Source organism: Pectobacterium colocasium, assembly GCF_020181655.1.
Classification (GTDB): Bacteria; Pseudomonadota; Gammaproteobacteria; order Enterobacterales; family Enterobacteriaceae; genus Pectobacterium; species Pectobacterium colocasium.
Genome location: NZ_CP084032.1, coordinates 4,664,856 through 4,721,579, shown reverse-complemented (window position 1 = coordinate 4,721,579; position 56,724 = coordinate 4,664,856). Strand labels below are relative to the sequence as shown.

At 50.3% G+C, this 56,724-nt stretch carries 58 protein-coding genes (2 of these 58 running past the window's edge); 22 read left to right on the top strand and 36 right to left on the bottom strand.

What is annotated here, in order from left to right; all coding sequences use genetic code 11:
- From LCF41_RS21335 to LCF41_RS21295, 9 genes are all read left to right on the top strand, one after another.
- On the top strand, window positions 1–618 hold the 3' portion of the coding sequence (locus tag LCF41_RS21335) for a F390 synthetase-related protein (RefSeq protein WP_225086238.1). 669 nt of this gene lie to the left of the window's left edge; only the last 618 of its 1,287 coding nucleotides appear in the window; its start codon lies off the left edge, out of view; its stop codon occupies window positions 616–618.
- Window positions 615–1,271, top strand: coding sequence for a phosphatase PAP2 family protein (locus tag LCF41_RS21330; RefSeq protein ID WP_225086237.1), 657 nt, complete (start codon window positions 615–617; stop codon window positions 1,269–1,271). The genes LCF41_RS21335 and LCF41_RS21330 overlap by 4 nt, the downstream gene beginning before the upstream one ends.
- A 4-nt stretch (window positions 1,272–1,275) precedes the next feature.
- A complete protein-coding gene (locus LCF41_RS21325; protein WP_225086236.1) occupies window positions 1,276–2,400 on the top strand; it encodes a sterol desaturase family protein in 1,125 nt (374 codons plus the stop codon).
- Entirely contained in the window at window positions 2,393–3,532 is a 1,140-nt protein-coding gene (locus tag LCF41_RS21320; RefSeq protein WP_225086235.1) for a fatty acid desaturase family protein, read from the top strand. Before LCF41_RS21325 ends, LCF41_RS21320 begins: the two co-directional genes overlap by 8 nt.
- Complete coding sequence (locus LCF41_RS21315; protein WP_225088244.1) at window positions 3,532–4,620, top strand: acyl-CoA desaturase; 1,089 nt, start codon at window positions 3,532–3,534, stop codon at window positions 4,618–4,620. Before LCF41_RS21320 ends, LCF41_RS21315 begins: the two co-directional genes overlap by 1 nt.
- Before the next feature lie 65 nt (window positions 4,621–4,685).
- On the top strand, window positions 4,686–5,615 hold the full coding sequence (locus tag LCF41_RS21310; RefSeq protein ID WP_225086234.1) for a lysozyme inhibitor LprI family protein: 930 nt from the start codon (window positions 4,686–4,688) through the stop codon (window positions 5,613–5,615).
- A 290-nt stretch (window positions 5,616–5,905) separates the two neighbouring features.
- On the top strand, window positions 5,906–7,345 hold the full coding sequence (aldA, locus tag LCF41_RS21305; protein ID WP_225086233.1) for an aldehyde dehydrogenase: 1,440 nt from the start codon (window positions 5,906–5,908) through the stop codon (window positions 7,343–7,345).
- A 212-nt stretch (window positions 7,346–7,557) separates the two neighbouring features.
- Window positions 7,558–8,718 (top strand): FMN-dependent L-lactate dehydrogenase LldD, encoded by a 1,161-nt coding sequence (lldD, locus tag LCF41_RS21300; RefSeq protein WP_225086232.1) that lies wholly within the window; start codon window positions 7,558–7,560, stop codon window positions 8,716–8,718.
- Between the two features lie 145 nt (window positions 8,719–8,863).
- Window positions 8,864–10,063 carry an AI-2E family transporter gene (locus LCF41_RS21295; protein WP_225086231.1) on the top strand — a complete coding sequence of 400 codons (1,200 nt, stop codon included), beginning with the start codon at window positions 8,864–8,866 and terminating at the stop codon, window positions 10,061–10,063.
- Between the two features lie 111 nt (window positions 10,064–10,174).
- Here the strand turns inward: LCF41_RS21295 and LCF41_RS21290 are convergent, their stop codons facing one another.
- Together LCF41_RS21290 and LCF41_RS21285 are read right to left on the bottom strand one after the other, a co-directional pair.
- On the bottom strand, window positions 10,175–11,848 hold the full coding sequence (locus LCF41_RS21290) for a methyl-accepting chemotaxis protein (RefSeq protein WP_225086230.1): 1,674 nt from the start codon (window positions 11,846–11,848) through the stop codon (window positions 10,175–10,177).
- A gap of 796 nt (window positions 11,849–12,644) precedes the next feature.
- Entirely contained in the window at window positions 12,645–13,031 is a 387-nt protein-coding gene (locus LCF41_RS21285; RefSeq protein WP_225086229.1) for a hypothetical protein, read from the bottom strand.
- A gap of 113 nt (window positions 13,032–13,144) precedes the next feature.
- Here LCF41_RS21285 and LCF41_RS21280 point away from each other — a divergent pair, with 113 nt between their 5' ends.
- Window positions 13,145–13,690 carry a hypothetical protein gene (locus tag LCF41_RS21280; protein WP_225086228.1) on the top strand — a complete coding sequence of 182 codons (546 nt, stop codon included), beginning with the start codon at window positions 13,145–13,147 and terminating at the stop codon, window positions 13,688–13,690.
- A 47-nt stretch (window positions 13,691–13,737) separates the two neighbouring features.
- Here LCF41_RS21280 and LCF41_RS21275 read toward each other — a convergent pair whose 3' ends face one another.
- The 16 genes from LCF41_RS21275 to ycjG form a co-directional block, all read right to left on the bottom strand.
- Window positions 13,738–14,295, bottom strand: coding sequence for a hypothetical protein (locus tag LCF41_RS21275; protein ID WP_225086227.1), 558 nt, complete (start codon window positions 14,293–14,295; stop codon window positions 13,738–13,740).
- A 145-nt stretch (window positions 14,296–14,440) separates the two neighbouring features.
- Entirely contained in the window at window positions 14,441–14,617 is a 177-nt protein-coding gene (locus LCF41_RS22380; RefSeq protein WP_263058315.1) for a type II toxin-antitoxin system prevent-host-death family antitoxin, read from the bottom strand.
- Complete coding sequence (locus tag LCF41_RS21270; RefSeq protein WP_225086226.1) at window positions 14,618–16,033, bottom strand: Fic family protein; 1,416 nt, start codon at window positions 16,031–16,033, stop codon at window positions 14,618–14,620.
- Between the two features lie 152 nt (window positions 16,034–16,185).
- Window positions 16,186–16,455: a hypothetical protein gene (locus LCF41_RS21265; RefSeq protein ID WP_225086225.1), complete on the bottom strand. Its 270-nt coding sequence runs from the start codon at window positions 16,453–16,455 to the stop codon at window positions 16,186–16,188.
- A gap of 138 nt (window positions 16,456–16,593) precedes the next feature.
- Window positions 16,594–17,115 (bottom strand): type II toxin-antitoxin system VapC family toxin, encoded by a 522-nt coding sequence (locus LCF41_RS21260; protein ID WP_250160542.1) that lies wholly within the window; start codon window positions 17,113–17,115, stop codon window positions 16,594–16,596.
- A 14-nt stretch (window positions 17,116–17,129) separates the two neighbouring features.
- Window positions 17,130–17,846: a hypothetical protein gene (locus LCF41_RS21255; protein ID WP_225086223.1), complete on the bottom strand. Its 717-nt coding sequence runs from the start codon at window positions 17,844–17,846 to the stop codon at window positions 17,130–17,132.
- A 381-nt stretch (window positions 17,847–18,227) separates the two neighbouring features.
- Window positions 18,228–19,091 (bottom strand): YicC/YloC family endoribonuclease, encoded by an 864-nt coding sequence (locus LCF41_RS21250; protein WP_039278589.1) that lies wholly within the window; start codon window positions 19,089–19,091, stop codon window positions 18,228–18,230.
- A 98-nt stretch (window positions 19,092–19,189) separates the two neighbouring features.
- Entirely contained in the window at window positions 19,190–20,098 is a 909-nt protein-coding gene (locus LCF41_RS21245) for a LysR family transcriptional regulator (RefSeq protein WP_225086222.1), read from the bottom strand.
- A 203-nt stretch (window positions 20,099–20,301) separates the two neighbouring features.
- Window positions 20,302–21,249 (bottom strand): isoaspartyl peptidase/L-asparaginase family protein, encoded by a 948-nt coding sequence (locus LCF41_RS21240; protein ID WP_225086221.1) that lies wholly within the window; start codon window positions 21,247–21,249, stop codon window positions 20,302–20,304.
- A 60-nt stretch (window positions 21,250–21,309) separates the two neighbouring features.
- Window positions 21,310–22,131: a M55 family metallopeptidase gene (locus tag LCF41_RS21235; protein WP_225086220.1), complete on the bottom strand. Its 822-nt coding sequence runs from the start codon at window positions 22,129–22,131 to the stop codon at window positions 21,310–21,312.
- Between the two features lie 26 nt (window positions 22,132–22,157).
- Entirely contained in the window at window positions 22,158–23,234 is a 1,077-nt protein-coding gene (locus tag LCF41_RS21230) for a DmpA family aminopeptidase (protein ID WP_225086219.1), read from the bottom strand.
- 8 nt (window positions 23,235–23,242) lie between these two features.
- A complete protein-coding gene (locus LCF41_RS21225) occupies window positions 23,243–24,142 on the bottom strand; it encodes an ABC transporter permease subunit (protein WP_225086218.1) in 900 nt (299 codons plus the stop codon).
- A gap of 8 nt (window positions 24,143–24,150) precedes the next feature.
- Entirely contained in the window at window positions 24,151–25,071 is a 921-nt protein-coding gene (locus LCF41_RS21220) for an ABC transporter permease (protein ID WP_225086217.1), read from the bottom strand.
- Between the two features lie 18 nt (window positions 25,072–25,089).
- Window positions 25,090–26,631, bottom strand: coding sequence for a glutathione ABC transporter substrate-binding protein (locus LCF41_RS21215; RefSeq protein ID WP_225086216.1), 1,542 nt, complete (start codon window positions 26,629–26,631; stop codon window positions 25,090–25,092).
- A gap of 100 nt (window positions 26,632–26,731) precedes the next feature.
- Entirely contained in the window at window positions 26,732–28,603 is a 1,872-nt protein-coding gene (locus LCF41_RS21210) for an ABC transporter ATP-binding protein (RefSeq protein WP_225086215.1), read from the bottom strand.
- A gap of 65 nt (window positions 28,604–28,668) precedes the next feature.
- A complete protein-coding gene (gene ycjG, locus LCF41_RS21205; RefSeq protein WP_225088243.1) occupies window positions 28,669–29,634 on the bottom strand; it encodes an L-Ala-D/L-Glu epimerase in 966 nt (321 codons plus the stop codon).
- A 205-nt stretch (window positions 29,635–29,839) separates the two neighbouring features.
- Between ycjG and rph the strand changes: the two genes are divergently transcribed.
- Both rph and pyrE read left to right on the top strand, forming a co-directional pair.
- Window positions 29,840–30,556, top strand: a complete 717-nt coding sequence (gene rph / locus LCF41_RS21200) for a ribonuclease PH (RefSeq protein WP_225086214.1) — start codon at window positions 29,840–29,842, stop codon at window positions 30,554–30,556.
- Window positions 30,557–30,646: 90 nt separating this feature from the next.
- Entirely contained in the window at window positions 30,647–31,288 is a 642-nt protein-coding gene (gene pyrE, locus LCF41_RS21195) for an orotate phosphoribosyltransferase (RefSeq protein ID WP_225086213.1), read from the top strand.
- A 50-nt stretch (window positions 31,289–31,338) separates the two neighbouring features.
- Here the strand turns inward: pyrE and slmA are convergent, their stop codons facing one another.
- The 3 genes from slmA to coaBC form a co-directional block, all read right to left on the bottom strand.
- Window positions 31,339–31,935, bottom strand: coding sequence for a nucleoid occlusion factor SlmA (gene slmA / locus LCF41_RS21190; RefSeq protein WP_225086212.1), 597 nt, complete (start codon window positions 31,933–31,935; stop codon window positions 31,339–31,341).
- Between the two features lie 114 nt (window positions 31,936–32,049).
- Window positions 32,050–32,508 (bottom strand): dUTP diphosphatase, encoded by a 459-nt coding sequence (gene dut, locus LCF41_RS21185; RefSeq protein ID WP_225086211.1) that lies wholly within the window; start codon window positions 32,506–32,508, stop codon window positions 32,050–32,052.
- On the bottom strand, window positions 32,486–33,763 hold the full coding sequence (gene coaBC, locus LCF41_RS21180; protein ID WP_431191548.1) for a bifunctional phosphopantothenoylcysteine decarboxylase/phosphopantothenate--cysteine ligase CoaBC: 1,278 nt from the start codon (window positions 33,761–33,763) through the stop codon (window positions 32,486–32,488). The genes dut and coaBC overlap by 23 nt, the downstream gene beginning before the upstream one ends.
- A 153-nt stretch (window positions 33,764–33,916) precedes the next feature.
- Here coaBC and radC point away from each other — a divergent pair, with 153 nt between their 5' ends.
- The 6 genes from radC (at window position 33,917) to LCF41_RS21150 (ending at window position 38,699) form a co-directional block, all read left to right on the top strand.
- Complete coding sequence (gene radC / locus LCF41_RS21175; protein WP_225086210.1) at window positions 33,917–34,582, top strand: RadC family protein; 666 nt, start codon at window positions 33,917–33,919, stop codon at window positions 34,580–34,582.
- A gap of 237 nt (window positions 34,583–34,819) precedes the next feature.
- Entirely contained in the window at window positions 34,820–35,056 is a 237-nt protein-coding gene (rpmB, locus tag LCF41_RS21170) for a 50S ribosomal protein L28 (protein WP_005967968.1), read from the top strand.
- A gap of 11 nt (window positions 35,057–35,067) precedes the next feature.
- Entirely contained in the window at window positions 35,068–35,235 is a 168-nt protein-coding gene (rpmG, locus tag LCF41_RS21165) for a 50S ribosomal protein L33 (protein ID WP_002442576.1), read from the top strand.
- A gap of 133 nt (window positions 35,236–35,368) precedes the next feature.
- Window positions 35,369–36,742 carry a DUF6880 family protein gene (locus LCF41_RS21160; RefSeq protein ID WP_225086209.1) on the top strand — a complete coding sequence of 458 codons (1,374 nt, stop codon included), beginning with the start codon at window positions 35,369–35,371 and terminating at the stop codon, window positions 36,740–36,742.
- 25 nt (window positions 36,743–36,767) lie between these two features.
- Entirely contained in the window at window positions 36,768–37,577 is an 810-nt protein-coding gene (gene mutM, locus LCF41_RS21155) for a bifunctional DNA-formamidopyrimidine glycosylase/DNA-(apurinic or apyrimidinic site) lyase (protein WP_225086208.1), read from the top strand.
- 48 nt (window positions 37,578–37,625) lie between these two features.
- Complete coding sequence (locus LCF41_RS21150; RefSeq protein WP_225086207.1) at window positions 37,626–38,699, top strand: glycosyltransferase family 4 protein; 1,074 nt, start codon at window positions 37,626–37,628, stop codon at window positions 38,697–38,699.
- Between the two features lie 9 nt (window positions 38,700–38,708).
- On the opposite strand, the gene coaD is transcribed toward LCF41_RS21150, so the two are convergent.
- From coaD to rfaQ, 10 genes are all read right to left on the bottom strand, one after another.
- Window positions 38,709–39,194 carry a pantetheine-phosphate adenylyltransferase gene (coaD, locus tag LCF41_RS21145; RefSeq protein ID WP_225088241.1) on the bottom strand — a complete coding sequence of 162 codons (486 nt, stop codon included), beginning with the start codon at window positions 39,192–39,194 and terminating at the stop codon, window positions 38,709–38,711.
- A 36-nt stretch (window positions 39,195–39,230) separates the two neighbouring features.
- Window positions 39,231–40,508, bottom strand: coding sequence for a lipid IV(A) 3-deoxy-D-manno-octulosonic acid transferase (gene waaA / locus LCF41_RS21140; RefSeq protein ID WP_225086206.1), 1,278 nt, complete (start codon window positions 40,506–40,508; stop codon window positions 39,231–39,233).
- Between the two features lie 232 nt (window positions 40,509–40,740).
- A complete protein-coding gene (locus tag LCF41_RS21135) occupies window positions 40,741–41,601 on the bottom strand; it encodes a glycosyltransferase family 32 protein (protein ID WP_225086205.1) in 861 nt (286 codons plus the stop codon).
- 51 nt (window positions 41,602–41,652) lie between these two features.
- A complete protein-coding gene (locus tag LCF41_RS21130; RefSeq protein WP_225086204.1) occupies window positions 41,653–42,432 on the bottom strand; it encodes a glycosyltransferase family 2 protein in 780 nt (259 codons plus the stop codon).
- A 19-nt stretch (window positions 42,433–42,451) separates the two neighbouring features.
- Window positions 42,452–43,354, bottom strand: coding sequence for a glycosyltransferase family protein (locus LCF41_RS21125; protein ID WP_225086203.1), 903 nt, complete (start codon window positions 43,352–43,354; stop codon window positions 42,452–42,454).
- Window positions 43,355–43,392: 38 nt separating this feature from the next.
- Window positions 43,393–44,292 (bottom strand): glycosyltransferase family 2 protein, encoded by a 900-nt coding sequence (locus LCF41_RS21120; protein WP_225086202.1) that lies wholly within the window; start codon window positions 44,290–44,292, stop codon window positions 43,393–43,395.
- Window positions 44,293–44,540: 248 nt separating this feature from the next.
- Entirely contained in the window at window positions 44,541–45,485 is a 945-nt protein-coding gene (locus tag LCF41_RS21115; RefSeq protein WP_225086201.1) for an O-fucosyltransferase family protein, read from the bottom strand.
- A gap of 38 nt (window positions 45,486–45,523) precedes the next feature.
- A complete protein-coding gene (gene waaO / locus LCF41_RS21110) occupies window positions 45,524–46,543 on the bottom strand; it encodes a lipopolysaccharide 3-alpha-galactosyltransferase (RefSeq protein ID WP_225086200.1) in 1,020 nt (339 codons plus the stop codon).
- Between the two features lie 74 nt (window positions 46,544–46,617).
- Window positions 46,618–47,742, bottom strand: coding sequence for a glycosyltransferase family 4 protein (locus LCF41_RS21105; protein WP_225086199.1), 1,125 nt, complete (start codon window positions 47,740–47,742; stop codon window positions 46,618–46,620).
- Entirely contained in the window at window positions 47,739–48,809 is a 1,071-nt protein-coding gene (gene rfaQ, locus LCF41_RS21100; protein WP_225086198.1) for a lipopolysaccharide core heptosyltransferase RfaQ, read from the bottom strand. The genes LCF41_RS21105 and rfaQ overlap by 4 nt, the downstream gene beginning before the upstream one ends.
- 357 nt (window positions 48,810–49,166) lie before the next feature.
- Between rfaQ and LCF41_RS21095 the strand changes: the two genes are divergently transcribed.
- Complete coding sequence (locus LCF41_RS21095) at window positions 49,167–49,391, top strand: type II toxin-antitoxin system Phd/YefM family antitoxin (RefSeq protein WP_180740762.1); 225 nt, start codon at window positions 49,167–49,169, stop codon at window positions 49,389–49,391.
- Window positions 49,388–49,762, top strand: a complete 375-nt coding sequence (locus LCF41_RS21090; RefSeq protein WP_225086197.1) for a type II toxin-antitoxin system death-on-curing family toxin — start codon at window positions 49,388–49,390, stop codon at window positions 49,760–49,762. Before LCF41_RS21095 ends, LCF41_RS21090 begins: the two co-directional genes overlap by 4 nt.
- Before the next feature lie 2 nt (window positions 49,763–49,764).
- Here the strand turns inward: LCF41_RS21090 and LCF41_RS21085 are convergent, their stop codons facing one another.
- From LCF41_RS21085 to rfaD, 4 genes are read right to left on the bottom strand one after another with little or no spacing between them, the layout of a single operon-like run.
- Complete coding sequence (locus LCF41_RS21085) at window positions 49,765–51,024, bottom strand: O-antigen ligase family protein (RefSeq protein ID WP_225086196.1); 1,260 nt, start codon at window positions 51,022–51,024, stop codon at window positions 49,765–49,767.
- 26 nt (window positions 51,025–51,050) lie between these two features.
- Complete coding sequence (gene rfaC, locus LCF41_RS21080; RefSeq protein ID WP_225086195.1) at window positions 51,051–52,034, bottom strand: lipopolysaccharide heptosyltransferase RfaC; 984 nt, start codon at window positions 52,032–52,034, stop codon at window positions 51,051–51,053.
- Complete coding sequence (gene rfaF / locus LCF41_RS21075; RefSeq protein WP_225086194.1) at window positions 52,031–53,116, bottom strand: ADP-heptose--LPS heptosyltransferase RfaF; 1,086 nt, start codon at window positions 53,114–53,116, stop codon at window positions 52,031–52,033. The genes rfaC and rfaF overlap by 4 nt, the downstream gene beginning before the upstream one ends.
- Before the next feature lie 23 nt (window positions 53,117–53,139).
- Window positions 53,140–54,072, bottom strand: coding sequence for an ADP-glyceromanno-heptose 6-epimerase (gene rfaD / locus LCF41_RS21070; RefSeq protein ID WP_225086193.1), 933 nt, complete (start codon window positions 54,070–54,072; stop codon window positions 53,140–53,142).
- 242 nt (window positions 54,073–54,314) lie between these two features.
- On the opposite strand from rfaD, the gene LCF41_RS21065 reads away from it, so the two are divergent.
- Window positions 54,315–55,511, top strand: coding sequence for a glycine C-acetyltransferase (locus LCF41_RS21065; RefSeq protein ID WP_225086192.1), 1,197 nt, complete (start codon window positions 54,315–54,317; stop codon window positions 55,509–55,511).
- A gap of 10 nt (window positions 55,512–55,521) precedes the next feature.
- On the top strand, window positions 55,522–56,553 hold the full coding sequence (tdh, locus tag LCF41_RS21060) for an L-threonine 3-dehydrogenase (protein ID WP_225086191.1): 1,032 nt from the start codon (window positions 55,522–55,524) through the stop codon (window positions 56,551–56,553).
- Between the two features lie 51 nt (window positions 56,554–56,604).
- Here tdh and LCF41_RS21055 read toward each other — a convergent pair whose 3' ends face one another.
- Window positions 56,605–56,724, bottom strand: the 3' portion of a protein-coding gene (locus LCF41_RS21055) for a divergent polysaccharide deacetylase family protein (protein ID WP_225086190.1). Its footprint extends 828 nt past the window's final position; 120 of the gene's 948 nt are visible here — the last part of the coding sequence; its start codon lies off the right edge, out of view; it ends in the stop codon at window positions 56,605–56,607.

Genomic DNA, 56,724 nt, shown 5'->3' with positions numbered 1-56,724 from the left:
TTGGAACCGCAGGATAAGCAGCTGTTGCAGCAGGTTTTCGGGCAGGTCGGGGAGGTGTATCAGGCGACAGAAGGCTTTCTGGCCTCGACCTGTGAATACGGCACGCTGCATCTCAACGAAGAATTTATTCACATCGAACCACAGTGGCTGGATGACACTCGCTTTACGCCCATCATTACCGATTTTACCCGCAGCACGCAGCCGATTGTGCGCTATCGGCTGGACGATGTGTTGGTGAAGCAACAAACGCCCTGTGCATGTGGTCGAGTGACGATGGCGATTGCCCGCATCGAAGGGCGCAGCGATGACAGCCTGCGATTGCCGGATAGCAACGGTGAGCCTCAGACCGTGTTTGCCGATCTCTGTAGCCGGATTATCGCCAATGCGCTGCCGCTGCATGCCGACTATCGGCTAATTCAGCAGGGAGAAACGACGCTGCATTTATCCGCCGCGTGTAGCCTGCCAGCGCTGGAAGCCTGTCGGGACAGTCTGTCGCAGCAGTTTGCGCGACAGGGGATTGATACATCGCGGCTACGGTGGCATCTCACCGCCGGTGAGATTGCGCCAGCGTTTACGCAGAAGCGCAGACGGATTAGCCGCCTGAAGGAGAGAGCATGAGGCGATTTCCTCAAGCCGCGACGTTATTACGGCTGAAAGCGCTGCTCTTCGGCTGGGGAACGGTCGGCGTGGTGTATCAATTGAGCGCACAGTTTCAGGGGCAGGGAACGGTGCTGCCGATGTCATTTGTTGATGAGTGGATTCCCTTTAGCCCTTCAGCGATCTGGCTGTATCTCTCTTTTTTCATCATTGTGCCGCTGTCTTATTTATCCTGCCCGATCGCGCGTCTGGCTGGGCTACGCCGGGCCACGCAACTTAGTGCGTTGATCGCGGGTGCGGTGTACCTGATTTTTCCGACCACGATGGTGTATCCGCAGGTCGTCGGGGACGATCTCTCCACTCGTCTGCTACAGCTTTTGCTGCTTATCGACTCGCCGCAAAATTGCCTGCCGTCGCTGCATATTGCGCTAACGGTGCTGGCGGTGTGGGCAATGAGCGATCGCCAGCACAAGGTGAAAACCGGTTTGTACCTGCTCTGGGGTGCCGCGATTGCTTTTTCCATTCTGCAACTGCGCCGCCATCTGTTCATCGATCTGGTGACCGGGGCGATGCTGTCGGGCATGACCGGATGGATTTTTCTGCGTAGCCGAGAAGCGGTAAGGGCTGTTTCTTCACGGGCTCCGTTGCCTAACGATAAGCGCCATCAGGAATGACATCATGATCGATTTGGCCTTACCCATTGTCTTTATGCTGGTTGTGGTGATTGGTGAAGCGCTGGTTCTACAGTGGATGCAGCGTGAGAAGGTGAACTGGCATGACGTGGTTTTCAACCTGAATTCCGGGCATATCATGCTGTGGCTGTTTCGCAGCGTGGAAATTTTTTGTTATGGCTATGTCGCGGCGCATTTCAGTTTGGGTTGGGTAGAAACCTGGCCGCCGGTGCTGATGTGGCTGTTCGCGATACTGGCCTGGGATTTCGGTTTTTATTGGCTACACCGTCTGCACCATACCTTTGGCGTGCTCTGGGCGGTGCATGTGGTGCATCATCAGGGGGAGCATTTCAATCTGTCGCTGGGCGTGCGTAACTCCTGGTACTCCTCGCTGACCTCCATTCCGTTCTTCCTGATTCTGGCGCTGCTCGGTGTGCCGCTGTATATGTTCGTCACGGTGTCCATTCTGCATTACAGCGTCCAGCTCTTTAACCATAACGCCATGACGCCCAAACTGGGCTGGCTGGAAAAGGTGCTGGTGACGCCGGTACACCATCGCGTACACCACGTGAACGATCGTGCATACGCTGATAAGAACTTCGGCGGCACCTTTATTTTTTGGGACAAACTGTTCGGCAGCTTTTGCCCACAGCTGCCTGACACGCCTTTCCACTACGGTGCTGGAAAAGACACGCCATCGAAAAACCCGTTTTGGGCCAGTAACCTGCCTTTTATGTCGTACCTGAAGCTATCGGTGCGCCGCACGCGTCAGGCGACGTTTGCTTGTACGCCAGTGGCGCTGATTGCCGGTGCCATGCTGCTGTTTGCGCTGGTGGTGGGCTATGTCTACCTGTATGGCTACGGCTATGATTCCGCGAACCTGTCGCAGGCGGCGCTCTTCCTATTGCTGGTGGCGGGCGCGGTCGCCTTGGGCGGGATTTCCGAAGGGCGACGCTGGGGCATTTACGTCTGGCTGCTGGTCGTTCTGCTGTTCCCTGCGGTGTTTCTTGTCTATCTGAGCTGGGAAGCGCTCTACTGGAAGATAACGATGCTGATGCTGGCGCTGCACGGGTTGGCGATGGCGTTCGGCTGGGGTCGATATCCTCTGACTGGAGAGCATGAAAATGGCTAATCTACTTCCCGCCAGACCGTATCCGGCGCAGGGGGAACAGGCTTTTCATCGGGCATTACAGCGCGAAACGTCGGCCTACCTTCGCGCTAACCACGATCATCGCTTTGCGGATCGCGGCCAGTTCGTGAAGGCCGGATTACTCTTTTTATGCTGCATTGCCTGTTATGCGCTGTGCTTAATGCAGCAGACGGCGTGGGCGTTTTTCCTGAGCTATTTTTCTTTCATCATGCTGTCGATGTTATTGAACATCATCGTGAATCATGACGCCTCCCATAATACGTTTTTCCGCAATCGAACGCTGAACCGCATCGTCGGGCGGGTCGTGACGTTGCCGTTAGGCATCGATCCGGACTATTGGCGTTTGCGCCATGTGGGCTTCCACCATATTTACCCGAATGTGGAACATTACGATCTGGATACGGAAGAGAATGGGGTTTTTCGCCAAACGCCTTTTCAGCGTCACCGCGCCTACATGCGCTATCAGCACCTTTACTGGCCGCTGGTCGCGTCGTTGTCGCTCCCTTATATCGCCTGGATCTTTGACTGGGCCGATCGCTTGGGTAAAACCCCCGTTAACGCTCGCGTGGTGCAATCAGGCTACCGTGGGTGGATGATTTTTATCGGTAGCAAAGTCGGTCATATCGTGCTGCTACTGGTGATTCCCATCGTGGTGGGGGCTGCACAGGGCATTAGCCCGGGCATCGTGCTGTTAAGTTATTTGCTGGGCCAGATGTTGGCCTCGTTGCTGGTGGTCTTTTTACTGCTGGGGTCGCACTGGGCGGAAACGGAATTCTATGCTGTGACCGATACGGAGGTCATGCCTCTGGGCTGGTATCAGCACAACTTTGCGACCGCCTGCGACTGGCTGCCGACGCCGCGCTGGCTTGAGCACTGGACGGGTGGGCTGCACTTACATCTGACGCACCATCTTTTTCCAGGGTGGCATCACCGTCATTACCCTGCGCTCGCCGCTATCTTACGGCGCCTTGCCGCCGAGCATGGTATGGACTATCGCTGCATTACCTATCGTGAACTACTGGCCAGTCAGCGCCGGTTTTTAAAATTGATGGGCGAAGGTAACGATCGGCGGACTGCGCAACGTGGTGTGGAAGAAAGGGCAGGGGAAAGATGATGCCTGCACCGCTAAAGCCGCTACGCTATGAGCAAGGTCGCGATCTGGCGTTACATCGGGCGTTGATGAAGGCCGCGAATGACTATCTGGCGGAAACGGGCGACCACCGTTTTGCCAACGCCGGGTTTATCGGCAAGATGGTATTTCTGGTGGCGCTGTGTCTGACATTTTATGGCTTCAGCCTCCGGCAGACGACGCTATGGGGTTTTGCTGGCTGCTATTTTGGCTTTATTTTCACCGCCATGTTTCTGGCGGTGAATGTGATACATGATGCCTCGCATAACGTCTTTTTCCGGCGACCGTGGGCGAATCGCCTGCTCAATATTGTGGTGAGTATTCCGCTCGGCATGGATTCCGACTGCTGGCGAGTGAGGCATGTGATTTTCCATCATGCTCACGTGAATGTGCAGCACTACGATTTGGATATCGAAGAGAACGGCGTCTTGCGGCAATCGCCCTACCATCGGTTTCGCTTTTTTATGCGCGCCCAGCGCTACTACTGGCCGATGGTGGCGTCGCTGACCTTCCCCTGCATCATCTGGTTTTTTGACTGGATCGATCGCGCGGGGAAAACGCAGGTGACGCGCAATATGACGCTTCAGGGCATGAAGGGCTGGGGTGTTTTCCTGCTTTCAAAAGCGCTGCATGCCTTGCTGGCGCTGGCGATTCCTTACTGGCTGTTGTCGCCGACCATCATTAGCGTCAGTTCGCTGCTGCTGGTTTATCTGCTGAGCCAGATGCTGTCGTCGCTGATTTTTGTCGTCCTGATCCTCGGGTCGCATTGGGCAAAAGGAACGTTCTATCAGGCACCGGAAGATGGCTTATTCAGGCATGGTCGCTATCAGCATGTTTTTTCCACCACCGTGGATTGGTCTACCCACCCCGCCTGGCTTGGCTACTGGCTCGGGCAGCTCAATATGCACCTGACCCACCATATTTTCCCCAACTGGAATCATCGGCATTATCCCGCGCTGTCGAAAATTATTGCGGACGTTGCCCCACGTTACGGCATTGATTATCAATGCATTACGTTAAAGGCGATTTTGGTTGAGCAGCAGCGGTTTCTTAAAAAAATGGGAAAAGGCTAAAAACATCACGTTATCCGTCTTTATCAATAACTTCGGCTTTATTTGTATTCAAGGAGCGATACCTCATGCGTTATTTATCTCTGGCCGTTTCATCCCTGCTGGTCTTTTTTACCTCGTCCGTCTGGGCGATGGATTGCAGCAAGGCCAGTACAGACAGCGAGAAAATGATTTGCGCCAGCAGCCGCCTACAGCAGCTTGATACCGTCTTGAACAAGGCCTATCAGGGTTACGTGAAACAAGCAGACAACGCGCAGGCGCGTCAGGAGCAGCGCGCCTGGTTGGCCGAACGTGACCGCTGTAAGGATGACGTTTGCCTGGGAAATGAGATGATTTCCCGTATTCAGACGCTTTCCGGGAGTGAAAATATCTCCCTGATTACGCAGGCATCAGAGCAGTGGGACTTTGTGCTCAGCGTGGCGACGTGCGATCTCGACTCTTCTTACTCAACCTGTGAAGGCCCCGGCACGCTGGATATCTTTAAGAAAGGGCGTGGTGAGCTGTTCCAGCGTATCACGATGGAAAATATGTTTATCGAGTTGAACAAAAAGGGTGAGGTGACGGCGAATCTGGTTGAGGTCTACGGCGAGAACAACAGCGGGCTGGTGATTGATGACGCTAACTTCGATCACCACGCGGATATCATCGTGCGTAATGGCAATAGTGGGGCTTATGGTGGGCCGTCTTACGATGTGTTCCTGTTTGATGTGGAAAAGCAGCAGTTCACCCTGAATGCGTCGCTGACCGAGTTAGCCAGCACCAACCTCGGCTTGTTCGATATCGATGAGAAAAGTAAGATCATTACGACGTTTACCAAAAGCGGCTGCTGCTGGCATCAATGGTCTGCCTATCAGATCGCCAATAATCAGCCTGTCCTGATTGCCGAAACCACGGAAGCCTATTCCGAAGAAAAACAGGCGATGGTCGCTACCACGCGCGAGCTGGTGGGCGGCAAGTGGAAGGTGAAGGAAGAGATCGTAAAAACCGACGAACAGTAATATTTTCTGCTTCATAGACAGGCGCCGTGGTTGAATGCGGTGTCTGTCACTGCTTCGTTTATTCCCCCTCCGTTGTCGTTATTCCCCGTGTTCCCCGAGACTTTGCAAAAGTGTTACGTCAGGCGTGCTCAGCATGACTTTTTTGCCACTTGCTAGACTGAGATGGCAGCCATGAAAAGGTAAATGCCGCGCAGAACGCGCAGCATGGCAAAACTTCACAAAAAAGACGTGTTTTATTAACAACTCGTTTATGCGTTGTATTCTCTAACCCTACTTTGGAGATGCCTGACATGAGCACCACCCAGAAACGTATGTACATCAACGGTGAGTTTGTTGAAAACAGAAGCGGGAAATGGATTGATGTGGTGAATCCAGCCACAGAACAGGTTATTTCACAGATCCCGGAAGGGTCCGCTGACGACGCAAAGCGAGCGATAGACGCGGCAGAAGCCGCACAGCCGGGCTGGGAAGCGCTGCCTGCGGTTGAGCGCGGTGTCTGGCTGCACAAGATTGCCGATGGTATCCGCGAGCGTGAAGCCGAACTGACCGATACTATTATCGCGGAAGGCGGTAAGACGCACGGTCTGGCGCAGACGGAAGTGCTGTTCACCGCTGACTACCTCGACTACATGGCGGAGTGGGCGCGCCGTTATGAAGGGGAAATTATTCAGAGCGACCGCCCGAATGAAAACATCTTCGTTTTCCGCAAAGCAATTGGCGTCACGACCGGTATTCTGCCGTGGAACTTCCCCTTCTTCCTGATTGCGCGTAAAGCGGCACCGGCGCTGATTACCGGTAATACCATCGTCATCAAACCGAGCGAGATCACACCGAATAATGCGGTGATTTTCGCCGAAATCATTCACAAGATTGGCCTGCCGAAAGGCGTCATCAATTTCGTTACCGGCTACGGACCAACGGTCGGGCAAGAGCTGGCTGCTAACCCGAAAGTCGGCATGGTTAGCCTGACTGGCAGCGTGGCGGCGGGGGTTGCGACCATGACGGCGGCGGCGCAGAACGTCACCAAAGTGTCGCTGGAACTGGGCGGTAAAGCGCCAGCCATCGTAATGGACGATGCGGATCTCGATCTGGCCGTGAAAGCGATTGTCAGTTCCCGCGTCATCAACAGCGGACAGGTGTGTAACTGTGCCGAGCGCGTTTACGTGCAGAAAGGCATTTACAAAGAATTTATCTCCCGTATTAAAGCTGCGATGGAACAGGTGACCTTCGGCAACACGGCGGAGAAAAAAGCGCTGGATATGGGGCCGCTGATCAGCGCGGCGGCGTTACAGCGTGTGGAAGACAAAGTCGCAAAAGCGGTATCGCAGGGCGCGAAAGTGCTGCTCGGTGGCAAGCGCGAAAGCGGTACGGGCTATTTCTACCCGCCCACGCTGCTGGTGGACGTGAAACAGGAGATGCCGATCATGCACGAAGAGGTGTTTGGTCCGGTGCTGCCGGTCGCGACCTTCGACACGCTGGAAGAGGCGATTACGATGGCGAACGACAGCGAATACGGCCTGACGTCATCGATCTATACTCAAAACATCAACACCGCGATGAAGGCGCTGAAAGGGCTGAAGTTTGGTGAAACCTATATCAACCGTGAGAACTTCGAGGCGATGCAGGGCTTCCATGCGGGCTGGCGTAAATCCGGTGTGGGCGGGGCGGACGGCAAGCACGGCTTGCAGGAATACCTGCAAACGCATGTCGCGTACCTTCAATTTCACTAAAGGCAATTTTATTCAAGTCATGCCGATCGTTTAAGCATCGAGATACACGGGGCGACCACAGGGGTGAGGTGTCCCTGCGGGACCCTCACCCTGTGTTTCCCCTAAAAACGGACTTAAGTGAACAGCATGAATTTCACTAAAAGCAGCTCCAGTAACGGTCATTCCACTTACCGTAACCGTGGCACAAACAAGAAGAAGGATGGGAAAGGACGATGATCATCTCTGCTTCAACGGACTACCGGGCGGCGGCGCAGCGTAAGTTGCCGCCTTTTCTGTTCCACTACGCCGATGGCGGCGCGTATGGCGAGCACACGCTCAGGCGTAATACTGCCGATCTGGCGGATATCGCGTTGCGTCAGCGCATCCTGAAAAATGTTTCCGACCTCAGCCTGGAAACCCAACTGTTCGGCGAAAAACTGGCGATGCCGGTGGTGCTGGCTCCCGTTGGCCTGACCGGAATGTACGCCCGACGCGGCGAGGTTCAGGTTGCCCGCGCAGCGGCGCAGAAGGGGATTCCCTTTACGCTGTCTACCGTCTCTGTCTGCCCGATTGAGGAAGTGGCTCCTGCCATTAATCGGCCGCTATGGTTCCAGCTCTATGTGCTAAAAGACCGCGGCTTTATGCGCAACGTGCTGGAACGCGCACAGGCGGCAGGGGTCAAGACGCTGGTGTTTACCGTGGATATGCCGACGCCGGGTGCGCGCTATCGCGATGCGCACTCTGGCATGAGCGGCCCGAATGCGGCGATACGCCGTGTTTTGCAGGCGATGGTACATCCACAGTGGGCATGGGACGTTGGCCTGAACGGTAAACCTCATGATCTGGGCAACGTTTCCGCCTATCGCGGTACGCCGACGACGCTGGAAAACTATATCGGCTGGCTGGCGGAGAATTTCGATGCCTCTATTTCGTGGCAGGATTTGGCGTGGATCCGCGAGATGTGGAAAGGGCCAATGATCATCAAGGGCATCCTCGACCCGGAAGATGCCAAAGAAGCCGTCAGGTTCGGCGCAGATGGCATTGTGGTCTCCAATCACGGCGGTCGTCAGTTGGACGGCGTGCTCTCGACGGCACATGCATTGCCCGCTATCGCCGATGCAGTGAAAGGCGATATCACCATTCTGGCGGATTCCGGTATTCGTACCGGGCTGGACGTGGTGCGTATGATTGCGCTGGGCGCGGATGGCGTGATGCTCGGGCGCGCGTTTGTCTACGCGCTGGCAGCAGCAGGCGAAGCGGGTGTGGTTAATCTGCTGAACCTGATTGAAAAAGAGATGCGCGTGGCGATGACGCTCACGGGAGCTAAAGCAATTGCCGATATCACCACCGACTCGCTGGTGCAGGCGACCCAGCGGCGGCTGGATGGCCTGTAAGCACGGATGACGCGGCGAGAGGCATTTACCGTCTCCTCGCCGCGCTTTCTGATAGTATTTCACCGGACGACGGCTTTTTCCTATATTGCAAACGCTCCACTTCGTTCTATATTTCGAGAGCAGATTGAACGAAGGGGAAATCGTTGTGAATATTAAAGGGCTTACGAAGGGATTCTTCATCCTGATCTTATTTGTCGTTACGCTGGCGTTTTTTGACATATTGGCGCCGTATTATTCCGCCATCTTGTGGGCGGCGGTGTTGGCCGTCATCTTCCATCCGCTGAAAAGCAAAATTCGGCAAAAATTAAACGATCGCAACGGTGTTGCCTCGCTACTGACGGTCCTGATCATCTTCCTGATCGTCTTCATTCCATTGGGCGTGATTGTTTCCTCGTTGGTGGTTGAGATTAACGGGGTTTACACCCGATTGCAGGACAGCAATACGCAATTCCCGGTGGTGCTGGCGGAGCTGCTTCAGCATTTGCCGAAGTGGGCGCGGCATTTCCTGGCGGAACACAATCTGGATAACGCCGCCAAAATACAGCAAGAGCTGTCGCAGGTTGCGTTGAAAGGCGGGCAATATCTGGCGGGAAGCGTATTGCTGATCGGTAAAGGTACGTTCACCTTCTTCGTTGGTTTCGGGGTGATGCTCTACCTGCTGTTCTTCCTCCTGAAAGACGGTTCCTATCTGGTAAACCTGATTCTGGAATCACTACCGCTTTCCACCCATGTTAAGCACCACCTGCTGGTGAAATTTGCCGCGGTATCCCGGGCGACCGTAAAAGGCACCGCTGTGGTGGCGATTGTGCAGGGGACGTTGGGCGGCATTGCGTTCTCCATCGCAGGAATAGAAGGGAGCCTGCTGTGGGGCTCGCTAATGGCGTTCCTATCGCTGATCCCTGCCGTAGGCTCGGCGATTATCTGGGTTCCCGCCGCGATCTATCTCTTTGCAACAGATATGCTCTGGCAGGCCATCTTCATCGTCGCGTTCTTCGTGCTGGTGATTGGGCTGGTGGATAACATTTTGCGTCCGCTGCTGGTGGGGAAAGACACTAAAATGCCGGACTATCTGATTCTGATCGCCACGCTGGGCGGCATGGAAATCTACGGGATTAACGGTTTTGTGATTGGTCCGCTGATTGCCGCACTGTTCATCGCCTGCTGGAACATCCTCTCTGGGCGGGATAATCAGGAAAATATTGAAGGCATCGACGAAGATTTTATCGAGGAAGGTCGCTTGTACGCGAGTACGACCACTCCCGAAGAGGCTGATGCGGAGGGGAGTCAGACGGCGGATCATCGGGCGCGAGAAGGTAACGAAACGGCGAGTAAGAAAGCCGAATAAGGGGATGTCGAGATAAAATAGCCTGTCAAATGACGGAGTGTGGGTGAAAGGACCTGCCTTATAAACTCACACGGCACAGCGCTGGAGCCACGGGTGTGGCTCCACTGTGAACTAGAAGGATGTCCAGTCCTGCGTGTCACTTTTCGGTGTTTTCAATGTGGAACTTTTGGGGGATCCCGCGCTGCCTAATGCCAGTTCTGGCACGATGGATAAGCGTGCTGGTGTGCCTGATTGTGCCAGTTTGAATGCGCTGACGGTCTGTGTTAGCACATTTGCCTGAGATTGTAACGATACTGCTGCTGCTGCAGATTCCTCAACCAGTGCGGCATTCTGTTGCGTTGTGGTATCAATTTGTCCAACCGCGATATTTATCTGGCTGATACCATCACTCTGTTCCTGACTGGCCTGAGATATTTCAGCGATGATGGCATTGACGTCAGAAACATGGCTCGTCAGGGTATTCATCGTCGCTTCGGCTGAGTCGACTAACATCATTCCCTCTTGCACTTTGTTTACTGAATCATCAATTAATTCTTTGATTTCTTTTGCTGCTGTGGCGCTGCGTTGTGCCAGCGAACGTACTTCACTGGCGACCACTGCAAAACCTCTCCCCTGTTCGCCCGCTCGTGCGGCCTCAACAGCCGCGTTCAACGCCAGAATATTCGTCTGGAACGCAATGCTATCAATGACGCTGATGATTTCGGCCATACGCTGAGATGAATCACGAATACCACGCATTTTTTGGGTCACCGATGTCATGACGACACTGGACGTTTCGGCGGCTTCAGATGACTGGCGTGAAACCGCCATCGCTTGGCGGGTATTGTCAGCCGTATTTTTGATGGTGGATGTGAGTTCTTCCATTGATGATGCGGTCTGTTCCAGTGAACTTGCCTGCTCTTCAGTACGAGCGGAGAGATCCTGATTGCCTGCTGCGATTTGTGATGCCGCTGTTGAAATCGCCTCGGAACCATCGCGAACTTGGCTCACAATGTGGCATAGGCTGGTATTCATATGGCTCAGCGCGGCTAACAATTGCCCTGTTTCATCTTGGCGATTGCTCACAATCTGTGAAGTCAGGTCGCCTTCAGCCACACGATTCGCGATGGTCAGTGCTTGCTGAATGGGTTGGGTTACGCTGCGGGTGATCACCCACGCGGCTATGGCTCCAGAGATCGCACCGATGCCGATCAACGTCAGCAAAAATAAACGAGAATGCTGAAAATCTTCATCCATGACATCCAGTGTTTTCATCATGGCATTGTCTTTATAGTCGACGTAGCGTTGGATTTGTTCAATAAAAAGAGTTTGAGCACGATCTAAGCGATTAGCAAACTCGGCCTTTGCGGCTTCACGGTTTCCTGCGGTGATGGCGGCGATCAGTGCATCGCCCGAAGCGATGAAATCATTGCGTGTCGGCGCCATATCCGACATGATTTTTTGCAGTGTAGGATCATCGCTTTCCGCTGAGTCCTGAATGATTGCCTTCAATATCGTTCTGCCCTGTTGGCGAATTTTCTCAATCGAATTTAATGCATTCCGCAGTTGTTGTTCGTCTTCTGCCAGCAATAAACGGTCATAGCCCAGTACCGTTTCATCAATGGCCTGACGTAGACGATTTGCGTCAACGGTATCTGAGTAGGTGTCGGTTACGATTAATTTTGCACTTTGATTGAAATCTGATAATCGGGTGACAGATAAGGTGCCGACAAGGAACAACAGAATAATCAACCCAGAGAAACCTATGCCTAGCCGATAACCAATGCGCCAATTTACGATGCTCATCTTTTTTCCTTTACCTGATAATTATGTGGATTTAATCATTGTTATGAGTGGTGGTAAGCGATGTCATTGCCCTGGGAGTCCTATGTGAAGCGGAATAATTAAAATTCATTTTTAACAATAGGATAAGGGGTTGTATGCCATTGATTTTTTACAATAGCCGATTGGCTTAGCCACATTCTTGTACGGTATGGAGTATCGGACGAAGGGGTAAAATCTTTATTAAATCGATCGTTAAAAGCATTTAAAATCAAAAAAACAAAAAGAAAAAACCTATCAATATAGTTTCATCGATCGTTAAAATCAACGAAACGATAAAAATAGAAATTGAACATGTCATAGGAAAAAGTAACGTAAACTTTACGGGTGGAATCGCGGAGGAAAAGGGATGTTTTCTCTGGTGAAAGCAAGGTGATTTTATTTATCTCTGGCAGTAACGTTGGGTTTTAAAATGATGATATTAAAGAATAAAAATATATTTTTTATTTTATAGAGGTGGCTGTCATTTTATAAAATCATTCTTTTAGGCACTTAAGGCAACGTATTTGCAGCCTTAAGTGTGGGACGTCGTTACCACCAGCCCAAATTGCTGCCTAAACCGACTATGATGGCAATCACGATAAAAACAATCGTTGGTTTACTCATGTTTGTTCCGCTTGATGCAAGAGTGAATACGTTGTTCATGGCGTGTGTGAGAATAAGGTAAATAGTAGCGATGGTCTATGATTAGGTGGAATCAAGAGTATGTAGGGGAAAGGGCAGGATTTTCTACTGCCTTTGCCTTTCAGAAAGCCGCCCTCTAGCGTGTGGGGTCATAGGCGTTGACCTCATGGCTCCACGGAATCACATGATCGTTGACCGCGACGTGCCATTCACAGTGCGTCAGAGCGGTGCGTATTTCGGATAAACATTGGCACCAGTGCTGAACGCCAACCCAGGTGGCTTCCTCGTCGTTATCGGGAAGTTTGGTCGAACCAGAGAGCACGATTCCTTTTCTGAACACGTTACCGGTTTTCACGTTGAGAGCGAAATCAAAGGATTCCCAGTTCAAGCCTTCCCCGGTTGTCAGATAGTTCTCAATTTGTTCATTAACGGAATGACGCTGAACGATCTCCTTCACGGCAGAGATCTCTTGTGGGTTAAGGGATTTTTTGCGTCTAGCGGTGTAATAGAGAGAAATTGCCATGTTGCCTCGTTTATTAATAGTGTTTAAGGTGAGGTAATACCGCATAAATTTTCGAATAAAAAACGGCATAAAATAATCAGGAAGTTCTGATTTTATAAAAATAAGGAATGGTGATGTTTGGGAAATTTATTCTGATTGCGATAGGTGCGGCATTACTCAGCGGATGCTCGGTAGCGACCTATAGTCATAAACTGGAGGATTATCAGGGGGCTGACCGCGTAGGGATCACGTTCGATAATCGTAACCTCGACTATATTCGCGTGTACCCGACGACTGGCCGATGTATTAATATTGATGCGCCAGAAAATGGCTACACCAATAATGCGTTTGGGTTCCAAACTAAACTCAATAATAAAGAGTTCGGCTTTCCAGCTATTCCCGAAACGCCAACGATGATTCGTGAATTCTGGGTCAGTGCACAACATAATATTGCAGTCAGAATGATTGCTGCCAATGGTGGATTTAGTACCGTGACCTTTAAGCCCGTGGTGGGGAATTACTATTATGTTACTGGTAAATTTGTTGATGTTTATTCACCACGCCGCATCGAAGTCTACGAAGTATTCAAGACGGAAAAAGGCTACTACGACCGCCGACTGGTCAAAGATTTGATGCTGAAAAACTGTGGTGGATTTGATTCCAGAGTGCATAAGTTTTAATGCTGCTACTCGGCCAGATGTGATCTGTCTGCCCGCCTTCACTGTGCTTAGGTGAGCTGTTTCCCGGTAAACGTACTGGCATACCAAGCGTCCATCACCGACAGCAGGTTTTCCACTTCCTCGACGGTCAAGCCATAAGAATCAGCCGTTTGATGAGGTTTAACAACGAGCAGCGCAACATCGGCACGCGTGTGCAGGTAATCAAACTGATATTCCACCTCCGTGTTGTAAAACAGACTTCCGCCAACGTTTCCGGCTTTGCGTAATTGCTTGATCTGTTTATCTTGCGCGTTCGGATCTTCTGCCCAAATCAGGAAATCACGCAGCGGCTGCGTTTGGCGCGAAAAATCATCACGCGTGAAGCCGAAATAGGCATAGCGCTTTCCTACCACTAACGCGATTTTGCTTTTATCGTCGGTAATCCTGACGTTAAAAGAGCGCTTATCTACAGTACAGTCGCGAAACTGCGGCTTGTACTCACAGGCAGAAAGGTTCTTAGCTTCATACACTTCGTAAAGGCGCATCGTGGCGTATTTATCGAAGGTAGTGAGCCCCTGACAACCGGTTAACGCAAGAAGGATGACGGGGAGGACGAGATAACGCATGACGGTTTTTCCCTGTTTTGTTGCGGGTGAAGATGTTCCTGAGATGGTGCTGGTGATTTGGTGGATCGATTTGTACTGCGATGATGGGACTATATTCCCATTTTTGATGGGATTGTAGGAATACAGTCCTATTTTGTTGCATTTATCATCGGTCATGCAGTGCTTCGATGGTATGACCGTGGCGCTGCATGATGAGAGCAAATTCGGCGTCTAGCTTGGCATTTTGGTGATCTTTGGATACCGCTTTGCCGCTCGCCACTATTACGTTTCTGTCCTGACGAGTAACTCCTATCGATTCGCTGCGATTCTTCCGTTTATTCAATTATTTTTTCCACTCAATAAACATTTTTTCTGTAATGCCAAGTCCAATGATTGAGCCAACATGAAGTTGAGCTAAATCACTGAGTGTCATGGCAATAAATTTATCGGCAGAAGGAATTTCATTTTCTGCACAATATTTCTCAAGATATTGTTCTGCAAGCTGTTCATTAAGATTTTCCCGGATAATACTCCCCATCGCCACTTTTCGTGCCACACGATGTTGTATGCGATAAATATCAATTTCGCCAATCGACTCTTTTACTACATCATATTGTTCGCAAGATCTCGTATAGGCCCATTTGAACAGCTCCAAAGCGGGCAGGAGCTCATTGGTTTCATAGAAGTACAGCAATGCTTTAAAGTAATCCTCTTGCGGTACATCAATAAAACTTAACGGGCAAAAATTGTGCTTAATAAAAGGGATATTGCAAGATAATCGAGCAGTTCGCTTGTTTACGTCTTCAAAGGCTTGTAGATACGATAAATGAAGGAATAAGAAAAAGCTCTGTTCAAATGGGTCGTGGATTTGTTCTGCTTTGCGTAGCAATAGAGAGAAGTATTCTTCGAGTTGATGGGGGTTGTTTAGCGGCAAATAGGCCGATTTTCCAATAGAGACTTCTATCTGCCTGATGTTACCGCATGCGTTGGGATTGGCGAGTAAATCTTGCGAAAGCAGGGCGTGAATATTTCTGATTGTGAAGGGATTAATTATTATCTCTTCGGCATTTTCAATTAAAAATTCAATCGCTTCTTTGTGATTCATGATCATGATGGTTTCTTTATGAACTTTACCATCGGCTGTCAGCCCCTGTTCTATGAGTTTTTGTGTATCAAGCTTGGAGTAGGTATTACCTTCTAGTCGACTAGAGTTATAAGACAAATCAATGAGTAGACGTTGACTAATATTCCTCGCATAAGTCCCTGCTGCCAGTGTGTCATCAAATCGTTTCCCCATTTTCGCCAGCGTCGTTTGTATCTGATTCGGCAGGTACTGAGTTACGTTGGGTAAATAATTATCCAAAATATCAAATTGATAGCTGGATTTTTTACGTGCATACGAAGGCGTATCTAAATAGGCGAGCTGTGAGATAGCCTCTTTGGAAAAGATGGGGTGATTGTCTTCATCTGCACGTATTGTCCTTGTGTTGTTATCGATAGTGTCCTTATCGAATGACTTAAGGACACGCAATGAAGATGAGTTGTCCTTATTTGCATAATATTTAGTATTGCGTTTTTCCCCTACCGTCACGATTTGCCTGTCGTCGTACAGCTCTTTAAGTCGGCGCTGTAGTGTTTTCTTATTTATTGAAAATAATAATAATTTTTCAATTTCGCCCAAGCTTTTTGCTTCATCGAACTGAAGCATTGCTTTCAAAATTGATGTTTTTTCTTGCTGTATACGATTGTCTTGGCTCATTTTTATAAGGACAGAATAGTAGTCGGTGTCTCTAAACGTAGTAGGTATAAGGACAAAGTTCAAGCCAATAAGGACAAATTATAGAAGGTTTGTCCTTATTAGGATCGGATAGAGACAGTTTAGGTGGGGTTTACGGTGCGAACTGATGCCATCTATTCGCTGATTACCATCAGCGCAGGGATCAGGTGCGCACAAGTACTGAGGTAGGCTCTGAGTTGTTGAAGGTGTTCTGTGGTGGCTTCTGTCGCCAGTGATTCGCTGGCATATTGCAGACCGTGGCACAACCCTTCAACCGACTCAGCGGCGATTGCGCTGAAATCGTCACGCTGAGCATGACTAAGGTGAGCAACGGGTAGCGAAGCGATGAGGTCTCGGAAAATGGTAATGGAACTCTCGGTAATGGCTGCATTTGTCGTGGTCATTGGCGATCCTCCTTGAAAGTCAGTGTCGCCAATTGTCGATGCTTTTTACGGGTTCAGATACTACGAGTTTCGTAGTTGGTTAAAATTGTAGATGCGTAGGTAGGCAATAAGAAACCTGAAAGTAGGCTGAGGTTGGTGTCAATGAAGCTCAGTTGGGAATTCATTCGACAAATCAATGATCCCTTGTTTGGGTGCTGGTGTTATGTCCGCTAGAGATTTGGCTACAATGCCCAGTTCATTGCAACGGTTGTAAACACCTTTGTCGTGAGTCCATACCTCATCTACATTTAGTGCAATCGCAATGGATATTATTTGCCTGTCAAACTTAACTTTGTTTGCTGTGTCTTTAGCCATCATCGCTTTTAGTTCTTTTATACTTGGCATCTGTGCACACTCAATGGCCGCAATTTCATCAAACGGGGCGATCTCAAAGCATGACTGACATTGTATAAGATTTAAATGCGTCTGATGATGGCTCTTATCGATCCCAACTAAGTATTCTGCTAAAACCGGCGTTGGAATTATTATTTTGCCGCGATTTGCTTCTACGTGATCAATTAGGGCATCCATCCTGCGTTCAAGGTCAGGTATATTCTCCCCATTCGCAGGGTTTGATAATGTACAACCAGCTTTAGTGCCAGTAATCGCTTGAACTAACACATTGGTATCAAAGACTATTCGCAACTGAGAGCCCTTAGTGCTTTTAAGACAACATGTAAGTCATCTTGTTCTTTCCATTGATTTCCAGGCGCATTATGTATGGATGACAAAGCGGTTTTTAGAGATGACTTTTGCAACTCTTCATATGATGAAATTTTAAGCTTCTTGAGCTTCCATATTCCGTCTTTTTTTTCCCACTCACCATCGCCCTCTACTCTTATCTGTTGGAAGAGCAGGGTTCCGAGTTTAACTGCCATCGATGGAGAAGCTTCACAGTTGAATGTCTCCCCATTTGCACCCTCTAATTTTACAGGGACTGATTCATCTTTGCCGCCGACGTTATACAGTCTGCCTTGTATTTTTGCTTTCTTTCTAACCAAAAACGGAGAGTCTTGTTTTATTCGTGGGAAATCAACAATTGTAACGTCATCGTCATTGATAATTCTCCCCTCTAGCTTATCTTGCTCTAATAATGTAACCAGTTTCAGGTAAGAGCTACCTGAATTAGATGCTTGAGATATGGAGCGCTGCAATACATCATTATATGCAGAGTCATTGTCAACCCAGCTGTTTAGGCACGCAGAGCCCTCGCTCACATCCTTGAAGTGAACGGCATCAGTAGAGCCGTAAAGCTCTGAAAGTGCAGACAGATACTTACCCAGTCTAGCCATTGGCAGTTTATCTGGGCTTGTGCCGTCAAGTTTGAGAGTCAGGCTATTTTTCTTGCCCATCTGCTGTCTTGCGCCCTTAAATATAAAGATCGTCTATCATCACAGCTTCATTTTTGTGCAACGCTGATCTCGCGTCAATTCGTTTCTACTGATTTTGCCGAATTTTATATAAACGGAGTTATCCCTCGTTAGACTAGTAACTTGCATAAACTACTTGCTTAGGCGCGGATATCAATGCGTTGCTTTGAGCGCCTGTTATTTTCATCATCTTGATCATATCCAAAGACTATACAAGGTAGTGCATATTTGGTCCTTTACACCTTAGTGATTGGGTATATTTGAATGTAGACAAGTAACGTGTTTTTCTGCGTTGTTATTCTTCATAAGCAAAAAACGCCCTTAAAACAGGGCGTTGTGGCAGTCGGTGGTACAGAGTGGAATTTACTCAATGTTCTGGATTTGTTCCCGCATTTGCTCGATCAGCACTTTCAGTTCAATGGCTGAAGCGGTGACGTCGGCGTTGATGGATTTCGAGGCCAGCGTGTTCGATTCGCGGTTGAATTCCTGCATCATGAAGTCGAGGCGGCGGCCGACGGCTTCTTCTTTTTTCAGGATTTTGTAGGTTTCTTTGACGTGAGCGTCGAGGCGGTCGAGTTCTTCGGCGACGTCGACGCGCTGTGCCATCAGCACCAGTTCCTGTTCCAGACGGTTATTTTCCAGCTGTACCTGCGCATCTTCCAGCTTGCTTTGCAGGCGTTCGCGCTGCCATAGCAGGATGTTTGGCATCTGGGCGCGGACTTTGACGACTTCGGCGCTGACGCCAGCCAGGCGCTGTTCGATCAGCGCTTTCAGCGCGTTGCCTTCGCTTTCACGTGCGGCGATGAAGTCATCCAGCGCACCTTCCAGAGCGGTCAGCAGTTCGGCGCTGATCGCATCCAGATCCTGCTCTTCCGCCGACATTACGCCAGGCCAGCGTAGAATATCAACCGGGTTGATTTCCCCTTCGTCGCTCTGCATTTTGACCCAGTTGGCGGCATTAACCAGCTGTTTCGCCAGCTTTTCGTTCAGGATCAGCGCACTTTGCGCGCTCGGGTCGAGTTCAAAACGCAGGTTGCATTCGATTTTGCCACGGGTCAAACGGGCGCGGATGCGCTCACGAGCGACGGGTTCGAGGCTGCGGAATTGTTCCGGTAAACGAAGATAGGTTTCCAGATAGCGCTGGTTAACGGAACGCAGTTCCCAGGCTGCGCTTCCCCAGTTGCCCTTGATTTCTCGGCGGGCGTAAGCGGTCATGCTGCGAATCATTGGTGCATACCTGTAAAGCAAATGATGAGAAAGATTATAGCGTTGAGTCCGCCGCAGGGGATAGAAAAAACCGTCTGCCCTGTAGCGCTTGTCGTGAATCAGGCGGCGTTAAGCAAGGCTTCGTTCTGTTTGGCTATCTCCCGACAGCGGTTTTTCATCATCTGTTTCAGTTGCAATGTTGCCTGTGATTGTGGGTTATCACGTCGGCTGATCAGCGTGACTTCAAAAGGCAGCGGCTGGTCGATAGGGACAATCTTTAGCTGATTGGCATAGCGACAGGCGGTAAAGAGATCGACGATGCCCGCACCGCCGCCCGCCAGAACCATATCGGCAATCACCGAGTAGGTTTTGATGTAGAGCGAGGCCGCTGGCTGTAGCGCTCTGTCGCGCAGCGCACGGTGCAGCACCTGACCGAGCGGATCCTGATGCTGCATCATTAGCAGGTTGTTGTTGCACAGCCATTCCAGCGAGACGGGGCGGTTTATCGGGCTGTCTTTCGGCAGAAGGGCCACCATCGTGGACTGGAATAGCGGTTCTGCCAGCAGTTCGGACGGCACCTGCTGACCAAAGATCAGCGCGAAATCGAGCTGGTTTTGCAGGATGTTCTGGCACAGCGTGCTGAAGTGTTCGGTGACGAGTTCGACGTTAACCGAGGCCGCCTGCTTATGAAACTCCACCAGCGTCGGTGCCACGATCATCTGTCCGAACGCGTGCGCTGCCCCCAGCCGTACGGAGTGGGCTTTGCTGGTTTTGATTTGTTCGGTGAGGGAACTGATGCTTTGCAGGTGGCTGAATAGTTCCTGCACTTTCGGGATGAGGCGCAGCCCTTCTTCTGTGGCGACCATCCCCTGAGTACGGCGTTCAAACAGAGAGAAGCCCAGTTGTTGTTCTGCGTGATTCAATACCCGACTGACGTTGGGCTGAGAGACGTTGAGCAAGCGCGCGGCGCCGCTAATGGTGCCTGCCTGAACAATGGCCTGGAAGATCTCAATGTGGCGTAATCGCATGGTGCAGGCTCCGGCTGATGCTTTCTGATGAGCATCGTATGAGTAATAACCAAAAGTTCTGCAATTATTACGCCAGATTATAAGGCCGCGATGAATGGTCGATAGATAAGCGATGAAGTGGTTTTTTGCACTATCATGAAGCCCAATAGTGGTGCGAGCGCACCGCTATTGGGCGTTTGGCTCTGTTTCAATGTGCTGGAACGTTAACGATAGATATCGGCGACGGGTTCTTCACCCACGTAGCCATAGCCGCGGTACATGCCTTCGCTATTAAACGGCAGGGCAATGTTGCCTGCTTTATCGACGGCAATCATCCCGCCGCTGCCGTCCATCCGTACCAGTTTCTCCATCACCACACGATCGCTGGCCTGCTGTAGCGTGAGTCCGGCGTATTCCATCAGCGCCGAGACATCATAGGCGGCGACGGCGCGCATAAAGACTTCGCCTGTACCGGTGCAGGAAACGGCTACCGTCTGGTTATTGGCGTAGCAGCCAGCACCAATGATGGGGCTATCGCCCACGCGTCCGGCCTGTTTGTTGGTCATGCCGCCCGTCGAGGTTGCCGCCGCGAGATTCCCCGCGCTGTCGAGAGCGACCGCGCCGACGGTGCCGAATTTACGGTCGGGATCGATAGGGTCGTTCTGGCCGTCATGATCGAGGATGACGCGGCCTGAGCCTGCCTGTGCGTTATGCAGTTGCTGACGGCGTTCATCGGTGGAGAAAAACGCAGGTTCGACCCTTTCCAGTCCGTGCTGCTGTGCAAAGGCTTCCGCGCCGTCGGCGGTAAACATCACATGCGGGCTGGCTTCGAGTACGGTACGTGCTGCCAGAATCGGATTGCGGATATGGCTGACGCAGCTGACCGCACCGGCATCCAGCGTGCGTCCGTCCATGATGCTGGCGTCCAGTTCGTGGGTTTCCGCGTGAGTGAAGACCGAGCCGTGTCCGGCGTTGAACAAGGGGCACTCTTCCAGCAGGCGGACGGCTTCCGTTACGGCATCCAGCGCGCTGCCGTTTTCGGCCAAAATGCGTTGTCCACTGGCGACAATCTCGGACAGCGCGGCCAGATAGCGTTGCTCTTTTTCAGCGTTCATGGCCGAGCGGGTCAGCGCACCTGCGCCACCGTGGATCACAATCACGGGTTTCGTCATGCGATAAATTCTCTTTTCAAGCGGTTTACGCCCCCAAAATCAGGGGCGGAGAGACCGGAATCAGTTTTGCGTTGTCGCCAGATAGGAAAATGCGCCTAGCAGGCTGGTGATTTCCCGCATGCTCTGCGCCGTATAACCTACGGTTATGGCATCCAAACGTTCAACGCTTGGCAGCAGACAGAATAGATCGGCCAGTACCGGTTTTGCCACCATCAGTTCGAGGCGATAGGGTGCCTGAATCCGCGAATTCAGCGTACGGTGTGCTTTTTCCACCGCGGCTTTTGCTGCGTCACGAATCACCTGACGTGCCTGTTCGGTGCTGAGGGATTCGGCCGCATGTTGCGAAATGGCACGCTTGACGCAGGCATAGTCGGTGTTGGGGTAGTAGCGAGCGATCCAGCTCTGGAGCGTGTCATCGCCGCTGACCAGCCACAGCGGCGTCTTCTGTTCCACGCCGGCGGCAGCGTAGATGTCGCTCTCACCCATGATTTCGCCGTTGATGCGCACGCGGTAGAACGCACGACCATTGATGGTATGCGATAACACCCCAAACTCACCTGCCGCGCTGTGATAACCGATGAAGATCAGGCCGTCGAACTGCTGTTGCTCCAGCCCTTCTACCATCGAATAGCCGCGCGGTTTACCTTGTACCAGCCGGGCGCGGGCGTCGATATTCTCCGCACGCAGATTGACCATTGCCGCATGGCTGTCGGCGACCACCACCTCTGTTGCGCCACCCGCGAACGCACCGTCAATCGCGGCGTTCACTTCCTGCTCCATCAGGCCGCGCGCCAGTTGGTATTCTGCGGTGCCGGGGCTGCACTGTTCCGGGCGCATCACGCCAGCGATCCCTTCGATATCAGCAGAGATAAACACTTTCATAGTCAGTTTCCTACGGGAGAATTTGCTTATGGATAAAGAGTTGCAGCCAACCGATCCAACGCCTGTGGCAGCGTCGGGCGATGATGGCCGCGAAAACCGGTCACGGCGTCAGCCTGAAGCATGGCGTCGAGCACCGCGTGTTCGGTGGCGTCGGCGGCGGCGCTTAATAGCGGTTCAAGCTGCGCATCCTCCGGCGGTCGTGGTTGTGGGCAAGTGGAGAACGCGACGGCGATATCGCCGGAGCCGTGTCCCCAGTAGCTGCCTAGCCGACCTAATCCTGCACCGGCACGCTTGGCGATGCGCTTGAGCTGTCGGGCATCGAGCGGGGCATCCGTCGCCATGATAATGATGATCGATCCGGCGTCTTGCTGCGGTGCGAGCCCAGGCAGGATAGGGGCGAGGGCGTTCCCCATTTGCACGCCGTCCAGCGTCAGTGAGGAAAGCGTGCCGAAGTTTGCCAGCACCAGTACGCCGAGCGTGGCATTCAATTCAGGAATCAGACGTGATGCGGTGCCGATGCCGCCTTTCAGGCTAAAGCAGCTCATACCACGTCCGGCACCGACGCTACCGCGTGTGAAGCTGTCCGCAGCACTGTCCAGCGCTTGCCGTGCCATGTGTTCTGTTACCGCCAGCGCCTGAATGTCGTTTAGCCAGCCGTCGTTACACTCTAGCGCCAGTGGGTTCACCGTCGGTAGCGTGCGGCCCAGTTCGGGGTTGCGGGCAATGGCGTCGCGCACCAGCGTGGTAAACAGCGTGCCGGTCGCCAGCGTATTACTGAGCAGGATGGGCGTTTGCAACTGTCCCAGTTCCTCAATCTGTACCAGCCCGACAGGTTTAGCGAAACCGTTTAGTACCGCCGCGCCGCAGGGCAGGGGCTGGGTGAACAGGTTGTCGCCGGGCGGTACAATCGCCGTGACGCCGGTTTGCACTTCGCCTGCCGCCAGCGTGCAGTGGCCGACGCGCACGCCCGCCACATCGCTGATACGGTTATGCGGTCCGCTAGCTGAACGCGGCGTACCCAACTGCCGCGTCGCTTTCCAGCGTTGTAGCAACAGCACCTGCTGCTGCTGGTGATAGTCGTTCATCGGGTGATCGCCGTGCATCGCCTTCCTCAGCTTTTCAGTTTGGGATCGAGCGTATCACGCAGCGCATCCCCGAGCAGGTTAAACGCCAGCACGGTGAAGAAAATCGCCAGACCGGGGAACACGCTGACGTGCCAGGCACCTGCCATCATCAGGCTGCGGCTCATCGCCAGAATATTGCCCCACTCGGGTACGTCCGGCTCTGGGCCGAGACCGATAAAGCTCAGCCCTGCGGCCGTCAGGATGCTGGTGCCAATACGCATAGTGAAATAGACGATCACGTTAGGCAGGGTGCCGGGCAGGATATGGCGCATCAGGATGATGCGATCCGGCGCACCGGCGCAGCGTACCGCTTCCACATAAGCCGCTTGTTTCAGCGACAGCGTGGAGGCGCGCACGATGCGGGCGAAGACCGGCACGCTAAAGACCGCGACGGCGATAATCACGTTATTCAGGCCAGGGCCGAGGATGGCGACAACCGCAATCGCCAGCAGCATGCCGGGGAACGCGAATAGCACGTCGGAACCGCGCATGATCAACGTATCGACCCAGCGGCCGTAGTAGCCTGCCAGCAGGCCGAGCACGATACCGACCAGCATGCCCAGCGTGACGGAAAAGATACCGATATATAACGAGATGCGTGCACCGTAGATGATACGGCTCATCACATCACGCCCCAAATCGTCGGTGCCCATCCAGTGCGCCGCTGAAGGCGGTGAAGCCAGCGATGCCCAGTCAGGCTCCATTGGGTTCCACGGTGCTAGCCAGGGCGCGAAAATCGCGACCAGTACCAATAGCAGGACGAAGCCGCTGGATAACAGCGCCATCGGGTTACGGATAAAGACCTGAACGAAATCGCGCCACGGCGAACGTATCGTCTCTTCATCAAGCGTGGCAGCGGCCACGACGGGTTCGGAAGGAAGGTTCATCGTGTCTCCTAACGTAGGCGAATCGCCGGATTGACCACCGCGTACAGCAGGTCCACCAACAGGTTAATGACAATAAATTCAAACACGAACAGCATCACCAGCGCCTGAATGACGGGCTGATCCTGTGTCTTGATGGATTCAATCAGCAGCCAGCCGAGCCCCGGCCAGCTAAATACGCTCTCGACCACGATGGATCCACCGAGCAGGAAGCCGAATTGCAGCCCCAGCATGGTGATAACCGGAATCAGCGCGTTACGCATCACATGCTTCCAGGTGACCAGCCGATTGCGCAGCCCCTTGGAGCGAGCGGTACGTACGTAGTCTTCCTGTGCAACTTCCAGAAACGCGGAGCGGGTAAAGCGTGCCATAACGGCAGCTACCGATGCCCCGAGCGTCAGCGCGGGCAGAATGATGTCGCTGGGCTGATTAAAGCCGCTGACGGAAAAGACGCCGAACGGCATGGCGACAAACTGAATCAGCAATAGGCCGAGCCAGAACGGCGGCATGGAAATCCCACCGACGGCGAAGCTCATCAGCGTCCAGTCCTGCCATTTGCCCCGTTTGAGCGCGGACACCACGCCAATCAGCAGGCCAAGCAGCACCGACCAGACGAAACCCGCCAGCGCTAGCCACATGGTGGGCATAAAGCTTTTGCTGATAACGTCGATGACCGGTTGCTGGGTGCGGTACGTCACACCCAGATCGCCGCTGAACAGGTCGCCGAGCCAGTGGACATACTGCTGCGGCAGCGGGTCGTTCAACCCTAGCTGCTGACGGGCGGCTTCCACTGCCTCAATCGTTGCGTCAGCGCCTGCGTAAATACGTGCCGGGTCACCCGGCAACAGCTTGATAAAACCGAACACTAACAGGGAGACCACCAGTAGAACCGGGATCATTTCCAGCAAACGTCGGACGATATAAGTAAACATGGCGTTCTCCCTGACCGATTACTTAAATTCAGCCTGATCGAAGATCAGCGAGCCATCTGCCAGCATATATACGCCGTCGAGGTTCTTGGTTTTACCGACGATGTTGTCCGGCGTCCCCAGGAAGACCACAGGCGCATCCTGCCAAATTTGACGCTGTGCGTCGGCATAAGCTGCGGCACGTTTGTCGGCATCGGCGGTAGCCAAGCCGGCGGTGATCGCTTTATCTGCTACCGGGTTGCTGTAGTAAGAGACGTTATACGCAACCGGCACCCAGGACTCGGTGGCGAACAGTGGACGCAGCGCCCAGTCGGCATCACCGGTGGATGGCGACCAGCCGTTGTAGAACAGGTCAAATTCGGCATCTTTCGGATCTTTCACGCCAAACAGTTTGGCGTTGCGCATCCCAGAATCCATCGGCGTGACGGTAACTTTGACGCCGACCTGCTCTAACTGCTGCTTGAAGAACTGCGCACTACGAATGTAGTCGGTGCGGTTCGTCGTCCACAGTTTCAGGCTCAGGCCGTTGGCGTAGCCCGCTTCTTTCAGCAGCGCCTTGGCTTTTTCTGGGTTGTAGGTGTAGTTCGGTGAGCTTTGGCGTGCGAAGAACTGGACGTCCGGCGCCATTGCAGAGGTAGCAGGAACACCCATGCCGGCGAAGCCGACTTTCAGCCAGATGTCGCGGTTGATGGCGTAGTTGAGCGCCTGACGCACGCGGATATCGTTAAGCGGCGGACGCAGGTTGTTCATCGCCAGCCAGAATTGATAAATACTCGCGTCGCGCTGAATCGCCAGCTTGCTGTCGCTTTGTACGGTCGCAATCAGGTCGGAAGGCAGCGGATACACGGCATCGACCTGGCCGGATTTCAGGGACGCCACGCGGGTGGAATCTTCTGGCGTCGGGTAGAAGGTCACGCTGTCGACTTTCGGCCAGCCTTTCTGCCAGTAGTTGTCGAATTTCACCAGCTTCACGTCTTTACCCTGTTGCCATTCGGTGAATTTGAACGGCCCCGTACCGACTGGGTGGACGCGCAACTGTGCTTCATCCGGGTATTTCTTCAGTGCTTCCGGGCTGTGCATGACGGCGGACGGATGCGCCAGCGTGTTCACAAAGGCACCGAAGGATTTGTTCAGCTCGATTTTGACCTGCGTCGGCGACAGCACGGTGACGGTTTGCACCATGTTAAACAGGCTGTTGCGCTTCAGTCCTTTGCTCTGATCGGCAAGACGGTCAAGGTTGGCTTTAACGGCGTCGGCGTTGAACGGCGTGCCGTCCTGGAAGGTGATGCCTTCGCGCAGGGTAACGACGAATTCAGTCGCCGTATCGTTGCTGGTATAGCCCGTCGCCAGACGTGGCACCAGCTTCATTTTATTATCGAACTGGAACAGACGTTCGAAGATGCCGCTCTGAATCGAGTAACTCAGCGTATCTGAGGTATCGTGCGGATCGAGCCCGGTGATATCGGCATAGATGGAAATACGAAGGTCTTGCGCCTGGGCAACAGCCGCCAGACACAGTGAGAGCCCGAGGGCAAAGGCGGAGCGGCGAACGAATGGCTTCATGGTTATCTCTCCTGGTCAGCAATGAACGTGTGTTGTGTGATGAGTACGTCGTGTTTTGTTGCTATTTTTTGTAATGACTTTCTTGTAAGTACATCGTGTTTCAGGCTGCCGATTCGTTGTCGGCAACCCAGTGCTGCGGCGCGACCTCGCGGTAGCGCGTCTTGGCGACGACCTCACCTGCTTTACGCAAAGGAGAGGGGATTTCACTGTCGTCAAACTGGCGTGTGCCGCGACGGGTTGGATCGGCAATCGGAACCGAGGCCAACAGGCGGCGGGTATACGGATGCTGGGGATCGTTAAACACCGACTGGCGCGGGCCGATCTCCACAATCTGGCCGAGGTACATCACCGCGACGCGGTTGGCGATACGCTCGACGACGGCCATATCGTGCGAGATGAAAATCCACGACACGCCGGTTTTCTTTTGGAGATCCATCATCAGGTTGACGACCTGCGCCTGAATGGACACATCAAGCGCCGACACGGCTTCGTCAGCAATGATGACCTGCGGCTGTAGCGCCATCGCACGGGCAATAGCGATGCGTTGACGCTGCCCGCCGGAAAATTCATGCGGATAACGGCGGGCGTGCTCAGGCAGCAAACCAACGCTTTTCAATAGCGCCTGTACCTGCGGCGTCGCTTCCTCCAATGATTTCACCAGCCCGTGCAGCAGCAGCGGTTCGGCGATAGTGAAGCCGACCGTCAGGCGTGGGTTGAGCGAAGCGTACGGATCTTGAAACACCATCTGCATTTCCCGGCGCAGCGGCTGGAAATCACGCTCTTTCATCTGGGAAATTTCGTTGCCCTGAAAATGGATGCTCTCGGCTTCGCTCTGTACCAGACGCAGCAGGGCGCGCCCGGTGGTGGACTTGCCGCAGCCACTTTCCCCGACGATAGCCAGCGTTTCGCCCGGCCAGACGTTGAAATCGATCTGTTCTACCGCGTGAACATGGTGGGTCACGGTGGATAAAATCCCGCTGCGCATCGGGTAATACACCCGCAGCCCGCGAATATCCAACAGCGGCTCGGCGTCATAGCGCGCGGTGACTTGTTCACTGTTTTCCGGGTCGGCAGCTTGCCCCAATAAAGGAAAACGCTTCGGCCAGAGGCTATCGCGCATATCGCCCAGTTTCGGTACGGCGGCCAGCAGCGATTGGGTATACGGGTGTTGCGGTGCGGCAAAAATCTGCTCGACGGTGCCTTGCTCCACGATCTCGCCGCGATACATCACCACCACGCGATCGGCGATTTCCGCTACCACGCCCATATCGTGCGTAATAAACAGCACTGCCATGTCGCTCTGCTGTTGCAGATCACGCAGGATTTGCAGAATGCGCGCCTGCACGGTGACATCCAGTGCCGTGGTCGGTTCGTCGGCAATGAGCAGTTGCGGATCGCAGGCCAGCGCCTGTGCGATCATCACACGCTGGCGCATCCCGCCGGACAGCGAGTGCGGGTAGCTTTTCATCACGCGATCGACGTCCGCGATGCGTACCTTGTGCAGCAGTTCACGGGCTTTCTTATCCGCGCTGGCGGCATCGCAGATTTTGTGATCCAGCAGCGCTTCGGTGAGTTGGTCGCCGACTTTCAGTACCGGGTTGAGTGAGGTCATCGGCTCCTGGAAAATCATGGCGAGATCGCGCCCACGTAGCTTACGACGCGCTTCCGCTTTCATGCTCAACAGGTCGTGTTGTTGACCGTCGCGCGCGGTGAAACGGAGCGCGCCGCGTTCGATGTTGGCAGAGTCCGCCAGCAGCCCCATCACGGTCAGTGACGTCACGGACTTGCCTGAACCACTTTCGCCGACCACGGCGACGACTTCCCCTTTATTCACGGTAAAGGAAATGCCTTTTAGCGCCTGATGCGTACCGGAGCGGCCACTAAAGCTGACGCTCAGATCGTCGATTTCCAGTACAGGCCTGGGGGCGTTACCGGGTGCTGTGGCGGCACCCGCGTGCATGATATCCGTCATGGTCACTCCGGTTGAGGGTTTTAGGGTTACTGTAGTTAATTGCGTTGCGTCATAAGTTGATTGCGTCATAGCCAGATTCGGCCAAGGTTATAGGTCAGATAAGGCGAGCTGTCGGCGGCCAGCCAGATAGGACCGTCGAGGTCGACATGCTCGGCATCGGCGGCGACGGGCAGAGCGGCTTCCATCGCCATCGACGAGCCCAGCGTGCAGCCGACCATAATGCGCAGGCCGTGAAAGTGAGCCTCACGTACCATCGCCAGGGCTTCGGTCAGCCCGCCACATTTGTCCAGCTTGATGTTGATCATGTCGTAACGACGACGCAGCCCGACGATGTCGCCACTGTGGCGGCAGCTTTCATCCGCACAGATAGGAATCGGGTGGGCAAAGCGCTGTAAATCTTCGTCCTTACCGACAGGAAGCGGTTGCTCAATCATGGCGACCTGATAGGGCAGCAGAGCCGTGGACAGGCTATGTAAATCCAGCCCGCTCCAGCTTGCTCTCGCGTCGATAATCAATTTGGCGTTGGGTGCGGCGGTACGAATGGCGGCAACCTTTTCCAGAATCAGCTCGCGATCCAGTTTGATTTTCAGCTGCAGTGCGCCGTGGGAAACGGCATTGGATGCGGCGGCGGCCATTTTCTCCACGCTATCGAGCGCCAACGTTTGCGCACAGACCACGGATGTAGGGGGATGAATGTCGAGGCGCTGCCACAGCGTCTGTTTTTCCAATGCCGTGTTGAGCCGCCACAGCGCGCAGTCCAATGCATTTCTGGCCGCACCTGGCGCTAAGTCTTTCTGGAGTTGTTCGATGGTCAGGCCGTGTTCTATTGCCTCACGGATCGCTGAGAGCTGGCGACATACGCTATCGGCGGACTCGCCATAATGGGCGACAGGCGTACATTCGCCTTGTCCAATAAATCCTTTTTCTTCTAGCGCGACGCGGATAACGGTAACCGCGCGACGCGTACCGTTCTCAGCCGCCATAGGACGGGCTAGTGGCAGATTGACGGTTTCAATTTGCATATGCCGCATCATGATTTTTTTCTCATCAACGCTCAGGGGATGAACGGACTATTTCATGATGCATCATCACTGACGAATACTTGTTCATCAGTAGGGTATAACCTCAGGTTATGCCCTATTTTCAAGGTATGGCTTTCTGGTTGCGCTTTGCCGCAACGCGCAGGATTTCGTGTATAATACGCGCCAGTTTTCATTGACCCGCCGGAGATGAGCCATGCGCCCAACAGGCCGAAGTGCACAGCAAGTACGCCCCCTCAAATTAACCCGTCATTACACGAAACACGCCGAAGGTTCCGTTTTAGTCGAATTTGGCGACACCAAAGTGTTATGCAATGCCACGGTAGAAGAGGGTGTCCCGCGCTTTCTGAAAGGCCAGGGGCAAGGATGGGTCACCGCCGAATACGGCATGCTGCCGCGTGCGACGCACAGCCGCAACGCCCGCGAAGCCGCTAAAGGCAAACAGGGCGGGCGGACGCTGGAGATTCAGCGCCTGATTGCGCGTTCCTTACGTGCGGCGATCGACCTGAAAGTGCTTGGCGAATACACCATTACGCTCGACTGCGACGTCTTGCAGGCGGATGGCGGTACGCGTACGGCGTCCATCACCGGGGCCTGCGTAGCGCTGGCCGATGCGCTGAACCAGATGGTTGCCAGCGGCAAGCTGAAGAAGAACCCGATGAAAGGCATGGTCGCGGCGGTTTCCGTCGGTATTGTTAACGGCGAAGCGCTGTGCGATCTGGAATATGTGGAAGATTCCGCCGCTGAAACCGACATGAATGTGGTGATGACCGAAGACGGCCGCATGATTGAAGTGCAAGGAACCGCCGAAGGCGAGCCGTTCAGCCACGAGGAATTGCTGACCCTGCTGGCGCTGGCCCGAGGGGGAATTGATACCATCGTTCAGGCGCAGAAAGCTGCCTTAATCGATTGATTTTATAAGCGACCAATTGGTCGCTTTTTTTTAGGGTATAGATAAATTGCTTAACAACGTGATTAATTCGTAAGACGAGGAGATGCCGTAATGAAAGCCTACCAGCGCCAGTTTATTGAGTTTGCACTCAGCAAGCAGGTATTGAAGTTCGGCGAGTTTACCCTGAAATCCGGGCGTATCAGCCCCTATTTCTTCAACGCCGGGCTGTTTAATACCGGGCGCGATCTGGCCTTACTGGGGCGTTTTTATGCCGAAGCGCTGGTTGATTCCGGTGTGGCGTTTGATTTGCTGTTCGGGCCGGCTTACAAAGGCATTCCGATTGCCACTACCGCCGCAGTGGCGCTGGCAGAACACCACGATCGTGACCTGCCGTACTGCTTTAACCGCAAAGAAGCCAAAGACCACGGCGAGGGCGGTAGTCTGGTCGGCAGCCCATTACAGGGTCGTGTGATGCTGGTGGATGACGTGATTACGGCAGGGACGGCGATTCGCGAGTCCATGGAGATCATTGCTGCGCACGGAGCAACGCTGGCGGGTGTGATGATTGCGTTGGATCGTCAGGAGCGTGGCCGTGCCGATTTGTCTGCGATTCAGGAAGTTGAACGCGACTATCAGTGCAAGGTGATTTCGATTATTACGCTGAAGGAGCTGATTGCCTATCTGGCGGAAAAACCAGAGATGGCAGCGCATCTGGATGCGGTGAAAGCCTATCGTGAGCAGTACGGGATTTAATGTTGTGAGTTATGAACCCGCCAGTGTTGTCTGGCGGGTAATCACAGCGTTTAGTTCAGTTGGGCGGCCAACAGCGGCCAGCGGGTATCGAATTCCTGCGTCGGGCGATAGCGGAACTCCGAGCGAATAAAGCGCGACAGCATCCCTTCACAAAATGCCAACAGCTGGCTGGCCAACAGCGTTTCGTCATGCTGAAAACTTTGTCCGCCGCGCAGCTTATGCTCGCGTAACACCTGACGTAGCTGCGATTCAATGCGCTCAAACAGCTGGTTGATGCGATCCTGCAAGCGGTCCTGTTCAAACATCAGCGCGTGGCCAGTCATGATGCGAGTCAGACCCGGATTCCGTTCCGCAAACCCTAAAATAAGCAGCAAAATCAGACGAAGACGATTAAACGTTTCTTTTTCATCTTGCAGAATCAGGTTAATGCGGGTGGTCAGACTATCCTCAATAAATTCAATCAGGCTATCAAACATCCGCGTTTTACTGGGGAAATGCCGGTAGAGCGCCGCTTCGGACACGCCGACGTTCGCTGCCAGTTTTGCCGTGGTGATGCGTTGGCTGCCGTCGCTGGATTCCAGCATCTGTGCCAGCGCCTGCAAAATTTCCTCGCGGCGATTCCTTTTCGTACTTTCTTTTTCTGCCATGTCTGAAAAGACCCTTGCTAAATATTTGACTGACAAGCACCCGGTAGCGCCACAGTCGCGATAGCACGCTGTGGCTTATATGAATTTTTTACACTATGGGGTGGCTGGAGCGCGTTAGCTACGGCCGGAGTGGCCGAAGCCGCCTTCTCCACGTTCGCTGCTGACGAAATCGTCGACCAGATTAAATTCGGCCTGAACGACGGGCACAAAGACCATCTGCGCGATGCGTTCGCCCGGCTCAACCGTAAACGCTTGTTGACCACGATTCCAGACGGACACCATCAGTTGCCCCTGATAGTCCGAATCAATCAACCCAACCAGATTCCCCAGCACCACGCCGTGCTTGTGGCCCAATCCGGAACGGGGAAGGATGACCGCCGCCAGCCCGGTATCGGCAATGTGAATCGCCAGCCCAGTCGGGATAAGCGTGGTTTCCCCGGCTTTGAGTTCAATCGCCTGATCCAGACAGGCACGCAGATCGAGTCCGGCAGAACCCGGAGTGGCATAGGTTGGTAACGGAAATTGCTGCCCAACGCGTGGGTCAACAATCTTAACGTCGATTTTTTTCATCATAACGGCTGATAATCTCGTCGATTAATTTTTGGCCAAGAAGACGTTTGTCACACTGTGGCAACGGTACGTCTCCACCTTGCCAAAAAAGGTGTAACGCATTGGTTTCACTGTTAAAACCATGCCCGGAAAGAGAGACGTTGTTCGCGCAAATCAAGTCCAGCTTTTTACGCGCCAGTTTTTGCCGGGCGTATTCTTCCACATTCTGGGTTTCGGCAGCAAACCCGACAACATAAGGACGATTTTTCGTCATGGCTGCAACACCGGCGATAATATCCGGATTTTTGACCAGAGTGAGAGTCATTTCATCGCCTTGCTGATTCTGTTTTTTAATCTTCTCATCGGCGATATGTTTGGCGCGATAGTCGGCAACCGCTGCGCAGCCGATCACAATGTGCTGCTGGGATGCGTGTTCCATTACCGCGTGCTCCATCTCCAATGCGCTGCCAACATCAATACGTGTGACACCCTGCGGCGTGGAGAGTGACACCGTGCCGCTCACCAATGTGACCTTAGCGCCACGGGCAGCCGCGGCCTGTGCGATAGCAAAGCCCATTTTCCCGGAGCTGTGATTGGTGATAAAGCGAACGGGATCCAGCGCTTCTCTCGTCGGCCCGGCGGTGACCAGAATATTGAGATGTTGCAGATCGTTGATGGCAGAAAAATGACGCTGCGCCAGCCTAACAATTTCCAGCGGGTCGATCATACGGCCTGGCCCAACATCGCCACACGCCTGGCTACCGCTATCCGGTCCCCAGAGCGGCAAACCTCGAGCTGCCAGCGTGCGCAGGTTGTCTTGCGTGGGTTCCGCGCGGTACATCTGCTGATTCATCGCAGGGACAACGGCGATGGGGGCAGAGGTCGCCAGACAAATGGTGGTCAGCAGGTCGTTCGCCATACCGGCTGCGACTCGAGCGATCAGATCGGCGGTGGCCGGAGCGAGAATGACTAAATCAGCCCATTTCCCCAGTTCAATGTGACCCATTGAGGCTTCCGCCGCGGGGTCAAGCAGGTCGTCTGAAACGGGATAACCGGAGACAGCTTGTAGCGTCAGCGGAGTGATGAAAGCTTTAGCGGCAGATGTCATGACAACCCGTACGTCGGCTCCGGCATCGCGCAGGCGCCGTACCAGTTCCGGGCACTTGTACGCGGCAATGCCGCCGCTGATACCCAGCACGATTCGTTTGCCGACGAGTGCATTCAGGCTGGAAAATTCCGTCATCATCATGGTCCGATTGAAAGTCAGAAGATGCGCCATTTTACCATAACCTTGCAGCCAGATAGGAATCTTAAGGTCACTGCTGCGGTTTTCCTAGGAAGATTGCGAAGCGCTTCGCAGCCTTTTGTCACCGCTATCGTCCTGTTTTTACGGGCGTGACATGATGCTATTGAGCGGTATAGGGAGAGGGTTATGGGCTGGGAAAAGGGATTGGCACCGCGTGAAAAACTGGTGCGATTAGGGGCCGAATCGCTGACGGATGTTGAACTGTTGGCGATTTTTTTACGCACAGGGTTGCCGGGCGTGCATGTGATGCAGCTGGCGGAAGCGTTGTTGGCGCAATTCGGGTCGTTATATCAGCTGATGACAGCCGATCAATCCGCATTTCATACCGCCAAAGGCGTAGGAATATCGAAATATACGCAAATCAAGGCGATTGCAGAGCTGTCGCGTAGGCTGTTTTTCTCTCGTCTGGCGAAAGAGGACGCGATGCTGAATCCTCAGGCGACAGGCGAGTATTTGCAGCTACTGCTGTCACGACGTGAGCGCGAAGTTTTTTTAGTCCTGTTTTTGGACAATCAGCATCACGTTATTCGCCATCAGGAGATGTTTGTTGGTACGATTAACAGCGTGGAAGTACACCCGCGTGAAATTGTGCGTGAAGCGCTAAAGGCAAATGCCGCGGCGTTGATTTTGGCGCATAATCACCCGTCGGGAAAAGCGGAGCCGAGTCAGGCGGACCGTGCGATAACCGAACAGATTGTTAAAGCCTGTCAGTTAATGGAGATCCGCGTGCTCGATCATTTGGTTATTGGGCATGGCGAATACGTTTCTTTTGCTGAACGCGGCTGGATTTAACAGATATTTCCGCGATCCGGTGGGATCTTTAGCTGTTCGGGACTTGAGCACTTACGCTTCAGAGCGTATACTACGCCACCTTTGAGAATCTTGGGTGTGGCGTTAAGAGCCTATCTCAGCAGGTTTATCCTGATGACAGAGTCTTTTCAGTGAAGTTGCTGAGATGGGCTCTAAAGCCTGACGAGGCGGCCAAACCCTATACGAAGCTCGAGCTGATTTGATTTTTGGAGAATAGACATGTCCCGAGTCTGCCAAGTTACTGGCAAGCGTCCGGTGGCCGGGAACAACCGTTCCCACGCACTGAATGCGACCAAACGCCGTTTTCTGCCGAACCTGCATTCACACCGTTTCTGGGTTGAAGGCGAGAAGCGCTTTGTAACACTGCGTGTATCTGCTAAAGGTATGCGTGTTATTGATAAGAAGGGTATTGAGACGGTTCTGGCCGATCTGCGTGCCCGTGGTGAAAAGTATTAAGGAACTGAATCATGGCTAAGGGTGTTCGCGAGAAGATCAAGCTGGTTTCTTCTGCTGGTACTGGTCACTTCTATACCACTACGAAGAACAAACGTACTAAGCCGGAAAAATTGGAACTGAAGAAATTCGATCCAGTTGTTCGTCAGCACGTTGTCTACAAAGAAGCTAAAATTAAGTAATTTCTGCTTCTTGATAAAAACCCGGCCTTGGTCGGGTTTTTTTTCGCCCATATTTCAGTCTTACTTCTTGTACCCAGTCTGGCGTTATGCCAATTTCCTGTACTTCGACCTTACAACCATTCGGTACGCAGACATGGACTCGACATTGCACCAACTGTTGTTAGCAACACCACATACGCAACTCTTACTGCTCGTTGAAGCAGTTTATGGTTTAGATCCCAAAGTAGACCAGCGTATTGAAATGTTGTTACATGGCCAGAATATCGCTATGCAAGAAACCTCATTAAAACAGCGTATTGCATCCATTACTCGCGGTAAGAAATTTATTGATTATTATCAGTCTTATGGCTTTGCCATGGAACTTGAGGCACTGGTTGGTGATATCGCTTACTTGATTGACGACACGCCGAAAGTGGCATTTGCGCTGATTGATCAACTGATGTCTACACATTCCCGTGTCTATGAACGAGCGGATGATTCAAATGGCGATATTGGTGGAGCCTATGCAGCAGCACTTAGTGTGTGGATTAAGGCGGCAAGCCAGTGGCGTTCGCAAGGCGGAAAGACACGGAATTGGCCTGATGAGGTAAAAAAACGGCATGACGAGAACGATTATGCCGTGTGGGATGATTTGATTGCACAAAGTGGCACGTTACTTACCGAGCCAGAGTTGCGGCAACTGGCGCAGGACTTTGAACATGAATATGCGGCAGCGCTGATCAATGCTCCTCTCGAAGAATATAACTTCCGAGCCGCACATGCCGCGATAGGGATTTCTGGTGTGGCGGAAGCGTTGAAAGACGTAGCGCTCTTTGAGCGTTCTATACTGTTGGGCTCTCCAGAACCTAATGAATTACAAAAGCTACGTATTGTAGAATTTTGTCTGTCGATCAATGAAGCGCAATCGGCACTGAAATGGCTACTGAAACCGTTCCAACATCATGCCGAAAGCCGACGTCAAGCCTTGCTGGATCAAGCCTATAGGCAGCTTGGCGATCTCAATGCGCTTTTGATTTTACGGCGTGAGGCTTATCAACGTTCCCCTGATTATCATCGGTTATGCGCGTTACTGGAGGTATTACCCGACCAGCAAGAACGGGAAGCACTAGAACGTCAGGCTGTCACGAATGCGATCACGATAAGCGATATCGTCACAAGAATCGATACCTTACTCGCTCTATGTGCTTATACAGAAGCAGGAACACAAGTTATTGAGCATTTATCCTCATTGTCTGTTTTTTATGGCAGATTGATCGATTGGGCTGATAAATTCCATCGCGCTAACGCATTTCTGGCTGAAGTTGCTTGTTATCGTCTACTACTCGACGATATTTTATCTTCTGGGCGCAGTAAGGCTTATGATCATGCGGCGACGTACTATCGTAAATTGGACAAACTGGCTTCTCAGCTCACAAGCCATGCACCTTTATCGGAGTGGGGCGAGTATCAAGAGCAGCTAAAACAGCAACATGGTCGGAAATATTCATTCTGGCAGCGTTTGCAATAATTGAGATATCTTCCAGAGAGAGAATATGCCTGAATTACCTGAGGTTGAAACCAGTCGTCGGGGGATTTCACCCTATCTTGTCGATCATACCATTCTGTATGCTGAGGTTAGGAATACGCGCTTGCGCTGGCCGGTGTCGGCTGAGATCCTCTCGCTGAGCGATGAGCCGGTGCGCAGCGTGCGTCGGCGGGCAAAATACCTGCTGATTGAACTGACTCGCGGTTGGATTATTGTGCATCTCGGCATGTCGGGCAGCCTGCGGGTACTGCCGGAATATAGCGAGCCGGAGAAACACGATCATGTTGATTTGGTGATGGACAGTGGCAAAGTGCTGCGTTACACCGATCCCCGGCGCTTTGGTGCCTGGCTGTGGACGGATAATCCGGAAACCTGCTCGGTATTGGCGCATCTGGGGCCGGAGCCGTTAGAGGCGGAATTCTCTGCGGACTATCTCTATCAGGCCTCGCGCGGTAAAAAAACGGCAATCAAACAGTGGATTATGGATAACAAAGTGGTGGTTGGCGTAGGCAATATCTATGCGAGCGAATCGCTGTTTGCTGCGGGTATCCACCCTGACAGAGCCGCCGGATCGTTAAATGAAAACGATGCAGCCGTATTAGTGAACGTGATTAAGCAGGTGCTACAGCTTTCGATTGAGCAAGGTGGAACGACGCTGCGTGACTTTTTGCAGTCAGACGGTAAACCCGGCTATTTCGCTCAGGAACTGCGAGTCTATGGCCGCAATGGTGAACCTTGCCGGACATGTGGGACACCGATCGAAACCGCGAAACATGGGCAACGTAGCACGTTTTTCTGCCACCGTTGTCAACGTTAACCACCTATTAGTAAATAATAAAAATCAATTCAGACTATGGAAATCAATATGGGTACAGTCTTTTTCCTTGAAAGCTCAAAGAATATGGGGGGGCAAGAGTGGCAGCTTTTACAGCAAATGGAATCGTTGAATGCTCGGGGATTTACTACCAACCTCTTTTGTAGTGAGAAAGGTCGCATAAATGATGAAGCTCGGGCTCGTGGTCTATCTGTGATTAATTTACCGTTTCGTAATAGTTGTCATTTACCTACTGTTCGTGGAATACGAAATGAAATAAAACGTCAACGTCCACTTGCTTGTATTTGCCATAGTGGACACGACGCTAATAATTTGTGTATTGCGGTTCTAACATTGCTTAATCGACCGAAAATTATTCGCTCACGTACCTACTACACGAATAGAAAACCTAATCCGTTAAGCTGCTTTCTCCCTATCGATTTAGTTATGGTGCCAAGCCAATTTATGGCTGAAAAGGTCAGACCTCATTTCCCAGGTAAGCAGATTGAAGTTGTGTATCCTGGCATTGCATTTGAGAAATTGGATAGGGAAGTGAATTTACCGCTCTCTGACTCATTTGCAGCATGGTTGGGTGAAGGAGAAGGGGATGTGATCATCCAGCTCGGAATGCTGCGTGAGGAAAAAGGACATGGCATTATTCTTGCCGCATTGAGTGAGCTTGTACTGCATTCGCCTAATTTGCGCTATGTGATTGCAGGCGGTGGTAATGCTGAGCCGTTGCAAAAAGATATAGCTAGCCGCAATTTGCAACAGCATGTCTGGATTGGTGAGCTTAGCTCCGTTGCTGCTGCACTGAAATGCGCGGACATTCTGGTAATGCCATCGACAAGGGAGCCGCTTGGGATGGCGCAAATAGAGGCGCTAGGATTGGCTGTTCCCGTCATTATAAGCAACGAAGGTGGTTTACCGGAAACAGTGCAGGATGGTGTTACTGGTATAGTTGTGTCGTCTAATGAACCGCAGGCATGGGTAAAGGCGATCGCGTCGGCCTTGTCAAATAAAGACGTTATCCGAGCTTATGCCGAAGTCGGAAAAAAAGATGTCAGAGCACGATTTGGTCGCGATACAAACACCGAAAATTTGATCCGTATTGTGACAGAGTAAATCTAACAATTAAGATATTTTCAATTTTTCCATTAAAGCACTCACGATGGCATCGGGTAAGAAATGTGATACGTCACCGCCGTGACGAGCGACTTCTTTGACCAGAGAAGATGAAATAAACGACCACTCTTCCGATGGCATCAGAAAAACGCTTTCGAGCGTAGGCATCAGGTGATGATTCATTTTCGCGAGCTGGAGTTCATATTCGAAATCGGCAACGGCTCGCAAACCGCGTACGAGAATAGTGGCGTTTTGTTGCTGTGCGAAGTGTGCCATGAGATCGCTGAAGCCAATGACGTCGACATTCGATAAATGCTGGGTCGCCCCTTTTGCCAGTGACACGCGTTCATCCAGAGTGAAAAGCGTATGCTTGCTCGGGCTGGCGGCGATGGCCAGTACCACATGATCGAACAGTCGTGATGCACGCGTCAGTAAATCCAAGTGACCATTGGTTAATGGATCGAACGTTCCGGGGTAAATCGCTTTGGTTGTCATCACGTCAGCCCTTCATTCACTGTCTCGGTAGCGACTTTACTGCGTCCGCTGGGGCAAATAAGGTTCCAGGAGCGTAAGCAGCATCTGTAGTGCGCCCTGGTTTTGGTGTAACACTTCCACGGCGTGTCGACCATAGTAGAGGCGATAGTCTTCGTCAGCGAGCAGTTTCCCTACTTCTTTGCCAAGCGAGTCTGCATCGGTCACGGTAATCAATCCGTCGGCCTGGTCTAGCTTGTTACAGATGTCTTTGAAATTGAACGTGTGTGGCCCCATCAATACCGGAATAGCATGGGCTGCGGCTTCTAGTGGATTATGCCCGCCTCGTTCAACCAGACTTCCACCGACAAACGCCAGATCGGCGATGCCGTACAACAACATCAACTCACCCATGGTGTCCCCAATCACGACCTGAGTGCTGGCTGAAGGCTGTTCACCACTGCTGCGCAGCGTATAGGTAAATCCCAGATTTTCCGCCAATGATTGAGTGGTTGCGAAACGTTCCGGATGGCGGGGCACAAGAATCAGTAATAAATCAGGGTAGGTAGCAAGCAGTTGTCGATGAGCGGCCAGAACGATCGCTTCCTCACCTTCGTGTGTACTGGTAGCGATCCATACTGGGCGGCGCGGCGCCCATTGTCGGCGTAATGTCACCGCACGTGCCGCCAGTTCCGGCGTCACAGAAATATCAAATTTAAGACTGCCGGTCACTTTCAGGCTTGAGCGCTTCAGGCCAAGATCGATAAATCGATTCCCGTCTTCCTGATTCTGTGCGGCAACGAGGGTAATGCGCTGCAAGATATGGCGCATTAGCTTGCCTATTTTCTTATAACCCGCCGCAGATCGCTCTGACAGCCTTGCGTTTGCAATAACCAGCGGAATGTCACGTTTATGCAGCTCTGCAATCAGGTTTGGCCATAGCTCTGTTTCCATAATGATGACGATTTTCGGACGAACCTGGTCAAAAAAGCGTTTCAGAGCGCTGGGCAAATCATAAGGCAGGTAAACGTGATAGACCGTGTCGCCAAAAGCGGAACGCACGCGCTCGGAACCGGTTGGCGTCATGGTTGTTACTGTGATCGGCAGATTGGGATAACGATGGCGCAGCGCTCTCACTAAGGGAATGGCGGCCAGCGTTTCACCCACCGACACCGAATGCAGCATGATACCGTCTGGTTTGACCTTCTCTGCACAAAAACCGTAGCGTTCACCCCAGCGCCGACGATAGGCAGGAGCCTTACGGCCGCGAAGCCACAGGCGAAGCCAAATCAACGGTTGGATGAGGTACAGGATAATGGTGTAGAGAGTTTGTAGCATAAGGTTTACTGTTATCGGTTATCGCTGGGGTGATTTTATCGGGTTAGTGAGGATAAGGCTATTTGTAAAACGGGGGTTGTTTATTCCTTTACCCATTTTCCTGAAAATCAGCTTGCTGAGGTGTACATGACGGCAATCGTTGAATCGAATTCTGGATAGACAGGCAATCGAACGAACCAGAAGATCCTACTGTTTTTATTCGTCCGACCTTGAATTTATGAGACGTTAGTATCTATTGAGGTTTCTCACAGAAGATACGTTTCATTTTTCTTATTACGCCTTTAGTTTCATTAATAATGTTTTTCTTAAGTCGCTGTAGTGGATAAACAAATAACAACCATAATCTATAATAAAATTTGTCGTTTCCTTCCAGAATAACAATGGAGTCTTTTAGCTTGCTGTAATGGTTTCTGTTAAATTTATTTATTATCTCATTGGTAACATTACGGTATTTAAATCCGATGTTCCGATGGTTTTCTTCATGATGGAAAAAATCGGTTTTCTTGATTTTTTCAATGCCAATGGAAAATGGAATTGGGCCTGTAGTATTTAATACGCCTTTCATTCCTACACCATAAATCCAAGGCTTGTAAATTTTTAATCTATGAATAACTTCGTCTATTACAGATTTGATATAAGGAGACCTGGGTGCTGAAGTTATGTTCCATTGTTGATATTCCCCACATTTTAAGAAACTTAACTCTTTGTGTATCCCCATGTTTTTATCACAGCCACGCGATTTATTATCCCAACTGCACAACAATATCTCGCAATCATCTCTAATGACTTCATCAAAAGGGATTAAACATGAACTTTTAATGTCTAAGTAAACGCCGCCCTCAATATAAATCAACAGATAACGAAATAAATCAGCCCTGGCTGCTCCATACTTTGGATCGATGCTTAAATAGATTTGAAGAGTTTCTTTTCCATAATGCTTTTCTATATATTCAACTATACTTTTTTCATCATAGAAAGAGTATTCCCACGTTGGATTAATTTTTTTTAATTTTTCTATAGATGCTAAAACTTCTTCAGGTAACTCATTTATACCTTTTGTATATATCTGATGGATTTTTTTAGGTATTTTCATTGCAGTGTCGTCCTTGGTATAAAATTAAAAACATTCAGTAGTGTGATTTTATTAAAGTTGTGGTTTTTGTTTTTTATTATTTAGAGACCATAAATAAGTATATTTATTAAATGTATATTGAGCGTTAACAAATGCGAGTAATAACCCTTGTTTTCCATCTAAAAAACCGCATCGTAATAGCCAGGTTTTTAAAAATGAGAAGATGGTATGGATGAAAATAGAGGTGTAGCTACATAATTTACCCTTTTCATGACGCTCTTTTGCCCATGCTGAAGCGTAACGTAACTGTTTTTCCTGGAATACTGATAAATCACGGCAGGTTAAATGCTTAAGGTCTCCAGATAGATACTGGATAGGTGCATCGCCGCAATCCAATGATTCATGCACACTGTTGTCATTATATTTATAGCGTTGGTTGGCATAGAGCCGAATGACTTTATCAGGATACCAACCGCTATGCTTCATAAAACGACCAAGGAAAAGGTTTCGTCGCGCGCAGGAGTAGACAATTTTATCGTCTAGACTGGAGTTGAGTAGCACGCTTTCAATGGATTGACGTAGTTCAAACGTTATTCTTTCATCGGCATCAATAAAAAAAATGTAATCACCAGTGGCATAGTTCTGTGCGCGCTGTCTTTGTTTGCCGTATCCCGGCCAATCATTGTGTTGATAGACTCTAGCACCATATTGACGAGCTATTTCTACCGTAGAATCAGTGCTGCCAGAATCGACGACAATGATTTCATCTGCCCACGAGATAGATTGTAGACATTCTTCGATTAGTTCGGATTCATTTTTTGTGATTATCCCAATAGACAGATATTTTCTCATTTCTTTCCTTATGATTAAGTTATATTAATTTCAGTCTATGGGTTGGATAATTATTTTTTATATTAAAAATAGATCTAGGATGACATTTTCTTAACACAAACATAGTCATATTATATGTTGTTACGAAGTTGTTTTTCATCCTAATAAAATCTCTAAGAATAACCCAGAGAGTGCTGATTGAGCCTTTCTTCTGATATTCAATCCGTGAAAATAACTTAAAGTAATACAACTCTATCTGCCTAAATTCACTTCTTGATTCGTTAGGATCTAATAGTGCGAAAGAGTGAAATATTTTATTTTTACAGCAAACAGTTATTCTGGGTGATGGTTCCATTGTATTAAATATTTTAAAGAAATCACAATCGATCCCATAAAATCCCAGTCTTTCTTCAAAGATATATTTTCGGTATTCTATAATTCTATTTGTAACACTCTTGGATAAGGTAAGACCAGACATCACCGTCTCTATTTTCTCATTGATAAAACCTTCTGTGGTTATTTTTTCGCCGCTTTCGGTTTTATATGGATGCGTTTGAGTTATTTTTCCATTTATATCACAATAAATTTTAGGTATTATAATGTCTGCATTTTCATAGAGCTTGTTATCAAAAAATTCTTCAGATAGTGCTGAATCCTGATCTAATATTGTGATGTAGTCATAGTCTATATCTTTAATGAAATGATTGTATATCTTAGAGAGTGATACGTTTCTCATATCCTGAAATATATCAACTTTTATATTTAAACTTGAACAGAAAGAGAAAAATCCCTCTATATCTTTTTCTTCCAGTTTTACAGGGCCGTTGTTCCATATTTTCAAGGTGAGTTTAATGTTGTTAAGTTGATTCATTAAAATACTTTGCAACGTATCTGATTTTGAAAGACTCATATTGTATAAGACAACAACGGCAGTTATATTCATTTTTATAAAATTCCGATCAGTAGAGCTTTAATGAGAGTCTATAATTTAAACATTACCGTTGGCTCTTTGTTTTTTTCGATACTATATTTAGACCTCGGGTGATTTCCGGTTAATGCACAAGAGACAATTTTTAAAGTGCTTTTGTAACTACAGCGAGATTTTATAGAAAATTTCAGAGCATGAAAAAGATTTTTCACTATATTGGTTTTTTTCTGTTTGTGCACTCTTCTTAAAATTAGTGCGAGTCCATGCTCTAATTTTGCAGTTTCTTTCATTTTTTTATAATTTATCCCATAACCAGATAGATTATGGTGTATTTTACCTACGCACTTTCCTTTTATAAAATTGAAGTCATTCAGATTAAATAAAAAACTATGATCTGCCAAGTAAAATGCATATGCCTCATCAAACATGAAGCCATACTTGTTTATTACTTTTTCACATAGCGAGTGGGAAATGGCAATCCCTGAGCCACAAGTTAACATATGATTAGCGTTAAAATCACCGGAGGGAATAATTTCTAATGAATTACTATAAACCGGAGAGTCAAGTTGATTATTATTATTTTCTAAATATATTGCTGGGCAGATTAATTCGTATTCTTTGTTTTCCAAAATATTAGAGAAAAAATCTGTAGATATCTTTGTATCTTGATCTAATATAGCAAAAAAATCAAAGGGTTCTTTTTCTATAATTAAATTGTAGATCTTGCTTAAAGAAATATTTCTTATGTCTTGATAAATAATCGTCGATATTTTTCTAGTTTTACACTCCGATATGTAATCATCTATATCTTCATCTTTTAATAGATTAGGTCCGTTGTTCCATATGATGATATTTAATGTAATATCGTTCTGGTTGGAATTAAATATTGCCTTTATGGTTTGTGATTCCATAAGTGCTGAGTTATATATAACAACAATTGCATTTATCAACATATTAACTCTTATAGTCGAATTGTTCAGATAAGAAATAGCGCATTGTAAATTATAATGGGCACTATTGATAAATAATTTTATATTGAGAGGTGCACGTTATTCACCAGTAAAAACAACGTTTAACTATTAACTCTAAATAGCTTATATGAGAGCGCACACTGGCAGGCTGTGGCTCCTGTTAGTACAGGCCTTGCACAATGAGAAGTGAAGCATTAATGTAAGAAGTTATTTATTCTAATTAACTACTATTAAAATTTTTCATCGGGAACTAAATTCTTCCCAGGTAGGTTATATAAATACCTATCTTTAGGTGGATGCCCATCTCGGCAAAACTTGGTCACTGCTGATATTGATGTAAATGTAGACATGTCCGTCCCGATAAATATACTACTACGTGCTGCAATTTCAAAATCAATAATTGAGGCCTCTAATGAATTTTTAGGATTGAATTCATCATTAACCGCTGAATGTTTTTCTTTTAAGTTGAATCCGAACCTATCTTTTGCTAGTTTTTTTATATCCTCGAATGAGCAGGTTAGAGCACTTTTATCATAAGTAATATAAAGTGTGTTTAGAGAGGGTAAGGTTTTTTTTATTTTACTAAATATGTGATTGCAACGTTCTAACGGTGTTGAGTTAACCTCACTGGGTTTTTTTTTCCATGAGTCTTCAATGTCTAACGGCCAATCACTTTCTATTCGTAGTTGACAAACAGCATCATATGGATGTGCGTGCGAAATAAAATACTCTATCTTATCTTCCATATATTTAGATGGTGTCAAATATTTAAAAAAATCGATTACTATATTTCTATATTCATAGTTCTGATTTTTTATAAATTCGTTGACGATAGATTCGCCTTTGAAAAATAGTTTGTCAGGATTGAGTTTTTTTCCTGTATATCGAGAGGTGATATAGTTGTTTATTTTTATATTGTACTTTTCGAAGAAAGCATCCATTGATTTCTTATCGAATACTGTGAATAGATCTATATCTCTATGAAAGAATTTATATATGTAAGAAAAATAAACTTTATCTTTCAAACTCTTTTTGCTTTTATTAGCGATAAAATTAATGAAGTAAGGAAGTGCTATGGGAGATTTTTTTTCTATGGCTTCAATTAATAGGGCAAGAAAGATCATTTTTTGATTGTTCAATCCACCACCAGTTCTTTTTAGAAATAGTGTCTTCATTATTATATTCCTAACTTTATGATTTAATATGGTAGTAATTATTTTGATAAAATCTTTCTATAAAAATATTTAAAATAGCTGAATATCCCAAAAAAAACGAAATTATTATGAAACTGATGTTTAGCACAATATCTCATATTACTCGTGGTTGTTGCTTGCAGTAAGGGAGACTGATTCCACGGTGATGCGCTTTTGGCATCTAAAAAATACTCCGTGCAAGCATAATGTTCAGCCCATTGATGCCAGGGTTTTGTCGGCCCGATATAATGAATCATAACTGTGTCATCCTTTATAGGGTTGACTGGCTTAGGCGTACTAAGTTCATAATTAATGCTATATTGTGTGTTGTACTTTTTATCAAGCCATATCATTTTATCTATAAGTAAGATATTCAATATGTCTTGATCAAGATAAGATATTTTTGACTTTACTTTATCATCGGCAAGAAGCGACATAGCCTGCGAACTAATATCGTTTTTTTGCCATTGTGCGAGATTGATATATAGGAAACCAGCATTAAAGTACCCTACATTGATTCCTGGCTCATCAAGTGCATTGGCTCGTTTTTCCCACCAAACCTTATCTTCTTCTGCAATCACTGCCGCAATGTTGTTGTTGAATTCGATTCCTAACAGCTCGTGTAATGAACCTTTGCAAACAATATCGGCATCGATATAAAGAAGTGTTTCAATTTCCGGGTAAAGCAAATCGGCAATCACAAAGCGAAAGTAGGTTGCATAAGACCAGTTTTTGGTGCTGGGCAGTGATTTCAATTCATCACAATCTACAATATAAATATTAATTTCTGCATTATATTGAGTGCTAAGGGCTCGAAATTTCTGCTCTTCATCATCATTTAATGAATCGGTGAATATATGAAATGAAAAGTTGATGTCAGGATTATGAAGCAAGATTGATGCTGCTGAAATGGCGCAGCCAAACATAAAGTTTTTATCAATACCGTAAGCAATATTTAGCGTATCGGATTCTGAATTTTCCGTTAAGGGATGAGTAAATGAAATTTTTCTTTTTATAATACCTTGCGATGAAAAATACATAGTGAACTCGGTTATAACTCTTAAAAATAGATGGGGATCAACGCGTTATTTTGACAACAATAGATTGCGTTGGTTTAACTATCGTTTTCTCTGATAATCAACTGCGCTGCCTTTTCTGGCAGGCTATAAATATCTTCTGTATCAGCAAAATGGCGGGCATTTTCTGCCCACTGTTTCAGCGTTTCTGGCTGACTAAGTGCATGTGACAACGCATGGTTCAACGCTATCTGGTTAAAAGGTTCGGGGATCACTTGCCCAGCCTGCGAGCGTTCAATGTAAAAAGCATAACCGCACGCATCGGTAACCAGTATCGGTAACCCCGCCGCAATAGCCTCAAGCAAAACGATGCCAGCGGCCTCCTGATGAGCCGGATGCAGTAACAAGTCTGCGGCCGCCATGAAGTTAGGAATGTCATCTCGGCCAGAGAAAAAGTGGATCTGTTTACCAATACCAAGCTGTTCCGCTTGTTGTTGAAACGGTTTTGGATCATCCTGACCGACGACGAGAAACGTAACGCGTTGACGCAGTTCTTGTGGCAGGCTGGCAATCGCGCTCAGGCTGCGGCCAACACCTTTGCGTTTGAAATCGGAACCGACTTGCAACAGAACAAATCCGTTTTCATCCAGATGGTGCTGTTGACGAAACCGAGAACGCGTATCGGGAGAATGTGCGCTGTATTTTCTATCCCGTGAAATCCCCGGTGGCAGCATAAAGAAGCGTTCATCTTGTGTGCCGTAATGCTTCTGAAAATGGGCAATTTGCCTCGGTGTTAGCATCAGCATACGCGTGCGACTGTTTCTGTCGAACACGTCGCGTTCAAGTGCCACATATCCTCGGCAGCGTGGTGTTAACCGATAAAAGAAGCCTTTTTCCTGAACCGCCTTTTCTGCCGTACATCCTTCTGCGGCATAGTAGAAGTCCAGTCCTGGCATTTTGCTAAATCCGACAACGCGATCGACAGGATGCTGTTGTAAATGGCGTTGTATCCAGTCGGAAAAACGGCGATGGCGAGTATGATTTCCCAATCCAGAGATGGGCACGAGAATGATCTCAAACCCTTCAGGTTTGTCGCCTTGCCATTCGCTAGTGTAAACACGAATATTGTGGCCTTGTTTTTGGCAAGTTTGTGCGATGCTCAGAAAATCTCGCTGTAGCCCGCCGAAAGGAAAGAATTTGTAGACGCAGAATGCGATTTTCATTGGGCATCTCTTTGCGACGTGATATTCAGCATCTGTTCTGAGGCCAAAATGACATCTTCCGCAGGGATGCAGGACAAATACTTAACCGTCTGATCATAGTTATAGTGAGCTGGCATCGGTTGATATTCCCCTGCCCAAATCTGTTTATAGTGTTCACACCACGGACGCCATACCTTGTAGTCTGTTGGGCCAAATAAGCTGACGAGTGGCGTATTTAATGCGGCAGCCATGTGCATTGGGGCTGAATCTACGCCAATATATAGCACGGCATTGTCGATTAACGCCGCCAGTTCCGGAAAGCTCGTTTTGCCCGCAAATGACATCTCAGGTTTATGAATGCACTGTGAATAAATATCGCGAACGACAGATAAATCCTCTTCCGATGGACCGCACGTTAACACGACTTCCAGATTTTTTTCTTTAAGATAGTCAATCACCTGAGCGAACTTGTCGTTATCCCAAAATTTATAATATTGACGCGTTGTGGGCTGGATGACGACATAAGGCTGTGTTAACAGCGTCGGACAGTGGTTAAAAATACGTTTGGCATCGTCTTGATGATAATGCAGTGATAGTCGTGAAACGGTATTCGATGCTGGTAGCGCTAGCGGCGTAAGTAAATAGAGATTTTGTTCAACAATATGTGCGCCTATTGGCGGTACACAGTGGTCGAAAAACAAACGCCAGATTTTACCCTTCAGCTTATTACCGCGATCGAGCGCAATGCTACGTCCACCTAAGGATTTTACTAACAACGCAATCGGCCACTGATCCGCAAGATTAACGATGAGGTCGTACTTATTTTTTTTCAGTGTTTTTCTGACATCGGTGAAATTACGCACTTTCTCGGAGAGCGTCTTCGTTTTTCTCTTCAACCCATAAAGCTGATTGATCTCTGGATTGGCGGAGAGAATGGGCATCGTATCCTGATAGAGTAATACGTCGATTTTAGCCTCAGGATAATTAGCTTTCAGTGTGCTGATGAGCGGAGTGGTCAGCAGCATATCGCCATGATATCTAAGCTTCACCACGAGAATTCGGCGATAAGAGATGATGCGTTGACTCACTCGTTTTCCTTCATGTCATCAAAAGTTATGATTTTTACAGGCACGCTACCGCCTTGGCTCAACAGCGACCAAAAGGCTGATTCTATCCATGTGGCGCGACAGCATGGATAGCTAATTTTTCCTTTATGGTACTAAAACCTACACCCCTCTCACAGAGGTAATTAATATTATACCCGTCATCTTGAAAGCTGCGCAGAGGTTACCTTTACTCGGAGGTTCCCGACCACCGATGGTTTTGTGTTGTCATGCCCTTCCTCGTTTTTCGAAAAGATGTTGAGCGCATTGAATTGACAGTCATATCAACTTAATTGTACAACTTAGTTGATATCAACCCGAAATAATGTAAAGGAACAGGCGATGTTGACGATGACTTTCTCTGATGTTCGGCAGAAATTTGCCAAAGTGCTGGATACGGCTATTACGCAACCAGTGACGATTACCCGTCGTTCAGCGCCGGATATGGTGGTTATCACCGCGGCACAGTTTGCCGAGTTGCAGCAGGCTAAATTTGAAGCTTCTCTTGCCAAGGTAATGAGTAAGCCAAAGAATCAGGCGTTGTTTAAGGAACTTGCTGATAAATGATCTTCTTCTTAACGGTTGAGCAGGTCATCGCAATCCATGATTATCAGTTGGAAATGTATGGTGGCTTGCCTGGGTACAGGGATATCGGCGTAGTGGAAGGCATGGTTGCCCGCGTTGAGAATCTTCACACATACCAGAATGAGAATGACCTGCACATGCTTGCCGCATCGCTGTTGCTTTCGATAGCGCGCGGGCATGGCTTTAATGATGCGAATAAAAGGACTTCGGCGGCAGCGGCTATGGTGTTTCTTGATATGAATGGCGCGTCAATGACTCCGTCAGAAAACTTTGCTGATTTTGTGGTAATGGCAGCGCAAGGGCTTTACGACGTTCATACCGTCGCGGAAGAACTGAAAAAACTCGTCGATTAGGATCATCGCTGCTTTAGCCATTTTCCCGTCAGCGTGGTGCCAAGACAAAACGCCATCAGCCACGCAATAAGCATATCTCGTGAATAGAGAATAACGTCGCTCAGCCCATACATCAGCAGTGCGAAAAGCAGCGCCGCAGAGAGATGGCTGCGTAGAACAAAAAATGAAAAATAAAATAGAGAGGCATAAAGCAATACTAGCAGTATCACTCCTGGTATGCCCTTCAACGAAAAAGCGTCAATCACTTCGTTATGCAGGTGAACATTCAAATACCCCAGCGCGCCGGATAATTCAGACTCTTGCTTTGCTTGTGCAATGATATGTTCTGCACGCTGTTCGGCGGATTGTCCAAACAGGGCTTCTTCTCCTGCCTCGATACCAGATTGGTACATCGCAATACGCGCCCCCACCGATGTCATGCTGTTGTCCATACTATAGCTGTGTATATCGTTGATCAGGTCGTTGACTCGTTGATGAAGTGTATTCTGGAAGAGGAATAAACACAGGAGAAGTGTGGCGGCTGAGCCGATGAATGCTTTAATAAGCAGGCGTTTATTATGTCTGACTTCTGACAATAAAATAGTTGCGCCGACAATCGGGTAGACGAATATCGCTGCCCGCGTCTCTGTTAGCAGAATAGCCACCATCACTAACAGAAAATGCCCCAGGTAAAGATAATACTTATAAGGCGAATCGAGTTTAAGCAGTGCCTGTGCGCTTAGGGCGCCAATGAAAGTCAGAAAATAGGCCGCGCTCGTGGCTGTGCCAAATACCAACCCAATACGATGCATTCCACTGAACCATGCCTGATAAAATGCATATCCTAATGCTAAGACACAAATGACGAGCATATAGGCATGTAACCGTTGTGGCTGACTCTTTTGTGAGAGATGCAAGACCGTCAGCAGGGTAAATGCACCCAGAATACCGGCGTGTGCGGATGCCCTGTACGCGTTATAGACATAAGGGAAAAGGCTATCAGGTTGATAATAGTGGTGATACCAGATGAGATTGGTTAAACCGATAGCCAGCAGGAAAAGTGGAATCAGTAACAATCGTTTAGCCGCTATTACGGTTCTTAGGTTTGTCGCCACATAGAAAACAGAGAGAGAACCCGTGAGATAAAACAGCCACCCGGCAATAATGCTACTAAATGGCATAATGGCTAATGTGAGTAAACAGCCGGGGAAAACAGTTTTAAGCGCGACAGTCGAGCTTATACTGGGCGTTTTGCCCAGTTCGTATCTTAATTCATTAAGCATGTATTTGTTCACTGTCGGGAGCGATGTCACTCGCCTGATGCGGATAATTCTATCAGCTTCTCTAATTTCTGATGGACGTGGCTAGCAGGAATTGTCTCCATTTTCTGGTTTTCAGACATTTCCACCACCTGATTCATTCCGTAGCCGCCAATTAGCCCCGGATCGGTTGGTCCGTACAAGGTGATATTCGGACGATCCAGTGCCGCCGTCAGGTGGCTAAGCCCGGTATCGACGGAAACGACGGCTTTAGCGCCTGCTAATACCTCGGCGACCTGTTGCAGCGTGAGGCGCGGTAAGACCTCAACGTGGGAGAATTCTTCCGCCAGCCGTAATGCGCGCTGATGCTCATGCTCCGCTCCCCAGGGGAGTTTGATGCGTAGTCCGCTCGGTGCCAATAGGGCAATCAGTTCACGCCAGTGTGCTTCCGGCCAGTGTTTTTCATCGCGCGTTGTGGCGTGGAGAAACACCAGATAGCGGTTGGCGTCTGCGGGCGGCTGGGAGAGGAAACGCGAGGCAATCGCATAATCGCCGCGCTCGGCGGGTTTCCGGTAGCCCAGACTGGCGGCAAACAGCTCTCGTACGCGCTCGACGGCATGCTGCTGACGGCTTATCGGGTGGCGATAGTTATAAAACCAGCTTGCCAGCGGTTCACGCGCGCTCTTGCAATCCAGTCCGTGTTTCTTTCCGTTGGCGAGTCGCGTCACCAGCAGCGCGCTTTTAATCAGCCCTTGCGCATCAATGACGGCATCATAACGGTACTGGCGTAGCTGGCGTTTAAATTCGGCACGTTCCTGACGTATCGGGGCGCTGAACCAGCTTTTGCGCCAGCGACGTATCGCCACCGGAATCACGCGGGAAACCGCCGGGTGCCAGCTGGGAATCTGCGCGAAACCTTCTTCAACCACCCAGTCGAATTGAATACCGGGAATCACCTGCATGGCGTCGGTCAAGGCGGGTAACGTATGCAGCACATCGCCCATCGACGATGTTTTGACGATCAGCACTCTCATGCGCCAGCTCCCGGCAGCGGACTTTCTCCGGAAAAAACGCTTTTTTCCTTAACGAGATACTTATCCAGTGCGCTGAGTACGCGTTCGGGCTGAATGTCGATCAAACTCTGGTGGTAACCTTGTTCCGCATCGCCTTTGCGCACTCTGTGATAGCCGGTGATCAGCCGAATCACCTCGGCCTGATGGGACAACGGCGGGGTAAAATCGGGGCTGCTCGGGCCATAAAGCGCGACAAGCGGACGATGAAGCGCTGCGGCAACGTGCATGAGCCCGGAGTCGTTGCTGACGACGGCGTGGCAGGCGGCGATCAGCACCACCGCCTGTTCCAGCGAGGTTTTCCCCGCCAGATTGGCGCAATGCTGTCGTGCGTCTTCCGTCAATCCCTGAAGGATATCGTCACAGGCTGAACGGTCATTGGCGGAGCCGAACAGCGCGATTTGGTAGCCGCGTTCGATCAGTGATTGTGCCAACGCCGCATAGTGATAATGCGGCCACCGTTTAGCGGGGCCGAATTCGGCTCCGGGGCAAAAGCCGATGATGGGGCGTGCATCGCTGAGATCGAAGGCTCGCATCATGTCCGCCATTTCGGCCTGATTGACCTGTAACTGTGGCCACAGTAACGGCTGCGGCAGATCTTCGGCACGACGAATACGGCGACGATCGTAGGCTAATGCGGCATAACGCTGAACCATCAGCGGAAATGCCGCCTTATCCAGCACGCGTAAGTCGTTCAGCAGTCCGTAACGCATTTCGCCGCGCCAGCCTGTGCGCTGTGGAATGTTGGCGAAGAACGGAACCAGCGCGGATTTAAAGGAGTTGGGCAGCACGTAAGCGCGATCGTAGCCTGCATCACGCAGCGAGACGCCAAGGCGGCGACGTTCGCCCAGCGCCAGTGCGCCGTGACCGAGCGGCATGGCTAACGCCTGATTGACTTCCGGCATACGTGCCAGCAGCGGACGGCACCAGGCTGGCGCCATCACGTCAATAACCGCTTCCGGGTGTTCAGCCTTCAGGGTGCGATAAAGGCTGTGCGACATCATCATATCGCCGACCCAGGAAGGGCCGATGACCAAAATTTTCATACCGCTTATGAATCCTTATTTGATTAAACGGTACGGTTCAGCCAGGCCATATATTCCGCTACGCCTTCGGCGACGGTTTTGAACGGCTTGTCATAGCCTGCGGCACGCAAGTTGGTGAGGTCAGCCTGAGTGTAGGCCTGATAACGGCCTTTCAGCTTCTCGGGGAATTCGATGTATTCCACGCTGCCTTTTTTATGGAAAGCAAGCGTCGCGTCGGCAACTGCCTGGAAGGATTCGGCACGGCCAGTACCGCAGTTGAAGATGCCGGAGACACCGTTTTGCCAGAACCACAGGTTGACGGCCGCGACATCGCCGACGTAGATGAAGTCACGCTGGAAGTTTTCGCTACCGGAGAACAGCTTCGGATTTTCACCCTGATTAATCTGGTTGTTCAGATGAAATGCGACGCTCGCCATGCTGCCTTTGTGGCCTTCGCGCGGTCCGTAGACGTTGAAATAGCGGAAGCCGCAGATCTGCGATTCAGCTTCCGGGAGAATTTCACGCACGTATTGATCGAACAGGAATTTGGAGTAGCCATAGACGTTCAGCGGCTGCTCGTATTGACGCTCTTCGATGAAGTTATCGTTGCGACCGCCGTAGGTTGCGGCAGAAGAGGCATACAGGAACGGAATGTTGCGATCGAGGCAATAGTGCAGTACATCTTTGGAATACTGATAGTTATTATCCATCATGTACTTGCCATCCCACTCGGTGGTAGATGAGCAGGCACCTTCATGGAATACGGCATCGATATCGCCCAAGTCATCGCCTGCAACGATGCTGGCGATGAAGTCTTCCTTATCCATGTAATCTGCGATGTCCAGATCGACCAGATTGACGAATTTGGTGCCGTCTTTCAGGTTATCGACCACCAGAATGTCCCGATAGCCGATGTCATTCAGGGATTTTACGATATTGCTGCCGATAAAACCGGCACCGCCAGTAACGATAATCATGGGCGCGACCTTTGTTAATCTTGCTGGTGGGGCACCGCGCCCCACGCTATTTATGACCGCTATAATAGCATTTCATTTTACCGCAAGCAGCCAGAGCTTAATTTATCCCGTGTTGCCTCAACGTTTTTAAGATGATTCAGGCCGTGACGAAGCCTGCATTTTCAGACTGTTTACCCCGCATTTCTGCCCACATCCGCTAGCTTAAAAACCATAAAGCGATCTTTTTATGGGAGAGTCACGCTATGCCTGCCGCGTTTTATCAACAACTTACTACACAAGTTATGGCAGCACGCACCGAAGGGGTGTTCAAAGAAGAGCGCATTATTACCTCTGCGCAGCAGGCTGAAATCGAGGTGGTGGACAGCAAGCGCCTGCTCAACTTCTGTGCCAATAATTATCTTGGCCTGGCGGATAGCCCTGAGCTGATTGCCGCCGCCAAAGCCGGATTGGACAGCCACGGTTTCGGTATGGCATCGGTGCGTTTCATCTGTGGAACGCAGGATATCCACAAGCAGCTGGAACGTAAGCTGGCGGATTTTCTGGGAATGGATGACGCGATTCTCTATTCCTCCTGCTTTGATGCCAACGGCGGGCTGTTTGAAACGCTGATGGAAGCGGAAGACGCGATTATTTCTGATGTGCTTAATCATGCCTCAATCATCGACGGTATTCGACTATCGAAGGCGCGACGCTACCGCTATGCCAATAACGATATGAATCAGTTGGAAGCGCAGTTGCAACTGGCGAGAGCGGAAGGGGCAAGGCACATCATGATCGCCACTGACGGCGTGTTTTCGATGGATGGCGTCATTGCCGATTTGCAGGGGATTTGCGATCTGGCGGATCGTTATGACGCGCTAGTGATGGTGGATGATTCCCATGCGGTGGGGTTTGTGGGCGAACAAGGGCGCGGAACGCATGAACACCGTGGGGTGATGGATCGCGTCGACATCATTACCGGTACGCTAGGCAAGGCGCTGGGGGGCGCGTCGGGGGGATATACGGCGGGCAGACATGAGGTGATCGATTGGCTGCGCCAGCGCTCTAGACCCTATCTGTTTTCCAACTCGCTTGCGCCTGCGATTGTCGCTGCATCGCTCAGCGTTCTCGATCTGCTGGAACGGAGTGGCGAACGGCGTGAGCGTCTGTGGGCAAACGCTCGTCTGTTCCGTGAAAAGATGGCTGCCGCAGGGTTCACGCTGGCGGGAGCCGATCACGCCATCATTCCCGTGATGCTGGGCGAAGCGCAACTGGCGCAGGATTTTGCGCAGGCGCTACAGCGGGAAGGCGTGTACGTCGCCGGCTTTTTCTATCCCGTTGTTCCCCTCGGTCAGGCGCGTATTCGTACCCAAATGTCGGCCGCCCATACGCCGCAGCAAATCCAATTTGCCGTCGAGGCTTTTGTGCGCGTGGGCAAACGTCTGGGTGTTATCAACTGAGGAAACCGTCATGAAAGCATTGGCAAAACTGCGACCAGAAGAAGGCATCTGGATGGTGGATTCCCCCATGCCGGAACTCGGGCATAACGACATTATGATTAAAATCCGCAAAAGCGCGATCTGCGGAACAGATGTGCATATCTATAACTGGGACGAATGGTCGCAGAAGACGATTCCCGTTCCGATGGTCGTCGGGCATGAATACGTTGGTGAAATTGTCGCTATCGGTCAGGAAGTTAACGGTTTCCATATTGGCGACAGGGTCTCCGGCGAAGGCCATATTACCTGCGGCTACTGCCGCAACTGTCGGGCTGGGCGACGTCATTTATGCCGCAATGCCATCGGCGTCGGGGTCAATCGTCCCGGTTCGTTCGCAGAATATCTGGTGATTCCTGCCTACAACGCGTTTCGCATTCCCGACAATATTTCTGATGAGCTGGCCGCCATTTTCGATCCCTTCGGCAACGCGGTGCATACCGCGCTTTCCTTTGATTTAGTGGGGGAAGATGTCTTGATTGCTGGCGCAGGGCCGATAGGCATGATGGCGGCAGCGGTGTGCCGTCACGTCGGCGCAAGGAATGTCGTCATTACCGATGTTAATGCGTACCGGCTGGAGCTGGCCAGTAAAATGGGGGCGACGCGTGCCGTCAATGTGGCGCAGGAAAATCTGGCAGATGTGATGATCGAATTAGGTATGACTGAGGGGTTTGATATCGGACTGGAGATGTCGGGCGCACCGTCAGCCTTTCGTGCCATGTTGAAAGCGATGAATCACGGTGGCCGCATCGCCATGCTGGGTATTCCGCACGAACCGATGTCGATTGACTGGGGAGAGGTGATTTTTAAGGGGCTGTTTATCAAAGGGATCTATGGAAGGGAAATGTTCGAAACCTGGTACAAAATGTCGGCGCTGATTCAGTCTGGACTGGATTTGTCACCGATTATCACCCACCGCTTTCACATTGATGAGTTTCAGCAAGGCTTTGACGCCATGCGCTCGGGTCAGTCGGGCAAGGTGATTCTCAATTGGGGGACAGAATAACCCTGCCGTAACGAATTTGTGCGATGGCAAAAGGGAAACGTACGCCAGGTGTTACGGCTGAACGTGCGTTTCGGTGTCGGCTGGAACCACCCAGGTCTGCCAGCGGTGCTTGATAAACATCACTGGGGCGCTTTCCCGAATGCTGCTGCTCACCAGCCTGAAGAACACATC

Excerpts from the sequence above, each read along its gene's own strand:
- LCF41_RS21330 (WP_225086237.1), top strand. The coding sequence starts at position 615 with ATGAGGCGATTTCCTCAAGCCGCGACGTTATTACGGCTGAAAGCGCTG.
- LCF41_RS21325 (WP_225086236.1), top strand. The coding sequence starts at position 1,276 with ATGATCGATTTGGCCTTACCCATTGTCTTTATGCTGGTTGTGGTGATT.
- LCF41_RS21320 (WP_225086235.1), top strand. The coding sequence starts at position 2,393 with ATGGCTAATCTACTTCCCGCCAGACCGTATCCGGCGCAGGGGGAACAG.
- LCF41_RS21315 (WP_225088244.1), top strand. The coding sequence starts at position 3,532 with ATGCCTGCACCGCTAAAGCCGCTACGCTATGAGCAAGGTCGCGATCTG.
- LCF41_RS21310 (WP_225086234.1), top strand. The coding sequence starts at position 4,686 with ATGCGTTATTTATCTCTGGCCGTTTCATCCCTGCTGGTCTTTTTTACC.
- aldA (WP_225086233.1), top strand. The coding sequence starts at position 5,906 with ATGAGCACCACCCAGAAACGTATGTACATCAACGGTGAGTTTGTTGAA.
- lldD (WP_225086232.1), top strand. The coding sequence starts at position 7,558 with ATGATCATCTCTGCTTCAACGGACTACCGGGCGGCGGCGCAGCGTAAG.
- LCF41_RS21290 (WP_225086230.1), bottom strand. The coding sequence starts at position 11,848 with ATGAGCATCGTAAATTGGCGCATTGGTTATCGGCTAGGCATAGGTTTC.
- LCF41_RS21285 (WP_225086229.1), bottom strand. The coding sequence starts at position 13,031 with ATGGCAATTTCTCTCTATTACACCGCTAGACGCAAAAAATCCCTTAAC.
- LCF41_RS21280 (WP_225086228.1), top strand. The coding sequence starts at position 13,145 with ATGTTTGGGAAATTTATTCTGATTGCGATAGGTGCGGCATTACTCAGC.
- LCF41_RS21275 (WP_225086227.1), bottom strand. The coding sequence starts at position 14,295 with ATGCGTTATCTCGTCCTCCCCGTCATCCTTCTTGCGTTAACCGGTTGT.
- LCF41_RS21270 (WP_225086226.1), bottom strand. The coding sequence starts at position 16,033 with ATGAGCCAAGACAATCGTATACAGCAAGAAAAAACATCAATTTTGAAA.
- LCF41_RS21265 (WP_225086225.1), bottom strand. The coding sequence starts at position 16,455 with ATGACCACGACAAATGCAGCCATTACCGAGAGTTCCATTACCATTTTC.
- LCF41_RS21255 (WP_225086223.1), bottom strand. The coding sequence starts at position 17,846 with ATGGGCAAGAAAAATAGCCTGACTCTCAAACTTGACGGCACAAGCCCA.
- LCF41_RS21250 (WP_039278589.1), bottom strand. The coding sequence starts at position 19,091 with ATGATTCGCAGCATGACCGCTTACGCCCGCCGAGAAATCAAGGGCAAC.
- LCF41_RS21245 (WP_225086222.1), bottom strand. The coding sequence starts at position 20,098 with ATGCGATTACGCCACATTGAGATCTTCCAGGCCATTGTTCAGGCAGGC.
- LCF41_RS21240 (WP_225086221.1), bottom strand. The coding sequence starts at position 21,249 with ATGACGAAACCCGTGATTGTGATCCACGGTGGCGCAGGTGCGCTGACC.
- LCF41_RS21235 (WP_225086220.1), bottom strand. The coding sequence starts at position 22,131 with ATGAAAGTGTTTATCTCTGCTGATATCGAAGGGATCGCTGGCGTGATG.
- LCF41_RS21230 (WP_225086219.1), bottom strand. The coding sequence starts at position 23,234 with ATGCACGGCGATCACCCGATGAACGACTATCACCAGCAGCAGCAGGTG.
- LCF41_RS21225 (WP_225086218.1), bottom strand. The coding sequence starts at position 24,142 with ATGAACCTTCCTTCCGAACCCGTCGTGGCCGCTGCCACGCTTGATGAA.
- LCF41_RS21220 (WP_225086217.1), bottom strand. The coding sequence starts at position 25,071 with ATGTTTACTTATATCGTCCGACGTTTGCTGGAAATGATCCCGGTTCTA.
- LCF41_RS21215 (WP_225086216.1), bottom strand. The coding sequence starts at position 26,631 with ATGAAGCCATTCGTTCGCCGCTCCGCCTTTGCCCTCGGGCTCTCACTG.
- LCF41_RS21210 (WP_225086215.1), bottom strand. The coding sequence starts at position 28,603 with ATGACGGATATCATGCACGCGGGTGCCGCCACAGCACCCGGTAACGCC.
- ycjG (WP_225088243.1), bottom strand. The coding sequence starts at position 29,634 with ATGCGGCATATGCAAATTGAAACCGTCAATCTGCCACTAGCCCGTCCT.
- rph (WP_225086214.1), top strand. The coding sequence starts at position 29,840 with ATGCGCCCAACAGGCCGAAGTGCACAGCAAGTACGCCCCCTCAAATTA.
- pyrE (WP_225086213.1), top strand. The coding sequence starts at position 30,647 with ATGAAAGCCTACCAGCGCCAGTTTATTGAGTTTGCACTCAGCAAGCAG.
- slmA (WP_225086212.1), bottom strand. The coding sequence starts at position 31,935 with ATGGCAGAAAAAGAAAGTACGAAAAGGAATCGCCGCGAGGAAATTTTG.
- dut (WP_225086211.1), bottom strand. The coding sequence starts at position 32,508 with ATGATGAAAAAAATCGACGTTAAGATTGTTGACCCACGCGTTGGGCAG.
- coaBC (WP_431191548.1), bottom strand. The coding sequence starts at position 33,763 with ATGGCGCATCTTCTGACTTTCAATCGGACCATGATGATGACGGAATTT.
- radC (WP_225086210.1), top strand. The coding sequence starts at position 33,917 with ATGGGCTGGGAAAAGGGATTGGCACCGCGTGAAAAACTGGTGCGATTA.
- rpmB (WP_005967968.1), top strand. The coding sequence starts at position 34,820 with ATGTCCCGAGTCTGCCAAGTTACTGGCAAGCGTCCGGTGGCCGGGAAC.
- rpmG (WP_002442576.1), top strand. The coding sequence starts at position 35,068 with ATGGCTAAGGGTGTTCGCGAGAAGATCAAGCTGGTTTCTTCTGCTGGT.
- LCF41_RS21160 (WP_225086209.1), top strand. The coding sequence starts at position 35,369 with ATGGACTCGACATTGCACCAACTGTTGTTAGCAACACCACATACGCAA.
- mutM (WP_225086208.1), top strand. The coding sequence starts at position 36,768 with ATGCCTGAATTACCTGAGGTTGAAACCAGTCGTCGGGGGATTTCACCC.
- LCF41_RS21150 (WP_225086207.1), top strand. The coding sequence starts at position 37,626 with ATGGGTACAGTCTTTTTCCTTGAAAGCTCAAAGAATATGGGGGGGCAA.
- coaD (WP_225088241.1), bottom strand. The coding sequence starts at position 39,194 with ATGACAACCAAAGCGATTTACCCCGGAACGTTCGATCCATTAACCAAT.
- waaA (WP_225086206.1), bottom strand. The coding sequence starts at position 40,508 with ATGCTACAAACTCTCTACACCATTATCCTGTACCTCATCCAACCGTTG.
- LCF41_RS21135 (WP_225086205.1), bottom strand. The coding sequence starts at position 41,601 with ATGAAAATACCTAAAAAAATCCATCAGATATATACAAAAGGTATAAAT.
- LCF41_RS21130 (WP_225086204.1), bottom strand. The coding sequence starts at position 42,432 with ATGAGAAAATATCTGTCTATTGGGATAATCACAAAAAATGAATCCGAA.
- LCF41_RS21125 (WP_225086203.1), bottom strand. The coding sequence starts at position 43,354 with ATGAATATAACTGCCGTTGTTGTCTTATACAATATGAGTCTTTCAAAA.
- LCF41_RS21120 (WP_225086202.1), bottom strand. The coding sequence starts at position 44,292 with ATGTTGATAAATGCAATTGTTGTTATATATAACTCAGCACTTATGGAA.
- LCF41_RS21115 (WP_225086201.1), bottom strand. The coding sequence starts at position 45,485 with ATGAAGACACTATTTCTAAAAAGAACTGGTGGTGGATTGAACAATCAA.
- waaO (WP_225086200.1), bottom strand. The coding sequence starts at position 46,543 with ATGTATTTTTCATCGCAAGGTATTATAAAAAGAAAAATTTCATTTACT.
- LCF41_RS21105 (WP_225086199.1), bottom strand. The coding sequence starts at position 47,742 with ATGAAAATCGCATTCTGCGTCTACAAATTCTTTCCTTTCGGCGGGCTA.
- LCF41_RS21095 (WP_180740762.1), top strand. The coding sequence starts at position 49,167 with ATGTTGACGATGACTTTCTCTGATGTTCGGCAGAAATTTGCCAAAGTG.
- LCF41_RS21090 (WP_225086197.1), top strand. The coding sequence starts at position 49,388 with ATGATCTTCTTCTTAACGGTTGAGCAGGTCATCGCAATCCATGATTAT.
- LCF41_RS21085 (WP_225086196.1), bottom strand. The coding sequence starts at position 51,024 with ATGCTTAATGAATTAAGATACGAACTGGGCAAAACGCCCAGTATAAGC.
- rfaC (WP_225086195.1), bottom strand. The coding sequence starts at position 52,034 with ATGAGAGTGCTGATCGTCAAAACATCGTCGATGGGCGATGTGCTGCAT.
- rfaF (WP_225086194.1), bottom strand. The coding sequence starts at position 53,116 with ATGAAAATTTTGGTCATCGGCCCTTCCTGGGTCGGCGATATGATGATG.
- rfaD (WP_225086193.1), bottom strand. The coding sequence starts at position 54,072 with ATGATTATCGTTACTGGCGGTGCCGGTTTTATCGGCAGCAATATCGTA.
- LCF41_RS21065 (WP_225086192.1), top strand. The coding sequence starts at position 54,315 with ATGCCTGCCGCGTTTTATCAACAACTTACTACACAAGTTATGGCAGCA.
- tdh (WP_225086191.1), top strand. The coding sequence starts at position 55,522 with ATGAAAGCATTGGCAAAACTGCGACCAGAAGAAGGCATCTGGATGGTG.